Origin of the sequence: uncultured Desulfovibrio sp. (assembly GCF_944324935.1) — a bacterium.
In the GTDB taxonomy this organism is placed as follows: domain Bacteria; phylum Desulfobacterota; class Desulfovibrionia; order Desulfovibrionales; family Desulfovibrionaceae; genus Desulfovibrio.
Genome location: NZ_CALUYG010000023.1, coordinates 1 through 44,256 on the forward strand (window position 1 = coordinate 1; position 44,256 = coordinate 44,256).

Genomic DNA, 44,256 nt, shown 5'->3' on the forward strand with positions numbered 1-44,256 from the left:
ATCATATGTGATGCTCCTGAAAAATTCTTTTGGAACATGAGAAAAAAGCTTTATTATCGCTGATGAAATATCCGTACCTGTTCGTTTTGCACTGTACGCGGCCACAAGAAAGCCACTTTTTCGCTCAACATTTGAGGCGCGGTGCGCCCCAAAGGTCGCGTCGGCATAGCCGACGCCCCGAAGGAAATCAGGGCAGGATAGATAAGCGGCTGAGGGGGCACCAGCAGACTATGGTTGCAAGATGGTCGCAAAACGCAAAAGAGGTCATACCCCCAATAGGGTATAACCTCTTGATTTCATATGGTCGGAGCGACTGGATTCGAACCAGCGACCCCCTGCTCCCAAAGCAGGTGCGCTACCAAACTGCGCCACGCTCCGTTGCGGTAGCTATAGGCGAAAGCGGCAGGCTTGGCAAGCCGAACGTCGCCGGGCGCGGGACGGTCGGGCAGCGGAAACGAAAAAACCCCGCGAAAACGCGGGGTAAATTTCTGGGGCGAAAGAAGGGGCTTGAACCCTCGGCCACCTGGGCCACAACCAGGTGCTCTACCAACTGAGCTACTTCCGCCGTGCAAGAAAGAGGTATAGCCGAATCGGCACAGCTTGGCAAGAAAAATTTTTGCAGGGCGTGACATCTGGATTTTTTCTAGAAAACCTTCTAGGATGAACACATCGGCCACCTGTGCGGACGGGGGTTCAGCCGCCGCATGCAGGGCGGACGGATGTGGCCGGGCATCAGCAGAGAACATGTTTTTTTCAGCGGGACAGCATGGACAAGCTCATCATCGAGGGCGGCGTCAGACTGCAGGGGACCATAGACGTCAACGGCTCCAAAAATGCCGCCCTGCCCATTCTCTTTGCGACCATCCTGCTGGATGGTACGGCCCGGCTCGAGAACGTGCCGGATCTGCGCGACATCCACACCACGCTGCACCTGCTGGACGTGCTGGGCTGCGCCTGCGCCTGCGCCGCTCACCGGGCGGAGATTCGTCCCGGTCAGCTGCACCCCGAAGCGCCGTATGATCTGGTCAAGACTATGCGGGCTTCCGTGCTGTGCCTGGGCCCGCTGCTGGCGCGCATCGGTCAGGCGCGCGTGGCGCTGCCGGGCGGCTGCGCCATCGGGGCGCGTCCCGTGGATCAGCACCTCAAGGGGCTCGAGCTCATGGGCGCGCACTTCGAACTGGCGGAAGGCTACATCATGGGGAGCTGCCGCCGGCTGCACGGCGCCCACGTCACCTTCGACATGCCTACCGTGGGCGGGACGGAAAATCTGCTCATGGCCGCCGTACTGGCCGAAGGGGAGACCCTGCTGGAAAATGCCGCCCGCGAGCCGGAGGTGGTGGACCTGGCGCGCTTCCTGCGGGCCTGCGGCGCGCAGATCGAAGGCGAGGGCAGCAGCAGCATCCGCATCCGCGGCGTCAGCTCGCTGCACGGCACGACCTACAGCATCATGCCGGACCGCATCGAGGCCGGTACGTTCCTTGCCGCGGCCGGCATCACCGGCGGGGACCTCCTGCTGCCCAATTGTCCCTACGAAGAGCTGGAAGCCGTCATCCTCAAGCTTACCGGCATGGGCATGGAGATCAGCCGGACGCCGGAGGGCGTGCGGGCGCGCTGCGACCGGCCCCTGCGCGGAATAGACGTCAAGACCCAGCCCTATCCGGGCTTTCCCACGGACATGCAGGCGCAGATCATGGCCCTCATGTGCCTTGCGGAAGGGGCCAGCATGGTGGAAGAGAGCATTTTCGAGAATCGCTTCATGCATGTGCAGGAGCTGGCCCGCATGGGGGCGGATGTCCGCATTTCCGGGCATACGGCTATGGTGCGCGGGGTGGATCATCTCATCGGCGCGCCGGTCATGGCGTCCGACCTGCGGGCGAGCGCTTCGCTGGTGCTGGCCGGGCTCGCGGCACGGGGCACGACCCAGGTGCAGCGCATTTACCACCTTGACCGGGGGTATGAGCGCATCGAGGACAAGCTCGGCGCTGTGGGCGCGCGCATCCGGCGTGCGCCGGAAAATGCCTGAGGGCCGGCATCCGGTCTGCCGAGCGTGACGCCCCCGCATGAGGCAGGCCGGGAAGAGAGAAAGGAGACTGTGATCGTGCGTCTGCTGCTTTGCGTGCTCTTGCTGCTGATCATGCTGCCGCTGTCCGGGTGCGGATACAGCGCCTATGGTCTGTATGACGACAAGCGCCTCATGGATACCATCACCGACGACAAGGGCATCGCCACGGCCATCAAGACCGACCTGCTGGACAACAGTTTCAGTCAGGGCTGGGGGACGGCGGTCTACTGCTATTACGGGAATGTGTTCCTGGTGGGGGAAGTACCGCAGAACATGCGCGACAAGGCTGTGACCATAGCCCGCCGCCATCAGGGCGTGCGCTCCGTCACCACGCATTGGTTCTCCCCGGCCACCAGCGAGACCAGCGATCTCGTGCTCTCTGCCCGGCTGCGGACGGCGCTTATCCGCAAGGACAAGCTGAGCTCCACGCGCATCGACACCGAAGTCAATGCCGGGCGCGTCGTGCTGCTGGGCGTGGTGGAAAATGCCGCCGAGCGCGGCCTGGCGCTGGATGCCGCGCGGCATGTGGAGGGCGTGACCTCGGTGAAGAGCTATCTTATGACGCCGCCCACCGACAAGAGCGACACCCTGTCTCCGGTGGCCGTCGATGCGGCCTCGCCGTCCCGTCCGGCCGGCAAGGACGCCGCGGCGGGCAACGATGCCTCCCGGCCCGCCTCCGGCGCGTCCTCGCTCGAGGAGCGCAGCCTGTAAGACGAACGAGATCCCCGTATTTTCCTTCCTTGTTTTCCTTCCTTGTCCGAGCGGCAGCCTTTCCCCGGGGCTGCCGCTGCTTTTTGGCCGGCACGGGCGGGGCGGCAGGGCGTGCGGGCAGACCTGCGGTCGCGGCGCGGGCGCGGCGGCTCACTGGAGCACGTTCGCGATGTCGTCAGGCAGGCTGGCTGCGGTGGTCCCGGCGTGCAGGAGCCGGCTCTCCAGCATCTGGAGCAAGGGCCGGAGCCCCTCGCCCCGCAGGGCGGACACCGGAAGCGCGTCGGGGAAGCTGTCCAGCATCTCCGCGCGCGCCGGCAGGGGGAGGGAATCCCATTTGTTGAGCAGCAGCAGACGCGGGATGTGGTGCAGCTCCAGTTCTTCCAGGATGGTTTCCACTGCCGTAAGCTGTTGCAGCATGTCGGGATGCGAGGCATCTGCCACATGCAGGAGCAGGTCGGCGGATTCCAGCTCCTCCAGGGTGGCGCGAAAGGCGTCCATGAGCTCCTGTGGCAGATTGCGGATGAAGCCCACGGTATCGGCCAGGATGATCTCCCGCTCGGCGGGGAAGCGCAGGCGGCGGGTCGTGGGATCCAGCGTGGCGAACAGCTTGTTCTCGGCCAGCACGTCGGAACGGGTGAGGCTGTTGAGCAGGGTTGATTTGCCGGCATTGGTGTAGCCCACCAGCGCGGCCAGCGGGATGCCCCGGCGCGAGCGGCGGCCGCGCGTGAAACCGCGCTGGCGGCGGAGCTGTTCCAGCTCCCTCCGCAGACGGGCCATGCGCTCCCGGCTGCGGCGGCGGTCGGTCTCCAGCTTGGTCTCCCCGGGGCCGCGCCCGCCAATGCCGCCCATGAGCCGGTCCATAGCCCGGTTTTTCCCGGTGAGCCGGGGCAGCGTATAGCGCAGCTGCGCCAGCTCCACTTGCAGCTTGCCGGCCCGGGTCACCGCATGCTGGGCAAAGATGTCCAGGATGAGCTGGGTGCGGTCCATGACCTTGCGTTCGGTGATGTCGGCCAGATTATGGAGCTGGGCCGGGGCCAGCTCGCCATCGAAGATCAGCGAATCGGCCTGCCCCTGCAGGGCCAGCACTTCCAGTTCGGCCATCTTGCCCTTGCCGAGGATGTACTTGGGATTGACCTGCGCCACGCGCTGCACCATGCGGCCGGCCACGTCCAGCCCCGCGGTGCGGGCCAGTTCGGCCAGCTCGTCCAGATGCTGCTCCTGGATGAGGCGCGGTTCGGACGAGACGGAGACCAGGATGGCCCGTGGCGTGCCCGCCGCTGTCCGGCTGGCGTCGCTGCGGCGGGCCAGTTCGCTTTCTAGCGCTTCGGCCGTGGCGGTGAGCTGGGCCTCCGGCTGATCCCAGGGGCGCGGCGGCTCCAGCCGGTAGGGAACGGCTTTGCCGCCGTCAGACGCGGGCAGCGGCGCGGGCAGCAGATGCGCCGTCTGCCACTGCACGGGATCACCCGCCGGGCTGACGGTCAGCACGGCCACGGCATCCAGCCGCAGGAAGAGCATGTCCATGAGGTCTTCCTGGCTGAGGCCGTCGGGGCTGAGGTGGGTATGCAGCAGGCGCAGCCCCCGCAGGCGATCGGCGCCCGAGCGGGCGCGCGGCAGCTCGGGGATGAGGATGCTCCCCGGCTCGCCGACGATGACCATCTCCACCCGCCCGCGCCGGTCGATGAGCAGGCCGACCTGACGTCCGATGGCGCGCGACAGCAGAGCCAGTTCCCGCGCCTGCTCGAGCCCGTAGACGGCCTCCTGCGGGAAGCGCCGGTGCAGCAGGCGGTCGAGCGCGCGGGTCTGGCTGGCCTTGAGGCCTTGCAGGTTTCCTTCGATCCTGGCGATGATCAGGCTCCCGGGCGCAGGTAGGAACTGATGAGGGAATCATAGCGCGAGGTGGCTTCAAAAGCGCGCGAGGCCATCATCTGCCGGAATTCCAGGCCCACCTGCATATTGTTGGCTTCCAGCTCTTCCTGAGCGCGGCCATACCACTGGATGCCGGGCAGCACGAGGATGCTATGGAAGTTCTTGGCCGCGGCGCGGATCATGCAGGGGCCGCCGATGTCGATTTCCTCCACGGCCTGCTCGATCGAGAGCTTGCGCTCCACGGCGCCGGCGAAGTCATAGAGGTTCACGCAGACAAGGTCAAAGGGACGGATGCCCTTTTCCGCCAGGGTCGCCAGATGCTCGGGGTTGTCCTTGCTGGCCAGGATGCCGGCATGGATCTTGGGGTGCAGGGTCTTGACCCGTCCGCCAAGGATCTCAGGGAAGCCGGTAACGGAGCTGACGGCGGTCACCGGCAGCCCGGCGGCCTCGAGGGCTTTTTGCGTACCGCCCGTGGAGACCAGCTCCACCCCGTGCGAGGAAAGGAAGCGGGCGAAATCCACCAGACCGGTCTTGTCGGTGACACTCAGGATGGCGCGACGAATGGGAAGCATATCCATGACGGACTCCTCTTCTCACAGAAAATCCCGCGGTGCGCCGGGCGACGGAACACCGTGCGGCCGCTGCGGGAAAGGCGGCCTGTTTTCCGGCACGGCGATGCCGTGGCGGAAAAGCGGGCCCTTCAGCGGCGCAGCTTTGCGAGCCCGCGAAAGGAGTATGCCCAAAAGTGGCGCGTGATGCAATGTGATTCGGACAGGTTAGCGTGCCCGCCCCCGCGTGGCGCGAAGTTTCCGCCGGCATGGGCGGGAGAGCTGCGCCCGGGAGCGGCGTTTTTTGCGGCAGGTCCGCCTTGCGCGCAGGCGCGCGCCTTCCTATAGTGCGGGAGCGCGGGAGAGGAGCGGCGGCCTTTCCCGCCGGGCAAGAGAGCAAACAGCCAGCCGGACAATCATAAGGAGGCGCGCATGCGCATCAAGCTTGTTTCATGGAACGTCAACGGCCTGCGTGCGGTCTCCGCCAAGGCGGAATGGCGCTGGTTCACGGAAAGCGACGCCCAGGTGGTTGCTCTGCAGGAGACTAAGGCTCAGCCGGAGCAGCTTTCGCCGGAGGTGGCCTTCCCGCAGGGCTGGGAGAGCCACTGGGCCTCCAGCACGGTCAAAAAGGGCTATTCCGGCGTGGCCGTGTTCAGCCGTCTGACGCCGCTTGCCGTACGTCGCGAGCTGCCGGAACCGCAGTGGCAGGGCGAAGGGCGGCTGCTGCATCTGGAATTCGAGCACTTTCACTTTTTCAACGGCTATTTCCCCAACGGCGGCGCGGAAGAGCTGGACGAGAACGGCAAGCCCACGGGGCGTTTCAAGCGGGTCCCCTACAAAATGGGCTTTTTCGACGCTTTCGTGCGCTATGCCGAAGCCTGCCGCAAGCAAAAACCTATTGTGGTCTGCGGGGATTTCAACATCGCCCACCGGCCCGTCGATCTGGCCAGGCCCCGTCAGAATGAGAAAAATACCGGCTTCCTGCCGGAGGAGCGCGCCTTTCTGGACAGTTTTTCCGCACTGGGCTATGTGGACACTTTCCGGTATGTCCACGGGGATGAGGCCGGACGGTATTCGTGGTGGTCCTACAAGACACGGGCGCGAGAAAAGAACATCGGCTGGCGCATCGACTACTTTTTTGTGTCCGAGGAACTGAAGCCGGCCATCGCCAATGCCTGGATCGAGGACGATGTCTACGGCTCGGATCATTGTCCGGTGGGGCTGGCGCTGGATATGCCGGATTAGGACCTGTTAACGCAGATTTTATACGTAATTTCAATTTGTAAGCAAAGTAAACCGTACACGCCCCGCTTGCCGCTTGGGGCGGATTTGCCTCGAGTTCCCGACTCTTCCCACGGCCAAAGCCTCGTGGCGGGGCAATGGGGCGATGTGGGACAGGCGCTGGAACGCGGCGGGGCGGATTTTCTGGTCATCCGCGCCAATATCATGCACCGGGTGGCCGCGCCGGTGCGGGCGGCGGTGGGCATCCCCCTGCTGCATGTGGCCGATGTGGCGGCCTGCCGTCTGCGGGCCGCCGGTTTTTCACGCGTGGGCCTTGTGGGGACCCGGCAGGTCATGGAGCAGGAGTTTCACCGTGAACCGCTGGAGCGGCCGGGGCTCACGGTCATCACCTCCGGCGAGGAGGAGCGTCGCTGGTGTCATGAGCTGATCTTCCGGGAACTCTGGTGCGGATCGCCGCGCGCCCCTGACCGGAAGATCATGCGGCGGATGCTGGACGGCATGGCCGCGCGGGGAGCACAGGTCCTTCTGGTGGCCTGTACGGCGCTGGCCCCGCACCTGACCCGGGCGGATTCGCCGATACCGCTCTGGGAGAGCGACTCCCCGCATGCGCACGAGGCGGCGCTGGTGGGGCTGGAGAAAGTCCCCCTGCCGGAATAGGCGGCCAAGATGGCTCGACTGAGGCCGCAAGCCACACCTGCGACGCCCGGCTTTTGCGCCGCCGGCGCGGAAACGCCCCTGATCCGCGGACGGAAAAGGGGCGTTTCTGTCGGATGGACATTGTCGGACACGTCCACGCCGGCGGATGTGCGGCGTTGCACGGCCGACGCGCGCAAAAGGTGTGCGTCTGTCGCGCCTCATGCGCCTCATCCCTTCCCCGGCGCGATTACCGGGGAAGAGGCGGAGACACGAGACGACTCATTTGCTGTATCGGCGCTGCCGCGGGGGACGATGCGTGCTGAGAGGCCCTAGTCCAGCAGGCCCAGCAGGCGGGCCACCCGCTGTTCGTTAAGGCCGGAGTGGGCCTGCAGCATCTGTTCGTTCTGCTGCGCGGCCTGGGCTTCGACCTGTTGCAGGGCCTGCTGGAGTTCCTCGCTGTTGAGCATGTGCGGGGTCTCCACGGGGCGCTGTTCCAGTTCGGGGGCGGCGGAAGAGGCCGCCTGTCCGGCGGACAGCGCACTGTTCATGCGTTCCTGTTGCGTGGGCATGTAGGGAGCAAGGTCGTTATTGCGAAAACGGATCTGCATATCCATACGGGGATCTCCTTCAGATGGGCTCCGGAAGACGGGCGGCAAATCTCGCCGCAAGACACACTTTGCAAAGAATATGCCGAAAATGGCGGAAACTTCTGCCGCACAGCGGCGGGACGGTCAGGCGGATCTGTCGCACGAAGGACGGACGTTTTTTCTTCTCCCTCTTCCTCGCTCGCCTTCTCCCTTTACACCCGCGGCATGCCGTCTGCGGGCCGGTTTTTCCGACCGCAGGGAACATGCCGGGATAGTGCAGAAAATCGCACAAAGACTCTTGCTCTGAAGGCAATCGCCAGTCAAAACCGGCTTGACGTGCTGCCATTTTGCGGTGATGCTGATGTATCGCTCGTTCTGTGGTGCTTCACGGCGGAGGGAAGAATTGTTTTTGTGTGATGTCGCCGCGGTATCAACGCCACATGAAACAAACAGGAGAGCATGATGCAAAAGACTGTTTTCATTACAGGGGGCTCGACAGGGATAGGCAATGCGTGCGTCCGCAAGTTCCATCATGGCGGCTGGCAGGTCGCGTTCATGGACGTGAATGCCGCTGAAGGCAGGAAAACGGCGGAGCAGCTGGAAGGTGTGCTTTTTTTCCAGGGCGACACGCGAAACAGGACTGATGTGGAAAACGCCGTGGCAGGCGCCCGCGACGCATTCGGCGGGATCGACGGCATCATCGCCAATGCGGGCATCCATCGATGCAATACCCTGCTGGACATCAGCGACGAAGAACTCGATCTGATGATCGACGTCAACATCCGCGGCACGGTCAATACGCTGCGGGCCGCCGTTCCGCTGCTTGCGCGGGGAGGGAGCGTCGTCATCAATGCGTCGGATCAGTGCTATGTGGGCAAGGCCAACAGCTTCGGGTACGGGCTGACCAAGGGCGCCATCGGCCAGATCGCCAGGAGCCTGGCCATTGACCTGGGACCGCGCGGGATACGGGTCAATGCCGTTTGCGCGGGGACCATCAGAACGCCGCTGACGGAATCCCTGTTCCAAAAGTTTGCGGACATCACGCACGGGGGGAATACGGATGCCTACTGGGAGGCCGAAGCGGCGCAATACCCCTTGGGCCGCGTGGGCGAAGCCCATGAAGTGGCGGAACTGATATTCTTTCTGGCCGGCGATGCCGCAAGCTTTATGACCGGCGGGCTCTATCTCGTGGATGGGGGGCTCGTGGCCAGATAGCGGTACGGTCCCGTTGGCGCGCAGCAGCGCTGCGGTGGGACAGGCGCGAAAATCGACCGCCCGTGAAAGGTCCCTGTCCGGCAAAAAAGCCCCCGTTGCGGGGGCTTTTTTGCCGGTGGGGGCGCACGATGCCTGCGGCGGGCGGATGCCCCCCGGGCGGGAGCCGTCCGCCGGCGCGGCAGGAGCGCGCTACACGCCCTGCAGGGCCAGTTCGTCCAGAAAACCCTGGGGGACCTCGAAGCCGAGGCGCTGGGCCTCCTTCACCGATTCCCGCGCGGCGGCATAGTTGCCCTGCTCGAACTGGACAAGGGCAAGATTGTTCCAGGCCGGGGCAAAGGCGGGTTCCTTGGCGATGATCTCCTTGCAGAGCTTTTCGCAGGTGTCCCACTCCGCCTTCATATAATGGGCGGTGGCCAGGGCGTTCTTGGCCTGGAGGAAGTCAGGATCCCACTTGAGGGCCTTGTTCAGGGCCGCGATGGCCTTGTCCGGTTCGCCGCGCTGCAGATGCACGAAGGCGATGTTGCTCCACGGCACGGGGAACTTGGCGCGGCAGTTGGCGGCTTCCTCATTGTAGCGCAGGCAGCCGTCGAGGTCGCCGCGTTCCAGACAGATGCCGCCAAGCTGCACATAGGCCTCGGCCAGATGCGGGGAATTGCGTACGGCGTCCAGCAGGGCCCCTTCGGCCCCTACAAAGTCGCGCTTGCTCAGCAGGGCCAGCCCCAGATTGTAATAGTGGGTGGCGCACTGGTCGTTGGCTTCGATCTCGGCCTTGAGGTCGGCGATGTATTCGTCGATGTCGTCATAGCTTTTCTTCATAAAAGGTGGCCCTCTTTTTTCAGGAGATCATGGTACCAGAGACAGAAATCCAGGATGCCCAGATACTTCTCGTCCCGGTTGACCACGCCCAGCGCGCATTCCAGCGCGCCGCGTCCGTAGTCGTTGCTGTAATGGCCCTTCTTGCCCGCTTCCTGGAGGAATTCGCGAACCAGCTGCTGGGTGGTGCGCTTGCTGACGTCCATGCGCAGATCCAGCGGGTCGTTGGGTTTCTGGAAGGGATCCCAGTTGTCGTACCCGATCCTGTCCACGAACTTGCGGCGGCGCGGGTTCATTTTTTCATAGATTTCACGTTTCTGCTGTTCTTCCGCTTCCGTGAGCTTTTGCGGGGTCCCGTCACGGAAGACGGAAGCGGGGATGGCGCCAAGTATGGACGGCATGGGCTTAGTCCTCGCGTTTGGCCGGGCCGATGCCCAGATAGGACTCGTCATAGCGGGTCAGCAGCGCCATGGACAGGGGCACATAGACCTCGTGCAGCTCCCTGAAGCGGCTCTCCACGGTCTCGGCAATGGCCCGGCTCAGGCCGGCGAGCTGGCCCTGGATCCTGTCCAGATGGACGGTGGGATATTTCTGCCCCTTCTCAAAGGCGGCAAAGCCGCAGACATGACCCTGCCCGGCAATGGAAGTGGGCACGCCGTAGATGCGGCAGGTGATGGGCCGGGCGTCATACATGAGGCAGCGGTCGTCGTCGCCCAGCAGGGGGCAGCGGGACTTGACGCGCGCGGCCTCGGCCATGATGTCCTCCGCGCTCTTGCCGGCCTTTTCCTCGCGGAAAAGATCGCGCTTCAGTCGGGTGAGCTGCCTGTCCGTTTCGGAAGCGCGCTCCAGGATGGCCGAGCGTTCCGGCCCGTAGCCGAAGTGCTCCTGGAAGGCCCGGTTGAGGTACATGGCCTCCACGAGCGAAAGGTCGAAAAGGGCATGACAGCAGTCGCTGCACCCTTCCTTGCAGGCGACACAGTGGGGGAACTGATCGCGCACGGTGGCGAACACCGCGTCCGCCTGTGCGCGCAGGGCCTCGTATTGCTGAAAGATGGGGGTAAGATCAGGTATCATGGCGTTTCCCGGAAGGTATGCAAAATGCCGCCAGACGTGGAAACGCCCGGCGGCACAAAGGAGTGGAGCGCGGCGCGCCCCTTACAACCTAGTTTTCTTCCACGGTGATGGCGTTATGTTCGCACACTTCCACGCAGGATTCGCAGCCGAGGCATTCTTCGGCGTTGGCGGGATCGGACTTGCCGTCTTTCAGTTCGTACACTTCCACGGGACACACGTCCACGCATTCGCCACAGCCCACGCACTTGTCAGCATCAACAGTCACATTGTAGCCCATTTGAGTCCTCCAGATTTGAAACGGATGTTTCAGCGGTTTTTGCGGCCCGCGGCCGCTCTGGCATGGATAGCTTTCCCGCCTGTTCCCTGTCAAGGGGCGGGCGGCATTTTTCGCCCTGCCTCCCGGCAGGGCGGGAACGTGCGCGCGAAAGGCGCTTACGGCAGCAGGCGGGCATAGTACAGACGGCCGCCCCGCTCCACCTGGAGGAGCACCTGTCCGGCAAGGCGCAACTGCCGGAAAGCCTGCAAAAGTTCATCCTGCGAGCGCAGGGCCTTACCGCCGATGCCGGCCAGCACATCGCCACGCCGCAGGAAGTTGGCCGGGCCGTCCGGGCGGACGGAGGCCACGACCAGGCGCCCGCCCGAAGGCTGCAACGTGAAGCCCCAGTGGGACTCCATGATGCGCCGGGCCGTGCTGTCGTCAAATTCCACCGGCGCGAGCCGCAGCTCCTGCCGGCCGCCCGCCCGCTGCACCACAAGGCGGAGCTGCTCGCCGGGGAGCTGGTTGCGCAGCAGGTCGAGATAGTCCCCGCGATCGTCGAGCACGACGCCGTTGATGCTTTCGATGACGTCGCCGGGCTCCAGTCCGGCCGCGGCGGCGGGCGTATGCGCGTAGACGGCGGCCACCAGGAGCCCGCGCATCTCCCGCAGGCCCAGGGCCTGGGCCATGCGCTGGTCCAGATTTTCCACATGCAGGCCCAGCCAGAGCGGCGAGCGCTTGCCGTGATCCATCAGATTGTCCATGACCCTCAGGGCCTTGTGGATGGGGATGGCAAAGCCGATGCCTTCCCCCTTGGCATGGACGGCGGTATTGATGCCCACGAGGCGGCCTTCCAGATCCAGCAGCGGCCCTCCGCTGTTGCCGGGATTGATGGCCGCGTCCGTCTGGATGAGGTCGGTGAAAAGGCCGCTCTCGCCGCGGATGGAGCGCCCCAGCGCGGAAACGACGCCCGTGGTGACCGTGTGGTTGAAGCCGAAGGGATTGCCGATGGCGATGACGGTTTCGCCCGGCAGGAGGTCGGGGGAGGCCGCGGGACGCAGGGAGGGCAGATCGTGCGGGCCCTGTATCTCCAGGACGGCGATGTCGAAATCCGGGTCGGCTCCCCGCACGATGGCCGGGAATTCCCGGCCGTCCAGCAGGTTCACCGTCACTTCGCCCCCCCCGGAGATGACGTGGGCGTTGGTGAGCACATAGCCGCGGCTGCCGTCCACGATGACGCCCGAGCCCAGGCTGACCCGTTTCCGCCGCCGGGCGGGCGGCATGCCGCCGAAGGGCTGGAAGCCGGGGCCGAAGAATTGTTCCAGCGGGTTCATGGCGCGCGATCCGGCGTCGATGACGCTGGTGCTCGTGATGTTGACCACGGCGGGCGCGGCAAGCTGCACGGCCCGTACCACGGGCGTCAGGCGCGGACTGTCCGGGGGGATGGCGACCGACGGCAGGGGGCGGAGGAGCAGCAGGCAGACAGCCGGCAGCACGACCGCGCAGCGGCGGAAAAAGCGTGTCATGTTCATGCGTTCTCCTTGCGGGACGAGCGGTTCGGTTTGCCGTTCCTGCATAGCCTCTTGCGGCGGGAGCGTAAAGGGGCCCGCCGCGGGCCGCGGCGCTTGCGCCCCTGGCGGCAAAAGGCTAACACAGGCCGATGCACAACGATATTTCTTCCTGTCCCCGGCTTGAGGAGATCCTTCCCGGCCTGCGGATCGTTCCTGTGGACGCGGCGGCGCTCGAGGCCGCGCAAGCGCATCTCGATCAACTTACCAAGCCGCGCGGCAGTCTGGGGCGGCTCGAGGAGCTGGCCCGGCGTCTGGCGGCCATGCGCCCCGAGGCAAGACCCCTGCGCGTCAGTCCGGCCATGATGCTCACCGTTGCCGGCGATCACGGCGTGACCGCGCAGGGCGTCTCGCCCTGCCCGCAGATCGTGACCCGGCAGATGGTGGCCAATTTCTGCAACGGCGGCGCGGGGGTCAATGTCCTGAGCCGCACTTCCGGGATGGATCTGCGCGTGGTGGATGCCGGCTGCGCGGGCGGGCCCTATGCGCCGCATCCTCAGCTTGTGGACCTGCGTCTCGGCGACGGCACGGCGGACATGAGCCGGGGCCCGGCCATGACGCGGGAGATCTGCCTCGAGGGCCTGCGGCGCGGCGTGCGGCTGGTGCGCGAGCTGGCCGCGCAGGGCTATGTCTGCTTTGCCACGGGGGAAATGGGCATCGGCAACAGCACGGCCGCGGCGGCCGTCAATTGCGCTCTGCTGGGCTTCACGCCCGAGCGGGCCGTGGGCCCCGGCGCCGGGGCCGACAGCACCATGATCGCCCACAAGGCGGAGGTGGTACGGACGGCCCTTGCCGTCAACGGCCTTGACCCCGCCGGCCATGCCCAGGCCGATCCGCTTGCCGTGCTGGCGGCCGTGGGCGGCTTTGAGCTGGTGATCATGGCCGGCATCATGCTGGGGGCGGCCTCCCGCCGTCTGCCCGTGCTGGTGGACGGCTTCATCTGTTCCGCCGCCTATGCGGCCGCCGAACGCATCTGCCCCACGCTGGCCGATTACGCCATCCTGGCCCATGCCTCGGCCGAGCCCGGGCATGTGCCCGCCGTCTCCCGGCTCGCCGCGAACGGCCCGCTGCTCTCGCTGGGCATGCGGCTCGGCGAAGGTACGGGCGCGGCCGTGGCCTGTCATCTGCTGCGCTGCGCCGCGGCCATCTATAATGATATGGCGACCTTCGACAGCGCGCAGGTCTCGCCGGAAGGGTCGCTGGCATGAACGGCGCGCCGCTGCTGCAACTTCGCAACGTCTGGCGGCGCTTTGCCGTGCGGCGCGGCCTCTGGGCGGAACGGGCCCTGTTGACGGCCGTAGCCGGCGTGGACATGACGCTGCGGGCCGGGGAGAGCCTCGGGCTCGTGGGAGAATCCGGCTGCGGCAAGTCCACGCTGGGGCGCATGGTCTGCGGTCTGCTGCCGCCCAGTGAAGGGGAGGTGCTCTTCGGCGGGCAGCCCCTGCCGCCGGCCGGGCCGAACAGCAGCGCGGCCGGACGGGTGCAGATGGTCTTCCAGGACCCCTTTTCCTCGCTCAATCCCCGCTGGCGGGTGGGCACGTCGGTGGAGGAACCCTTGCGGCGCGACACGAGCCTGAGCCGTGCCGAGCGCGCGGCCCGCGTGGCGGACATGTTCGCCCGCGTGGGGCTGGCCGGGCTGGAGCGGCGCTATCCGCATGAATTTTCCGGCGGACAGCGGCAGCGCATCGCCGTGGCGCGGGCCCTGATCACACGGCCGGACCTCGTCGTCTGCGACGAGCCCGTCTCCGCGCTGGATGCCTCCGTACAGGCGCAGGTGCTCAATCTGCTCAGGGACGTGCAGGAGGACTTCGGCCCGGCCTATCTCTTCATTTCCCACGATCTGTCGGTGGTCAGCTTCATGTGTCCGCGCGTGGCGGTCATGTATCTGGGCCGTCTGGTGGAGGAGGGCCCGCGCGAGCGCCTGCTCCAGAGTCCGGCCCATCCGTATACTCAGGCGCTGGTGGCCGCCATGCCCACGGCCGACGGCACGCGGCTGCCCGCGGCAGGCAAGAGCGACGAGCTGCCCAGTCCGCTGGACCCGCCGCCGGGCTGCGCCTTCCATCCGCGCTGCGCCCGTGCCACGGAAGATTGCCGCCGCGCGGTCCCCGACTGGCGGACGCTCGAGGAGGGCTGGCGGGTGCGCTGCCATCATCCCGGCGTCTGAGCGTTCCAGACCTGTTGATGTGTTGTGCTGTTTGTCTGGGGGGAAGGGAAACCCCTCGCGTTGCTGTCGATGCCCGTAAGGCTCCTTTGTCGCCTGACGGGCACGGCCTGCGGCCGCCTTTCGGTCGCGCTCTGCTGTCGATGCCTGTAAGGCTCCTCCGTCGCCTAACAGGCACGGCCTGCGGCCGCCTTTCGGTCGCCGCCGGCGCGTGAGGGCTCAGCCTTTTCGCAGCGAAGCGAGAAAAGGCGTCCCCGTAATCCTTCCCCCCCAAGCCCCTCAACCCTTCCCCAGCGCGCTTTTATCAGGGGAAAGGCAGGGACGCTGAGCGCATCGCCCTTCATGGCGGGCGGGGCTGTAGAGTCAGCGCATTTTTCGTTTGAAAGGCGTTGCGTTGCAAACCATACGGCCTGGTGTTTCGCGGAAAAAGCGCGGTTTTTCCGTTCACTTTGGGCCGGGCGGCCCTGTGCTGCCGCCGAGCAGTTTGCCTTTTTCAAAGGCAAACTGCTTTAAAAGCGCGCTGGGGGAAGGGTGGGGGGCCTGGGGGAGGTGAACCCCCGCCCGCGCCAGGCGCGGGGGTCCTCTCCCCCCGGAACAGAACTCCCCCCGGAACAGAACGCCCCTATAACACGCCGTGCTACACGATGCCGTGTTCGCCCGGCTTTTCGTATTCCGGCTTTTGCTGCTGCCGGACGTAGAGTTCCGTATCGCCCAGGGCCAGCAGGACGGCCGAGGAGACGTAGATGGAGGAGGCCGTGCCCACGAACACGCCGATGAGCATGGTCAGGGCGAAATCGTGGATGACGCCGCCGCCCAGCAGATAGAGGGCCAGGGTGGCGATGAAGGTCGTGCCGCTGGTGAGGATGGTACGCGAGAGCGTCTGGTTCACGCTGCGGTTGATGAGCTCGTCCAGCTTTTCCGTGGGGGCGGCCCGCAGGTTTTCGCGCAGGCGGTCATAGACGATGATGGTGTCGTTGAGGGAATAGCCGATGAGGGTCAGCAGGGCGGCCATGACGTTGAGGTCGATCTCCACATCGAGCAGGGAGAGCAGGCCCACGGTGATGAAGACGTCATGCAGCAGGCCCACCACGGCCCCGAGGGCGAAGTTGAGCTTGAGCACGAAGCAGACTCCCAACGTGACCGCCAGCGCGGCCAGCACAAGCCAGCCCATGCCGAGGCCGGTCATGCCCACGACGTACATGCTGCCCCAGAGGGCGGCGGCCATGATGATGCCCGCCATCCAGCGCTGTTCGAAGCGGCCGGAGATGTAGACGGCGATGAGCAGCACCGCATAGTAGAGGGCGGCCAGCGCCTTGTTGGTCAAATCGTCGCCCACCTTGGGGCCGACCACCTCGAAGCGCTGGATCTCCACGGGATTGTCGGGAAAGGCCGCGTGCAGGGCGTCCAGGATGCTGGTGCGCAGGGCGGAGGAGCTGCTGTCCTCGGCCGTGGCGACGCGCAGCAGGAACTGACGGCCGTCGTCGCCGTAGCGCTGGGTGGAGACGCCGGGCAGGCCGGTGGCGGTCAGGCTTTTCTTGAGCGCCTCATCCTGTACGGGCTGGGCAAACTGCACCTGCGCCACCACGCCGCCGGCAAAGTCGATGCCGAGGCGCAGGCCGTTGCCCCAGAGGGCGGAGGCCAGCCCCACCAGCAGGAGCAGGGCGGAGAGGGCATAGGCGATGTGCCGCTTGCCGATGAAGTCGATATGCGTACCGTGCTTGATGAATGCAAAGGCCATGTTCGTTCCTCCCGGCCCTAGATGCTGATGCCCTTGGGGCCGCACTTGCGCGCCCAGTATTCGAAGATGGCGCGCGATACAAAGATCGCCGTGAACATGGAGGCCAGGATGCCCAGCGACAGTGTCACCGCGAAGCCGCGGATGGGGCCTGTGCCGAACTGGTAGAGGATGATCGTGGCGATGATGGTCGTCAGGTTGGAGTCGGTGATGGAGATGGTGGCGCGCTCAAAGCCGGCCTTGACCGCCGCCAGCGGCGAGAAGCCGTGGAGCAGCTCCTCGCGTATGCGCTCGTAGATGAGCACGTTGGCGTCCACGGCCATGCCGATGGTCAGCACGATGCCCGCGATGCCGGGCAGGGTGAGGGTCGCGCCGAAGGCGGCCATGCCGGCCATGATGATGAGCATGGTGAAGATGAGCATGACGTCGGCGATGACGCCGCTCAGCCCGTAGTAGAACGCCATGAAGACCACCACGGCGGCAGCGCCCGCCACGGCGGCCTGGACGCCGCTGTCGATGGATTCCTGTCCCAGGGAGGGCCCCACGGTGCGTTCTTCTTCCACGGTGACGGGGGCGGGCAGGGAGCCGGAGCGCAGCACCACGGCAAGGTCCGAGGCTTCCTGCGTGGTGAAGCTGCCGGAGATGGAGGCCCGGCCGCCGCCGATGCGCTGCTTGATGACCGGCGCGGAATAGACCTTGCCGTCCAGCACGATGGCCATGCGCCGTCCCACGTTCTCGCCGGTGACGCGCTCGAAGATGTCGGCCCCGCGGCTGTTGAACGTCAGGCTGACGGCGGCCTGTCCCTGCTCAAAGGTCGGCTGGGCGTCGGCCACATCCTCGCCGGAGAGCATGGCGTCCTTTTCCACGGCGATGAGCTGTTCCTCCCCGTTTGCCGCGCCCCGCTCCAGATGCGGCAGCGCCATGACGCCCGAGGGCAGCACGGGCTTACGGGGATCCACATCCTCACGCACCAGATGGAAGGAGAGGTGTGCCGTCTGCCCCAGCACCTGCACGGCGCGACGCGGGTCGGAGAGGCCCGGCAACTGCACCTGGATACGGTAGCCCGCCTGCTTGCGGATGTCCGGTTCGGCCACGCCGAACTGGTCGATGCGGTTGCGGATGGTGCGCAGGGCCTGGTCGACGGCCATGTCCTTCAGACGGTTGGCCTCCGCCTCGGTGAAGCGTCCCACGAAGCGGAGCTGGCCGGAGTCGCCGGCCACGGGCTCATCAAAGACGAGCTGCGGATAGTGCTTGTGCAGCAGTTCTTCCAGCTTCTGGCGGTCGTCGCCGCGCGGCAGGAGGAATTCCAGGCGGTCGCCGCCCACCACGCGTGGCCGGAGGACGACGATCTTCTCATCCTTGCCCAGGCGGCGGATATCCTGCCCGGCCAGGGCCAGCGAATTGCTGACCGCCTGATCCACGCCCACCGCCAGGGTGAGATGGATGCCGCCCTTAAGGTCAAGGCCGAGGTTGATCTTTTTGTCCGGCAGGACAGAGTGCAGGGCCGTCCCGATGCCGGGCATGCTGGGCAGGGCATAGACAAGGCACAGCACAAAAACGACAAGAGCGACGCCGAAACGTGTACGCAATCCTATCATGGGGTTACCTTTTGCTCAAAAATAAGGAGCCGGGCAGCGTGGCGCGCGTGTCCGGCAAACAGCATCACGGCCCCGCCGCAGCGGGGCCGGATCGGAAAGAGGTCAGACGGTCGTCCGCCTGTCGGGCAGCGCCTACTTGGATTCTTCGACCTTGCCGTTCTTGTCCAGCACGGCCCCGACGGCGCCGCGGTTCAGGCGCAATTTGGCCTCGCCGCACTCCAGCAGGATCTGTTCGTCGTCGATCTCCAGGATGCGGCCGATGAAGCCGCCGGACGTCATGATGCGGTCGCCGCGCTTGAGCTCGGAGAGCATCTGCTTGTGCGCCTTGGCGCGCTTCTGCTGCGGACGGATGAGCAGAAACCAGAAGATGGCGAACATGAGGATGAGCGGCAGGAACTGCACCAGCATGTCGGTGCCGCTGGCGGGAGCGCCGCCGGCCTGGGGCGTGCCCATGGCAAAAGCGATGGAATGGAACAAGGCGTACCTCCGAAAGGAATGTGTGGCAGCGCCGTCAGCTGGAGCTGCTCATGGTTTGCGGAACAATGGTTGTGTATCCTATCCTGCTCCCGCAAAACATGCAAGTCTCAGTTTCCGGCCGCGCAGTCACCCGGCGTGCCGGCGGGTTCATCCGCTGCCGGCGCAAGACAGCGCCGGGCGAAGTCCACGGCCAGTTCCGCCACCCGTTCCCGGCATTCGCGGTGAGTCGTGGGCAGATGCCCGCCGTGCGGGCTGCCGGTACGCAGCAGATGGAGTTCGGCCTCCCCGCCGCCCCAGCGGCGCAGCAGATAGAGGCTGTTCCAGGGATGGCAGCAGACGTCATGGCGCAACTGCACGATGCACAGCGGCGTACGCAGCGTGCCCAGCAGGGGGCGCAGGCGGCGCTGAGCCGCTTCCAGCTCCACGAAGTGGGGCAGATAATAGACGGTCTCGTGCCCCTGCCAGGGGGCGACCTCTCGCGCCGCCGCCGACCGCGGGGGCCGGGACACGCAGGGCCGCAGACGCGCCCGCCAGCGCAGGAAGCGGAATTGCGGCGCGGCACAGAAATACGGATGCCACTTGCGGAAATAGAGCGGCACGGCCAGGGCCAGCAGTCCGGCCGGGGGCGGCAGCTCTCCCCGGGCGGCGGCAGCGCAGATTTCCAGCGCCAGCAGTCCGCCCAGCGAATAGCCGGCCAGCCAGACAGGCCCCTGGCGGCCAAGCTCCCGGTAGCGTGCCAGCGCCGCCGTCCGCCACTGGCCATAGTCGCTTTCAAGATAGGCGGACAGCGCGCCGCCATGCCCCGGCAGGAGCTCGTTGCACACCGCAAGGCCGGCCGCTTCCAGGGCCCCGGCCAGCGGCTGCATCTCGAACGGGCTGCCTGCCAGCCCGTGCAGCAGCAGACACGACATTCTTGCTCCCGGCCCGCGAACGGGCTATAGATACCCTTCCGCCACCGCGGAAAGGAAGTTGCATGAACGCTTGCGATACGCTCATTCTGGCGGGACTGCTCATCACACAGGATGATCAGCGCCGCATCCTCGAAGACGCCGCCCTTGCCGTCCGGCAAGGGCGGGTGGTCGATATGGGGCCTCAGGCAGACCTGACGGTCCGCTGGCAGGCCGCCGATGTGCTGGATTGCTCCAGCATGCTCGTTCTGCCGGGCCTCGTCAATGCCCATACCCACGCCGCCATGACCATGCTGCGCGGCCTGGCCGACGACATGCCGCTCATCGACTGGCTCCGGCAGCGCATCTTTCCCGTGGAGGCGGGACTCACCCCCGAAGAGGTGCGGCTGGGCAGCCTGCTCGGCTTTGCGGAGATGCTCCGTACCGGCACGACGGCCTGTCTGGACATGTACATCCATGAAGAGCAGGTGCTGGAGGCCGCCCATACGGCAGGCATCCGCTGCGTCGCCGGCGAGGGGGCCTTCCAGTTCCCGTCCGCCTGCTGCCCGGACTACCGGGCCGCGCTGGAGACCACCTTGCGCCTGAGCGAGCGCTGGCAGGGCAGCGACCGCCTGCACCTGGCCGTCATGCCGCACAGCGTCTACACCACCACGCCGGAGATACTGCGGGCCTGCCGGGACCTGGCGGCCGGCCTGGCCCTGCCGCTGCATATCCACCTCGCCGAAAGTCCGGACGAGACCGCCCAGTGTCTCTCCCTGCACGGCAAGCGCCCGGTGGCGCAGGCCGCGGACTGCGGATTGTTCGAGGTCCCCTGCACGGTGGCTCATCTGGTGGACGTCACGCCCGATGAAGCCGCACTGCTGGCCAGTTGCGACGTCGTGCCCGTGCACAACCCCTCCTCCAACATGAAGCTGGCCTCCGGCATCATGCCCGTCCGCCAGCTGCTCGATGCCGGGCTGGATGTGGCCCTCGGCACCGATGGGGCCGCCAGCAACAATCAGCTCAACATGTTCGCCGAGATGCGTCAGACAGCCCTGTTGCACAAGGTGTCCTCCGGCGATCCCACCGCCCTGCGGGCACAGCAGGTGCTGGACATGGCCACCCGCCACGGCGCGCGCGCCCTGCACGACAGCCGCCTCGGCCAGCTCGCCGTGGGGCTGCCCGCCGACCTCGTGGCGCTGGATCTGGATGTGCCCAACCTCCAGCCCCTCTATCACCCCGTCTCCCATCTGGTCTATGCCGCCAGCGGGCATGAAGTGCGCCTGACCATGATCCAGGGCGAGATCGTCTATCAGGACGGCCGCTACCCCCGCTTCGACTATCCGGCCCTGCGGCAGGAATTCCGGGCCGTCCGGCAAGCCGTGCTCCGCCGCTCCCCCGTGTAGTTCTGGGAATAGTCGCGTTGGGGGGAAGGGGGACCCCCTCGCTCTGCTGTTGATGCCCGTAAGGCTCCTGCGTCGCCTGACGGGCACGGCCCTGCGGGCCGCCTTTCGGTCGCTGCCGGCGCGGGGGCCCCCTCCCCTCACATCCGGTATCCTGCCAAAAGTTTACCGGATGAAGTTGGTCTTTTCCCAGGGTTCGGGCGTAGGCGGCATGATGCCGGCGGCCTTGCCGGCGGCGATGCACTTGAGCATCCAGCTCATGTTGTCGGCGAGGGTGCGCATGGTCTGGAGGCCTTCCTTGTCCTGCCGGGCTTCTTCGGCATTGTTGCCGTGGATGGAGTTCCAGTACTGGGAGCTGACCAGCGGCATGCGGCACATGGTAAAGTATTTGTTGAGCCGGTCGAAGGAGGCGGAAGCGCCGCCGCGGCGACAGCTCACCACCACGGCCGCGGGCTTGAAGGCGTAGGGTGCGGCCTTGCAGTAGAAGACGCGGTCGAGAAAGGCGCAGAGGGTGGCGTTGGGCCCGGCGTAATAGACGGGCGAGCCCACGATGATGCCGTCGGCTTCCTTGAGGAGGCGGATGCCTTCATTGACCGGGTCGTCCTCGAAGATGCACTGGCCGGTCTGCACGCATTTGCCGCAGGCGATACAGCCGCGAACGGCCTTGTGGCCCACATGGAGCAGGGTGGAGTCGATGCCGTTCTCGCTCAGACGGGTGGCGATGGTCTGGAGGGCGGTGGCGGTGGAGCCCTTGGCGTGCGGGCTGCCGTTGACGAGGAGGACGTTCATGGTCTGTCTCCGGTGCTGAGGTTGTGGAACGCTCCCGGGGGGATCCGGGAGCTGTCCCCAATGAAAAAAGTCGGCCTCCTTACGGCGGCCGACCGTATTCCCGGTAAGGTGTCCGGCGATCAGGCGATGAGAGCGTGTCTGTGCAGCGCCGCCTTGAGTTCGTCGAGGTGAGCGTCGGACAGGGGGCAGAGGGGCAGGCGCAATTCCAGATCCATCTTGCCCATGAGGGCAAGAGCGGTCTTGACCGGGATGGGATTGCTTTCCACGAACATGGCCTGATGCAGATCGTAGAGTTCGTGATGCAGGCGCGCGGCCTCGGCAAGGTTGCCTTCCTTGAAGAGGGTGCACATACGGGACATGGCGCCCGGCATGATGTTGGACGTGACGGAGATGACCCCGCTGCCGCCGATGCTCATAAGTGGCAGCGCGGTGAAGTCGTCACCGGAGAGCACGCTGAAGCCCCTGGGACAGGCGGCGATGGTCTGGCTGCCCTGATGCAGATCGCCGGTGGCTTCCTTCACGCCCACGATGGTCGGGCATTCCCGGGCAAGGCGGCCCAGGGTGGCGGGCAGCATGTTGCAGCCCGTACGGCCCGGCACATTGTAGGGCACGAGCGGGATGTCCACCGCGCCGGCGATGGCGCGGAAGTGGCGGTACAGCCCCTCCTGCGTGGGTTTGTTGTAATAGGGCGTGATGAGCAGGGCGCCGTCCGCGCCGGCCTTGCGGGCAAAGCGGGTCAGGCGGATGGCTTCCTCGGTGTTGTTGGAGCCCGCGCCGGCCAGCACGGGCACGCGTCCGGCCACCTGTTCGATGCAGATGCCGATGACGCGCTCGTGCTCCTCATGGGTGAGGGTGGCGGATTCGCCGGTGGTGCCGCAGGGCACGAGGCCGTGGATACCTTCCGCGATCTGCCATTCGATAAGCGCGCGGTAGGCGTCTTCGTCCACAGCGCCGTTTTTGAACGGGGTCACCAGAGCAGTCATCGCACCGGAAAACAGCATATATCCTCCTTGCCGGCAGCCCGGCCCGGCTTACTGATTGATGTATTCCTTCAATTCCTTGCCTGCCCGGAAGAAGGGCAGCCGTTTGGGGATGACCGAGACGCTTTCCCCGGTTTTGGGGTTGCGCCCGGCGTATCCGCTGTATTCCTTGACCTTGAAACTGCCGAAACCGCGGATCTCGATGCGGTCCCCGGCGATGAGAGCGTCCTTCATGGCGTCGACAAAGGTATTGACAACCAGCGTGGCGTCCTCCATCGCCAGATTGGCTTCCTCGGCCAGAGTCTTGATAAGCTCGCTCTTGTTCATCATGCCTCCTAGAAGTTGGGGGGGAGTGCGTCAGGAAGCTGGCCTCTTTTAGGCAATGACGCAAGTGTGTTCATTACCCTGTTTTGGCTTCAAGGTAAAGGCTTTAGAGCGCGGGGTCCTGGAGGACGGGACGTTGGGCAAGCTGGTCGAGCATGGCCAGCCGGCATTTTTGCAGGCGGGCGGCGATCTTTTCCATATCCTGGGCGGCGGGGCTGCCCGGCGCGTAGCGCATGAGGGGCTGTTGCCGGCAGACGGCCTCGGTCAGTTTGGCGTCGGTGCGTACATGCCCGAGCAAGACAGGCTCAAACTTGAGGAAATGGGCGCAGGCGCCCTTGAGCTTGTCAAAGGCGGCCTGCGCCTCGCGGGCGGAACCGGCCTGATTGACCACCACCATGAAATCCTTCATGGCGTGGCGGGTGCTCAGGACTTTCATAAAGGCGTAGCTGTCCGTGAGGGAGGTCGGCTCGGGGGTGATGACCACGAGCCGCATGGCCGCCATGGCCGCGAAGCTCTGCACGGTATCGGAGATGCCCGCGCCGAGATCCATGAAGACGTAGTCGTATCCCGAAAAGACGGGTTCCAGCTTTTGCAGGAGTTCGTGACGCATCTCCGGGCTGAGATCCACCAGTTCGGGCACGCCGGAGGCGGCGGGCAGCACGTCGAAACCGCGAGGCTCCACCGGGTAGAGGACCTTGCTCAGGGGCATCTGTCCCATGAGGGCATGCTGGAGGTTGCCTTCGGGGATGATGCCCAGCAGCACGTCCAGATTGGCCAGCCCGAGGTCGCAGTCCATAAGAAGAGCCGTATACCCGGCCTGATAGAGGCCGCAGGCCAGATTCAGGGACAGATTGGTCTTGCCCACGCCGCCCTTGCCGCTCATAACGGCAATGCTCAAGGTTGTGTTGGCCATCAGGCACCCCCAAAGAAGAGAAAGCGTTTTTCCTGCGACTGCACGAGGGTGTCGGGCTGCCGCAGGGTGTTGACGGTCTCGCACTGCACATTGTCCGGCTGGAGGCGCGCCTGGTCAAGCAGCGGCTCGATGCGCGCCAGCAGATCCGCTACCGCCATGCGTGACGTCTGCGCAAAGCTGAGCACGGCGAAGCCGCAGGCATCCTCCGGCGGGCTGTCGAGCAGGTAGCGGTCGCGCAGGCGCATGGCCAGCGACCTGGCCCGCAGCGGCCCGTAGCCCGGCAGCATGAGCGCTATGCCGCGCTCCGGCAGCGCGCCCAGGGTATCGCAGGCTTCCATACTCTGCGCGACGATGCCGGCAAGCCGCACCATGATGTGCGTACAGCGCGCGCTCGCGCGGGCCTCGTCCGTCAGATCCATGCAGATGAGCGAGAGCTGTCCGCCGCTGCGTTGCAGGCGTTGCAGGTCGCGTTCCATCTGGGAAAGAAAGAGCTCGCTGCACAGCATGCGCGCCAGTACATGATCCGTGGCTTGCAGGGGCGGACAGGCATCGGGGCAGAGATCCGAGGAGCTTTTGTCCATGAGGCCGCTCAGCGCCCGTGTCACCGCGGAGTCGTTGAGCGGCAGGGCCCCCCAGCGGCTGTTGGGGTAACGCTGGCGGAAGGCGCGCCATTTTTCCGGCGTCATGCCGTGCACGCGGCGCAGAACCAGCAGTTCGGTCCCCGTACCGGAGGGCGGGGCATCCCGCAGCTCCCGCAATTCGGTCAGCAGATCGTCAAAATCAGCGTTGCTGCTCATGGCGGTAAAGGAGGTAGTCGTGCTGGAACTGGTCTATCTGGCCGTTGAGCACCGCCTCCACATCCCCGGCTTCGCTGTTGGTGCGATGATCCTTGACCAGCCGGTAAGGCTGGAGGGTGTAGGTGCGTATCTGGCTGCCGAAGGCGATGGCGTCCTTGCCGGCGTACTGCGCCTGCCGTTCCGCCTCCCGTTTTTGCAGCTCGAGATTGTAGAGACGGGCCTTGAGGATGCGCAGGGCGGATTCCTTGTTGTGATGCTGCGACTTCTCGTTCTGGCACTGGGCCGAGATGCCGGTGGGGATGTGGGTCACGCGCACGGCGGAGCTCGTGGTGTTGACGCTCTGCCCGCCGGGGCCGCTGGAGCGGAAGGTGTCGAAGCGCAGATCGCTTTCCTTGATGTCCAGCTCGATGTCGTTGCCCGCATCGGGGATGACGTCCACCGAGGCGAAAGAGGTGTGGCGGCGGCCCGAGGCGTCGAAGGGGGAGATGCGGATGAGCCGGTGGATGCCGCGTTCGCTGCGCAAAAAGCCGAAGGCGTGCGGCCCGACGATGCGCAGGGTGACGCTCTTTATGCCGGCCTCATCGCCGGGCAGGAAGTCCAGCTCCTCCACCTCGTAACCACGGCGGGCGGCCCAGCGGGTGTACATGCGCAGGAGCATTTCCGCCCAGTCCTGCGACTCCGTGCCGCCCGCGCCGGGATGGATCTCCAGGATGGCGTCCTGATTGTCCTCCTCGCCGGAGAGCAGCATGACGAGCTCGGTATCCTCCAGCAGGGCATCCAGGGCATCCTGCTGGTCGTGCAGGGACTCGAGTGCCTCCTCGCCGCCGTCCTCCGCGGCCAGTTCCAGCCAGGCCAGCATATCGTCATGGGCGGTTTTCAGGCGGTTCAGCCGTTCCACTTCATCTTCCAGCTGGCGTTTCTCCCGCAGGAGGGGGGTCAGAGCTTCCGGCTTGTCCCAGGCTCCGGGACGGGAAAGCTCCTGCTCGATGGCGGCAAGTCGTTTCTGATCGGAAGCGACGTCAAAGACGCCCCCAGAGGTTGTCGAAACGCTGGGTAAGGGTCTGGGAACGGGCCCGGAGATCACTGATTTGCAGCATGGGATTTCAAGGGGTTAGAAGTTGCGGCGCACAGGGCCGAAAAACAGCAGGCCCAGCAGGAGCAGGGCCGCCGCGGCGGGGAGCCAGCGGGCGATGCGGTGGTAGGGGGTCGTTTCCGACAGGATGCGGGCCCGTCCCCAGTGGGCGGCCTCTTCAAACTGTCCCCCCCGCAGGACGACGCGGCCGCGCGCGTCGATGACGGCCGAGATGCCGGTATTGGTCCCTCGCAGGATCCAGCGGTTCTGCTCCACGGCGCGTACGGCCGTGAGGCGCAGATGCTGTAATGCCGCCGGCGAGCGGCCGAACCAGCCGTCGTTGCTGATGTCCACCAGCACGTTGGCGCCGTCGCGCACCCGTTGCTGGGCAAGCCACGGAAATATTCCTTCATAACAGATGAGCATCCCCAGTTCAAGACCGCTGCTGCGCAGGGGGCTCAGGCGGGTTCCGGGAGTATAGACGCCCACCTGCTGCAGCAGGCCTTCCAGAAAATTCCACTGCAGCCAGTCCGGCACATATTCGCCGAAGGGCACGAGGTGCTCCTTGTCGTAGTAGCCCGCCAGGCTGCCGTCCGGGCCGATGAGATAGGCCCGGTTGTAGACCCGCATGTCCGCCCGGCTGCCTTCAAAGCCGGGAGCGCCGGTCAGCAGGGGGCAGCGTGCCCGGGCGGCCAGTTCGCGTATGCGCGGCGTGTGCGGATTGGCGGCCATGAGGTTGAAAGGCAGGGCCGTTTCCGGCCAGATGATGAGCGGATGTTCGCCGGGATGGGCGGCCAGCATCTCTTCCGTCAGGCGAAGATAGGTCTGGACGGTGCTGCGCTGGAAGGCCGGCAGCCATTTCTGGTTCTGGTCGATGTTGCCCTCGGCGAAGAGCACGGCAAAGCTGCCGCTGCCCTGCGGCAGGGGATCAGGGGGCTCGCTCTCGAGACGCCACCAGCCGTAGGCCAGCGCGGCGAGCATGAGCAGCAGGGCAAGCAGCGGATAACGCCTGCCGTGCGGCGCCATGAACAATAAAACGAGGAGAAAGGCCCAGGAGCCGTCCAGCAGATAGCCGCCCAGCAGGTCCGCCGGCTGGATGAGCAACGGCCAGGCCGCGAGCGCCCCGTACAGCGGCAGCCAGGGAAAGCCCGCCACCACCGCGTAGCCCCATTCCAGCAGATACCAGCACAGGCCCAGCGAGAGGGCCAGCACCAGCGGCGTGCGCCGTCGCAGCAGGTGGGCGGCCCAGGCAAAGAGCCCGCCCGCGCTGGCCAGACAGGCCGCCACGAAGGCCGCGCAGGGGACGGCCAGCCACCACGGCAGCCCGCCCACCTGATAAATGGGCAGATACAGCCAGTAGAGCGCCGCCAGATGTCCGCCCCAGGCCGCCAGCCAGCCGCGCCGGAAAGCCTGCCCGGCCTGTCCGGCCCGCAGGCCGATGAGCGCCAGCAGCGGCGGCACGAGCAGCGCCAGAGGCGGCAGGGCATCCGGCAGGAAGGGGAGGGGATGCGCAAAGCCCAGCCAGAGGCAGCCGGCGACGGCCAGCGGCAGGAGCGCGCGCGACAGTATGCCCTCGCGGGACGGGGGCCAGGCCGGCAGCATGCTACTCCTCATCGTGGGCGGGGGCGGCCTCCGGGTCGGGCTCCATACGCAGCCGCCGGATAAGCTTCTTGTCCGCATCCTGCACCGTGAAAAGCCAGCCATGCAGGGCAAAGCGTTCGCCGGGGCCGGGCACATGGCCGGCTTCCATGCTCAGATAGCCGCCGATGGTGTCCACCTCGTCGGACTCGATGTCCACGCCGAGTTCCTGCAGGTCTTCCAGCAGGGCACGGCCGGTCAGCTCGTAGATCCGCGGTTCGATCTCCCGGATGTCTTCCTGGCGGGGGGCATCGTGTTCGTCCTCGATGTCGCCCACGATCTCCTCGAGCAGATCCTCGATGGTGATGAGGCCGGATGTGCCGCCGTATTCGTCAAGCGCGATGGCGATATGCTGTTTGCGGGCCCGAAATTCCTGCAGCAGGGTACGTATGGGTTTGGTCTCCGGCACGAAGAAGGGATCGCGCATGATGGCGGAAAGGGTCTGGGAGCCGGTCTCCGGCGAAAGCAGGCAGCTGAGGATGTCCTTGGCGTGCAGGATGCCGACGATGTTGTCGCGGGTCTCCCGGAAAACGGGGATGCGGGAGTGGCCGGACGTCACGATGACGCGCGCCACCTCCGCCAGGGGCATGTCTTCCGGCACGCAGTCGATGTCGGTGCGCGGCGTCATGGTGTCCTGCACTTGCAGGTCGTTGAAGCGCAGGATGCCGAGCAGCATGGATTCCTCGTCGGGTTCCACTTCGCCTTCGGCCCGGGCTTCCAGGATGGCTTTTTCGAGGGATTCCTCGTCGTCGCGCCCGAACAGGCGTCCAAGACGCGACCAGATACTACTGTGACTCTCGGAACCACCGTCCACAATGACCTCCTTTGTTGAAGGGAGTTAGTGATGATGTCCGCTCAGGCTCTCGACCCAGCGCAGGATGGGGTCGACGCCTTTGAGCGGGGATGCATGAAACCACTTCAGGACACGTTCGCCGGGCTGGAGCAGCGCCCAGTTGGTGAACTCCAGCCCCACCAGAAGGGCCGGCGGATTTTCCCGCAGGCGGGTATTGTTGACCGAACAGGTCGCCCAGAAGGTGACGGGCTGACCGTCCATCTCGAATACCAGCAGGCAGAATAACGGGGAACCTCTTTCAAGGTCAACGGGGGGAGCGGCCTCTTTCTTCTCCAGCGGAAAACCGATGGCCATGCCCGAGGCGGAGATGTCCGCCAGGAAGAGCGGCGGTGAGGCCGCGCCGCGCTTGGCCGCCAGAACGGGCGGGCCGACCTGCTCAAGGCTGAGAGGCATGGGCTGCTGGGGCGTGATGGTCCAGAGGCTCAGCAGGCGTATCTTGTCCTGCGGCGGGACGATGCGGGCGAACGAGCGCTTGTGTCCGATCTCCATGCTGACGGGAAAGCTCATCTCCACAGCCTGGAAGGGTTCGTCGGGGATGACCTTGCGAATCTCGCAGCAGAATTTGAAATATTGCTGGCCGGCCTGTTCTTTGGCGCGAAACAGCAGATAGGCCGGCGCGTTGGTCAGGGAATGGGCAATGGGGTCCAGCATGCGGAAAAGCAGCTTGTCCTTTTCCTGCGTTTCGAGCTGGCCCCGGTAGCTGCGACAGCCGATGCCCGGCGCGTCCGGCTCGATCTCGAAGATCTCGCGCGAGAGCAGGGCATCGTCCAGGATGCTGCGGACGATGGTGTGGAAATGTTTTTGCGAATGGCGGGAATGGGCGTGCTTTTGCCAAAAATAGCCCAGGATGAAAAGGAGCAGCCCTCCGACAAGGCTCAGTGAGATGATCAGCAGTGGCGACATGCGTTTCTCCAGACGGTGACGACGAGCGGCACGGCGGTTCGGCGATTCAGCGGGTGGCTGCCGGCGGGGAGGTGCGCAGCAGGCCCAGCTTGTGCAAATGGATCTCCAGACAACTGACGGCCGCGGGAGTCACGCCGGAAATGCGTCCGGCCTGTCCCAGATTGCGTGGTCGTACGCGTTGCAGCTTTTCTTCCACCTCGCGAGAGAGGCCGACCACGGCACTATAGTCCAGATCTTCCGGCAAGGGAACCGATTCCAGCGACCTGGCCCTGGCCACCAGCTCGCGCTGGCGTTCCAGGTAGCCCGCGTACTTGATGTCCACCTGTACGCTGAAGGCGGCATCGGCCTCCTCGGCCAGCAGGGCGGCAAGGCCGGCATGCCAGTCGGCCAGGCGCTCAAGCTCCAGCTCGGGCCGTCGCAGGGCCTCGGCCAGGGTGCGCCCGTGCAGGCTCGCGTCCGGCAGGGTCGCCGGCAGGCGTTCCGTCTCCAGCAGACGGCGCAGCTTCGCCGCCCCTTCCCGCTTGCGCTGGAAGAGCGCCCAGTGGACATCGTCCACAAGGCCCAGCTCCCGCCCCAGCGGCGTCAGACGGATGTCGGCATTGTCCTCCCGCAGGAGCAGGCGGTGTTCGGCGCGGGAGGTGAACATGCGGTACGGCTCCTCCGTGCCCAGCGTGACGAGGTCGTCCACCAGCACGGCCATGTAGGAGGAGGCGCGGTCCGGCAGGAAAGGCGGCAGGTCGCGCAGCCGGCAGGAGATGTTGAGCGCCGCCCACAGGCCCTGGGCCGCCGCTTCCTCATAGCCGGACGTGCCGTTGATCTGCCCGGCCAGCCAGAGACCGGGCACGGCTTTGCTCTCCAGCGTGCCGGCGAGCTGTATGGGATTGGCGTAATCGTATTCGATGGCGTAGCCGGGCCGCACCATGACGGCATGCTCCAGCCCGGGGATGGCAGCCAGCATGGCCTGTTGCACGTCCAGCGGCAGACTGGTGGAGATGCCGTTGGCGTAGACTTCGGCGCTGTCGAGGCCTTCGGGCTCCAGAAAGATCTGGTGGCGTTCACGGTCGGGGAAGCGGGCCACCTTGTCCTCCACCGAGGGGCAGTAGCGCGCGCCCGTGCCTTCGATGACGCCCGTGAACAGCGGCGAGCGGTCGAAACCGCTGCGGATGGCCGCATGGGCGGCCTCATTGGTCCAGGTGATGTGGCAGCTCACCTGCGGCAGCACGGGGCCCGGCCCGCGGAAGCTGAAGCGCGGCGGCGGCGTGTCCCCCCGCTGTTCCTCGAGCTGATCGTAGTTGATGGACGAGCGCAGCAGACGCGGACATGTGCCGGTCTTGAGGCGGCCCAGCCGGAAGCCCAGCCGCCGCAGCGCGGCGGAAAGCCCGTGGGCCGGCGCGTCGCCCAGCCGGCCGCCGGGCAGGTGGGTCAGCCCCACATGGATGCGTCCCTCCAGAAAAGTCCCGGTGGTGAGCAGGACGTGCGGCGCGTAAAAGCGCAGGCCCAGCGCGGTCAGCACGCCGCGGACGCCGCCGTCGTCCGTGAGGACGTCCACCACCTCGTCCTGCCAGATGCGCAGGTGCGGCAGGCCGAACAGAGTGGTACGCACGGCCTTCATGTAGGCCTGTCGGTCCATCTGGGCGCGCGTGGAGCGCACGGCCGGGCCCTTGCTCATGTTGAGCGTGCGGAACTGGATGCCCGCCGCGTCGGCCCAGAGGCCCATCATGCCGCCGAGGGCGTCGATCTCGCGGACCATCTGCCCCTTGGCCAGGCCGCCGATGGCCGGATTGCAGGACAGATGGCCCAGACGGTCCACGTTGCCGGTCACGAGCAGGGTGGGATGTCCCAGCCGGGCCAGCGCGGCGGCGGCTTCGCAGCCGGCATGGCCGCCGCCCACCACGATGGCCGCGAAGCGATCCCGGTCGGAGAGGTCAAGAGCGGCAGAGCACATGGGCAAAGACCTTGGCGTCGCCGATGGTGGCGGCGATGGACGAGTGTTCGTCGGGCTGATGGCAGGTGTTGCACAGGCGGCTCCAGACCACGGCGGGCAGGCCCTGACGGCGCAGCAGCGCCGCCACCGTGGCTCCGCCGATGCCCACGGGGCGGGCCGTCACGCCGTAGACGGCGGCGACGGCTTCGGCCAGCGCGCCGACCACGGGGCTGTCCCGCGGGGTGACGCTGGCCGCCTGATGGTGGTGGATGTCCACCGTGATGTCCACGCCGTAGCGGCGGGCCGTCTCCGCCGTGCGCGCCCGCGCGGCGGCCAGCACGCTTTCGGGCGTCACGTCCGGCAGCAGGCGGCAGTCCACATAAAAGCAGTCGTCGCCCGGCAGGATGTTGATGCTGTCGGCCCCGCCCTCATGGCGTGTGGGCACGAAGGTGGAACAGGGCGGCTGGAAGAGCGCGTCCGTCTCCGGGAAATCCTCCGCCAGTCCGGCGCAGGCCAGCACGGCGGCGGCCCCGGCCACGAAGGCGTTGGCCCCGCATTGCGGCTGCGAGGCATGACACTGGCGGCCGGCGGTGCGTACGCGCAGCCAGAGTACATGTTTTTCGGCCACTTCCACTTCCGAGCCGTCCGGCGAGCCCGAATCGGGCACGATATACAGATCTTCCGGCCGGAACAGATCCCCGGCCTGTTCGAGGACGTATTGCAATCCCCGGGCGTTGCCGCACTCCTCATCGGCCATGAAGACCAGACCGAGGCCCGGCGTGGGACGCTCCGCGCCGGCCTCCAGCGCGGCGCGCAGGGCGGCGGCCAGCAGCAGCATGCTTACGAGACCCTGCTGATTGTCTTCCACGCCGCGGCCGTAGAGCAGGTCGCCTTCCCGGCGCACGGTCCAGGGATCGCTGGTCCAGGAGGTCTCCGGCCCGGCGGGGACCACGTCCGTATGGGCGAAGAGCCAGAGGGTCCGCGTTTCCCTGCCGGGCAGACGGGCGATGAGGTTGGGCCGCTCGCCGCAGGACACGCGTTCGTCCGGCGCATTGCACCAGCGCAGCGTGAAGGGGGAGCCCGGGCCGCCGAGCAGGTCGGCTATCTGGCGGGCTTTGGGCATTTCGCCGTCGCCGCCGTTTTCCGGGCCGAGCGCCCGAAAGGCCGTGAGGCGGCGTTGCAGGTTCTCCACGGTATCGCCCTGCGCGCTCAGATGATGCAGCAGCGCGTCAAGCAGCGGTTGTGCGGACATGGCAGACTCCGAAAACATCCCGGCGGGATGCAAAAAAAGGAGGCCCGACGAGCCTCCTTGGAAAACAGGGGACGCCCCTCGGGAGGGACGACACGGAAAACTGGGCGGTCTAGCGGCCCTTGGCGGCGCGCTTGGACGCCTTGAGGGGGTTGACCTTGGCGGCGGCAGCCACCTGCACCTTCACATGGGTGGCGAAGTTGCAGCGCCCGCCCGCCCACTTGCGTTCGGGATTGGGGTAGCTGGAGCAGAAGTTCTGGCCTTCGAACTCCCGCACGCGATCGCAGCCTTCGCACTTTTCCACCACGGGGAGAACGGTGATGCCGTTCACAGCCACACCATCAGCCGTTTTGACGGCATTCTGCAGAGCAGTCATACTGTGTACCTCCATAGCGCCGCGGCGCTGGTAATTCTTCGGAATGGGCAACTATAGTAAAAATCCCTGTCCTGTCAAGGGGAATTCCGCATAGCCCGCCGCTCGACCATCTCAGGGGGCGGGCTTCACCTGTTCGCGGCGTTGCAGCCGGCGCAGGACGGGGGCAAGCACTTCCGGGGCCAGCCGCCAGGCAAGGGCGGCAAAGAGCAGGCAGAACAGGCCGCCGCTCACGGCCAGCAGCAGGAGGGCGTCGACCAGCGGCGGGAGAGGTCCGCCCAGCCATGCGGCGCACCACGCGCCCCAGGGCAGGGCCTGCGCCCAGGCGGCCGCCGCGCCCGCGGGCAGGCCGCAGAGCAGCACGCGCAGGGCCAGACTTCCCAGTCCGGCAAAGGCGCCGCCGCCCCTGCGCCGCCGCCAGATGGCCATGAGCCAGAGCACATAGGCGCTGACGCTCAGGCTGGAGACGGCGCTGATGGCCCAGGCCCCGTGCGGCACGGCCCAGAAATAATAGCAGGGCAGGGCCAGTACGGTCATAATGGTTCCGGTGACGGCCGGGGTGAGGGTGTCGCCGCCGGCATAGAAGGCCCGCACCAGCACCATGTAGATGATCCACAGCGGCGTGGCGGCCAGCATGATCTGGAGGAGCGGCGTGCAGGCCAGCGTTTCCGCCGCGCCGAAGCGTCCGCCCTGGAAGATGACGGCGAGCACCGGCCGGGCGGCCAGCCCCAGCCAGATGGCGGCGGGGATGATCAGGCCGACGCTGGCCCGCAGGGCCGTGGAAAGGGTGCTGTCGAAGCGTTCCCGCTCGCCGCTGGTGACCAGCGCCACAAGGAAGGGATAGGAGGCCACGGCGGCGGCCTGCCCCATGAGACCTACCGGGACCTGGGTGATGCGGCGGGCGTAGTTGAGCAGGCTGACGTTGCCGTCGGGCAGCATGGTGCCGAACAGGCGCAGGAACTGTTCGTCCATGAGGATGATGGTCTGGCCCAGCATGAGCGGCAGGGCCGTCAGCAGGAAGCGCCGGAACAGCGGATGGGCGAGCCGCCATTCCAGATGCAGTCCCTGGGCGCGCGCCACCCGCCAGGGCAGCCAGAAGGCCCCCACGGCCGCCCCGACGGTCACGCCCACGCAATAGCCGCTCATGCCGCCGAGCTCCCACTCCGGCGGCAGGGAGAGCGCCTGGGCGCACCACGGCAGGCAGAGCCCGCCGAGGATGATGCTGCCGTTGTAGATGAGCGGCGTCAGGGCCGGGACGCGGAACTGCCGCCGCAGGAAGAGCAGTGCCGTCATGCAGGCCCCGCAGAGGAAGAAGACCTGCGCCGGCAGGATGATCCGCATGAAGAAGGCCAGCCGCGCGACCTGCGCCGCGTCGAAGCCGGGCGCGGTGAGGCGGGCGAGGGGCTCGGCCCCCAGCATGCCCGCGCCCGTCACCAGCAGCGAGGCGAGGAGCATCCAGCAGAAGACGCAGGAAAAGAAGCGCCAGGCGTCCGCCTCGTCCTCGGCGAAGCGCCGGGACAGCAGGGGGAGCATGGTGATGGACATGATCCCCCCGGCCAGCAGACTGTTGATGATGTCCGGCACCATGAAGGCGGCGAAGTACATGTCCGCCTCGCTGCCCGCGCCGAACTGCCAGGAAATGATCTTGTCGCGCACGAGGCCCATGAGGCGGGAGAGAATGGTGCTGGCGGCCAGCAGCAGGGCCGCCGCGCCCATGCGCTGACTGCCGGAGAGCAGGCCCATCAGCCTTTCCTCCCGCATTTTTGCCGTCGCTCCTGTCGCTGGGAAGTGCGCCGGGGCGACCGGTCGACGCGACGCGGCGCGGTCTCATTGCCGCGCGGAGCGCGGCGCTGCCGGGAGAAGGGGCGCCGTCCGGCGGGACGGCCGCGCGCGTCAAGCCCGGCGTCAGCCGGCACGAGGCGGATCTCCAGCCGTCCGGTATGCACGTCGGCAAGGCGCACCGCCACCGGCCGGCCCAGCGCCCAGATGACGCCGCCGCGCTGTCCCACCAGCGCATGGCGGCGTTCGTCCAGCGAAAACCAGTCGTTGCCCAGATCCTCGACCCGGATCATGCCCTCCACGGGCATGCTCTCCAGTTCCACGAAGACGCCGAACTCGGTCACGCCGGACACCACGCCGTCGAAACGCCGGCCGATGCTGTCGCGCAGGGCGATGCAGGCCAGCCGCCGGGCCATCTCCCGCTCGCATTCCAGGGCTTCGCGCTCCCGGCGGTTGAGCTGATCCGCCACCCGCAGCAGTTTCTGTCCGCCGGGCACGCTGCCCGCGCTCTGGCCAAGCTTCTGCTTGAGCGCCCGGTGCACCAGCAGATCCGCGTACCGGCGAATGGGCGAGGTGAAGTGACAGTAGGCCGGGGAGGCCAGGCCGAAATGGCCCTCGTTCCACGGCTGGTAGCGGGCCTGGGGCATGGCGCGCAGGCAGAGGCGGTTGACGAGGAATTCCTGATCCGTCTCCCGCACCCCCTCCAGGATGCCCCGCAGGGAGGCCGCGTCCGGCCGCGCCGGCAGCAGCTCCGGCGCGATGGCCTTCAGGGAGGCGAACAGCGCCTCGAGCCGTTCGGCGTCGGGCCGGGGATGCACGCGGTAGAGGAAGGGCGTCGCCGCCCCCTGCGGCGTCGTGCCGCCGAGGAAACGCGCCACGGCCTCATTGGCCGCCAGCATGCACTCCTCGATGAGGCGGTGGGCGGTGAGGCGCTCGCGCCGTCCGATGCCGGCCAGACGCCCGTCCGGCGTCAGGTCGTACCGGGCTTCGGGCAGGTCGAAGTCCAGACTGCCGCGTGCGGTGCGCGCGGCATGCAGGGCCTCGTACAGACGGAAGGCCTCCTCCAGCATGGCGACGATCTCGTCCCCGCGCGGCAGGGCCTCCAGACGGGCGCGGGCGTCGGGCTCCCGGCGCACGAGGGCGGCTTCCGTCTCCTCATAGGTGAGGCGGGCTGCGGAGCGCATGACCGCCGGGAAGAAACGCGCGTCCACCGGCAGCCCCCGCCTGTCGATGCGTACGTCCGCCGTCAGGCAGAGGCGGTCCGTCCCGGGATTGAGGCTGCACAGGCCGTTGCTCAGGGCCGGGGGCAGCATGGGTTCCACCGAGGCGGGGAAATACCAGGAATTGCCGCGCGCCAGCGCTTCCGCATCCAGCGCCGTACGCGGGCGCACATAGTGGCTCACGTCGGCGATGGCCACGCGCAGCCGCCAGCCGTCGGGCAGGGCCGCAACGCCGATGGCGTCGTCGAAGTCGCGGGCGTCGGCCCCGTCGATGGTCACCAGCACCAGCGGGCGCAAGTCCTCGCGCCCGGCCATGTCCCCGGCCGAGGGGTCGGCAGGCAGGGCCAGCGCCTCGGCTTCGGCGCGGGGCGGGAAGGCCAGCGGGACCTGATGGTTGAGCTTGACCAGATTTTCCTGCACGGCCACGCTGTCCTCATGGCCGATGACCTCCAACAGGCGGGCCTGCCAGAGATCGGAGGCCAGACGGCGTTCCGGCTCGAGCAGGACGAGCGCCCCGCGTGGCGGCGGCGTGTCCAGCGCCGGGGGCATGTCCACGCTGAAGGACACATCCAGACGGCTGTCCGCCGCCCGGCAGTGCAGGCGGCCGCCCGCCCGGTCCAGCACATGGGCCGGCAGCTGGCGGCAGCCGCGTTCCAGCACTTCCACGATGCGGCCTTCAGGGCTGCGCCCGCGCACCTGCCGCCCTCGCGGGGCCAGCAGCACCCGCACCATGTCCGTGTGCCAGGCTTCCCCGGCCTGCGGGGGATGGATGAAAACATCCGGCCCGCTCACCTGTCCGCGCGCATCGAGCGGCGTGACGAAGCCGCCCGCGCCGCTGCGCAGGGCCATGTAGCGGCCGCGGACCTCCCGCAGACTGTCGGCCCGCGACCAGAGTCCGCCACGCTGGCGTACGGCCTTGCCCTCGCGCGCCAGCCCGTCAAGGGCGGTCTCCAGCTCCTTCCGGGCCCGGCGCGGCAGGCCGAGTACCCGCAGCAGGCCGTCCAGCCGCATGGGGCGGTGCTGGCGGGCAAGGGCGGTCAGGATGCGGTGGGGCAAAGTGTGGACACGTCCGTCCGGCGCGTCATCGCCGGGACCTTCGTCGTCGGCGGCAAGGCGGTCCGGCTGGTCGGCGGCGCTGCCGTCTCCGGCCTCGCAGTCGTCCTTGTCGGCCAGGTCGGATGCGGAGGGCACAAGTGCCGGGCTGTCGCCGGCAGGCGGCCAGACGAGCTCCTGTTTCCGGGGAGGCGGGGGGGCGGAAGCGGCCTCTTCGGCATCGGAGAGGGCCGGCCGGACTGGGCGTACGGGCTGGGCGGGGGGGCGACGGGTGCTCATGACGAATATCCTGATGCCTGCCGCGGGATGCGCGGGGCTGACGGCAGACGGAAAAAAGACGCATGGCGGGGGCAAGGTCGTTCCTTGCCCCCGCCAGATGGGTACGTTGCGTGCGGCAGTCTGCCGCTCGGGCCGGCGCTAGTCGCGGTTGCCGAACAGGCGCAGCAGCATGAGGAAGAGGTTGATGAAGTCCAGATAGAGGGTCAGCGCGCCGAGGATGGCCCCGCGCCGGATGGCGGAAGCGTCGTCCAGCGGGGCGGCTTCGCCGAACTGGCGGAGCTTCTGGGTGTCATAGGCCGTCAGGCCGGTAAAGATGATGACGCCCGCGCAGCTGATGACGAAGTCCAGCATGCTGCTGCCAAGAAAGATGTTCACGATGGAGGCGATGATGATGCCGATGAGCCCCATGAACAGGAAGCTGCCCATGCCGGTCAGGTCACGCTTGGTGACCGTGCCGTAAACGGACATGACCAGGAACATGCCCGTGCAGGTCAGAAAGGCGTTGGCGATGTTGCCGATGGGGTAGACGATGAATATGCTGGACAGGGTCAGGCCGTTGAGCAGGGCATACAGCAGAAAGATGCCCGTGGCCGTGCCCGCCGACAGTTTGTGGATGGCGGCGCTGAGCGCGACCACAAGGCCGATCTGCGCCACGATGAGCACGACCATGATCAGGAAATTGCCGAAGATGGCCTCCACGAGCGCCGGGCTGCCGGCCACGGCAAAGGCCGTGAAGGCGGTGACGCCGAGACCGATGGTCATCCAGCGGTAGACATGGCCCATGAAGATGCCGGCAACGCTGACGTTGCTCTGGGCCTTGGAATAAGCACGCGTTTCCATATGACCTCCGTTGGGGAAAGGAAAACTCGTCGGGACGAGAAAATTTCAGTCAGCATAGAATATAAGACGAAATGCCGTCTTGGCAAGCCTTGTGTGCGGATGTCACAAAAAAAACACGAAAGAGGGACAGCGCGCACTTGCCAGTTTCCGGCGATTGGGCTAAAGGAAGCAAAGAGATTTTTCACGAGGTGTCCGATGCCCGCTATCAAACGTATCGCTTTGTGTGTTCTGCTCGGCGTAGGCATGCTGTGCCTCTGCTGCTCCCTGCCGGCCGCGGCGGCGGGCGCGGATCCCGTCGTCAGACTGGAGACCAGTTACGGCGACATCCTGTTGCGTCTGGATGCCCGCAAGGCGCCCATGACGGTCTCCAACTTCGTGCAGTACGTCAAGGCCGGTCATTATGACGGTACGATCTTCCATCGCGTCATCAAGGACTTTATGATCCAGGGCGGCGGCATGACCCCCGATCTCAAGGAAAAGCCCACGCGCGCCCCGGTGAAGAACGAGGCGTCCAACGGGCTCCAGAACAAAAAGTATACCGTGGCCATGGCCCGGACCAGCGAACCGCACTCCGCCACGGCCCAGTTCTTCATCAACACCAGGGACAATGCCTTCCTGAACTACCGCAGCGCCACGCCGGAAGGCTGGGGCTATGCCGTGTTCGGCAAGGTCATCAAGGGACAGAACGTGGTGGACAAGATCGCCGCCGTCCCTACCGGTTCCCGCGGATACCATGATGACGTGCCCAATGAGCCCGTCATCATCAAGCGGGCAACCGTTGTCGAATAGCCGCATACGGGCTTGCGGCCCTCCCCCCCATCGGCTCCGCCGATGCTGCAAACCCGCGGACGAAGCCGGATAACTGTCCGGCTTCGTTTCGTTTGGGGCCCCGGAAGCCGGCGCTCTCACCCTTACCCCCGAGCATCATGCTGGAACTGACCCTCCTCCTTAAATATGTCCTGCAGGCCGCCGAGCTCATGCCGTTCATCCTCCTGCTCACCTATCCGCTGGGCCGGCGCGGCAACGGGCGGCTGGCCATCTGGGGCGCGCGCCGCCTTACCCTGCTGAGTCTGCGTCTGTGCTGGTGCTCCGTCGCTCTACTGCTCCTGCATTTCGGGCTGACCCTCTGGCAGATGGACGATATGTCCACCCTCCCGCGCTGGCACTGGCAGCAGACCGCCGCCAGCCTGCTGGCCTGCGGTCTGGCCGCGCTCTTTCTGGCGCTTGTGCAGAAGGCCAACGCCCGCCTGCCCGAGTTCCCTTCGCTGCGTCCCGACGAGACCTGCCTTTACGACGGGGCGGCCATCCGCCGTCCCATGCTGCTCACCGTCACGGCGCTGCTGTGCCTGTTTGGCCTCATCCTTGTCCAGGGCGGCGTTCTGGCTCCGCCGCCCCAGGGCATGGCCCGCGGCGACCTGTTCCGTCTGGTGTTCGGGGCGAGCTTCGGCATCGCCTTCTCTCACCTCACGGCAGCCGGCGGCGTGGCCCTGCTGGTGCTCTACGCCAATGCCCGGACGCCGCTCCTGCTGGGCAAAAACTGGGATCGGGCGGTGCGCTGGTGCGGCATCTGGGCGGTCCTGGGGCTTTTGCCCACCTGCATCGACCGCTGGAGTGACGTCCTTTTGCAGCCGCTCCTTTTCCTGCTTTCCGGGCGTCCGCTGGGCAGCCTGACGGAAGATCCCACGGCCCTGGCGACCCTCCATACCGCCCCGGCCGCCGCCATGCTGACCCTGGCCGCCTGCCTCTGGGCCGTGCCGCTCTACCGGCCCCGCCTGGCCCGTCATCTCTGGCTGCTGCTCCTGCCCTGGCTCTGCCTGCTCCTGCAACCGCATGTGCAGCGTGCCTTTGCCGGCTAGAACCCGTTAACGCCATTGTCTGCCTGGGGGAAGGGCCCCTCGCTCTGCTGTCGATGCCTGTAGGGCTCCTGCGTCGCCTGACAGGCACGGCCTCCGGCCGCCCGTCGGGTCGCGCTCCGCTGTCGATGCCTGTAGGGCTCCTGCGTCGCCGACAGGCACGGCCTCCGGCCGCCCGTCGGGTCGCGCTCTGCTGTCGATGCCTGTAGGGCTCCTGCGTCGCCTGACAGGCACGGCCTCCGGCCGCCCGTCGGGGGCTCGTTTGGTGTGCGAAGAGGTTTCCCCTCCTTGCCCACCGGGAGGCGATCATGCCCGGATGCCGGGCGGCCGCCGCCCGGCGACAGGGAGGGCCGGTCCGGCATCCCGTGCCGGTCCTTTCCCGCCGTCGGCCATGCGCATGCGTCGCATCTTGAAAAAAAGATTTTTTTGGCGTCGGGATATTGACGCGACACGGCAAAGTCTTACCATCTCTCTCAGAAACCCACAGTGGGGGATGGTTCTATGGCAGTAGAATACAAGGATTATTACAAGCTGCTCGGCGTGGAGCGCAGCGCCTCCGCCGAACAGATTTCCCGGGCCTACAAGAAGCTGGCCCGGCAGTATCACCCCGACCTCAATCCGGGCAACAAGCAGGCCGAAGAGAAATTCAAGGAGATCAACGAGGCCTACGAGGTCCTGAAGGACCCGGAAAAGCGCAAGCTCTATGATCAGCTCGGGCCCAACTGGCAGCACGGGCAGAATTTTCAGGGCGCGCCGGGCTTCGAGAACATGCACTTCTCCTTCAACGGGCAGGGCTTCGACGGCGCGGGCTTCTCGGACTTTTTCGAGACCCTCTTCGGCGGGGCGCGCGGCTCGCGCGGCGGACGCACCAACGCCGGTTTCGGGGCGGATCCCTTCAGCGGGTTCAGCGCGCGTCCCCGGCGGGGGCGGGACGTGGAGGCCGAGCTTTCCCTCTCGCTGGAAGATGTGGCGCGTGGCGGCAAGCGCAGCGTGACCATACAGACCGGGAGCGGCCCCAAGACCCTGGAGGTCAATGTGCCGGCCGGCATCCGCGAGGGGGCCAAGCTGCGCCTGGCCGGTCAGGGCGAGGCGGCGCCGGGCGGCAGTGCGGGAGACCTTTTCCTGCGGATACGCTATCTGCCGCATCCGCACTTCCGCGTGGATGGCGACAATCTGCAAAGCGACGTCTGGCTGGCCCCGTGGGAGGCCGTGCTCGGGGCGCGTGTTCCCGTGCGGACGCTGGACGGCGAGGTGGAACTCAACATCCCGGCGGGCACATCCTCCGGCCGCAAGTTCCGGCTGCGGGGCAAGGGGCTCGGCAGTGCCGCCGCCCGCGGGGATCTGCTGGCCCGCGTTATGATCCGCGTGCCGGAGCAGCTCTCCGACAGCGAGCGGGAACTCTGGAACAAGCTGGCCGAAACGTCCGCCTTTTCCGCCCGTCAACATCGTTCGTAAGGGAGGCCGCACATGAGCCTGTTACGCAAAAACATCACCCTGCCCACGCCGTCCGGCTACATGGTGTGGGAAGAATTCGTGGCCAGTACGGGCATCGATCCCGACCGCCTGCGCGAACTGCTGGCGCTTGGCTGGCTGGACATCGGCCAGACTTCGGAGCAGCCCCTGTTCCGGGATGTGGACATCTACCGCGTCCGCAAGCTGGAGCGCATCTGCTGCGATTTCGAGTTGCCCGTGCTGGGCGGGACCATCATCGTGGACCTGCTCGAGCGGGTGGATCAGCTGGAGCGCCGGGTGCGCGACCTGCGCGGGCTGGACGACTAGATTTTTTCGCCGCGGCGCGGCGCGTTCCTGCGCGCGGCGAAGCGAGTGCATGGCAAGGAGGCAAGAGGTATGGACATCAACAAATTTACTGACAAGGCCCGCGAGGCCGTCACCGAGGCGCAGAGCATCGCGGCGGGCATGGGCCATCAGGAGACCGACGTCGAGCATCTGGCGCTGGCTCTCGTGCGGCAGGAAAACGGCATCGTGCCCCGCATCCTGGAACAGATGGGCGTGCAGACCCGCGCCTTTGCCGTGGGCATGGAAGAAGCGCTGCGCAAGCGGCCTTCCGTGTCCGGCCCGGGCATGGATACCTCCAAGATTATGATCACCCAGGAACTGGGCAAGGTGCTGAGCGATGCCGAAAAGGAATCCCGGCGCATGAAGGATGAGTACGTCAGCGTGGATCATCTCTTCCTTGCGCTGACGGATGTGCCGCAGCTGAGCACGCTGGGCAATCTGCTCAAGGAATACGGCATCAGCCGCGCCACCTTCGGCAAGGCTATGGAAGAACTGCGCGGCGGTGCGCGCGTCACCAGCGCCAACCCCGAAGATACCTTCGAGGCCCTGAGCAAGTATGCCCGTGACCTTGTGGAAGCCGCCCGCGAAGGCAAGATGGACCCGGTCATCGGGCGCGACGCCGAGATCCGGCGCGTCATCCGCATTCTTTCCCGCCGCACCAAGAACAACCCGGTGCTCATGGGCGAGGCCGGCGTGGGCAAGACCGCCATCGTGGAAGGGCTGGCCTTCCGTATCCTCAAGGGCGACGTGCCCGAAGGGCTCAAGGGGCACAAGCTCTTTGCGCTGGATATGGGCGCGCTCATCGCCGGGGCCAAGTACCGCGGCGAATTCGAGGAACGCCTGAAGGCCGTGCTCAATGAAGTGGAGAAGAGCGAAGGCAAGATCATCCTCTTCATCGACGAGCTCCATACCATCGTGGGCGCGGGCAAGACCGACGGCGCCATGGATGCCGGCAACCTGCTCAAGCCCATGCTGGCCCGCGGCGAACTGCACTGCATCGGCGCCACCACCCTTGACGAGTACCGCAAGTACATCGAAAAGGACCCGGCCCTCGAGCGCCGCTTCCAGCCGGTCATCGTGGATGAACCCTCGGTGGAGGACGCCATCTCCATCCTGCGCGGCCTCAAGGAACGCTTCGAGGTGCATCACGGCGTACGCATCAGCGACTCGGCCATCGTGGAGGCCGTGACGCTCTCGCATCGCTACATCACCGACCGCCAGCTGCCGGACAAGGCCATCGACCTCATCGACGAGGCCGCCGCCCTTATCCGCACGGAGATCGACTCCCTGCCCGCCGACCTTGACGAAGTGAATCGTAAGGTCATGCAGCTCGAGATTGAACGCGAGGCCCTGCGCCGCGAAACGGACGAAGCCTCCCGCGAACGGCTGGAAAAGCTGGAAGGCGAACTGGGCGAACTGCGGGTGCAACAGGGCGAACTGCGCAGCCAGTGGGAACGCGAAAAAGGCTCCATCGACGAGGTGCGCCGCATCAAGGGCGAGATCGAACAGGTCAAGCTGGCCATCGAACAGGCCGAGCGCAACTATGACCTCAACAAGGCCGCCGAGCTCAAGTATTCCACCCTGCTGGATCTCCAGAAGAAGCTCGAGGCCGCCTCGGCCTCGCAGGATGCCGGGGCCCAGCGCCTGCTCAAGGAAGAAGTGCGCCCCGACGATGTGGCCGAGATCGTGGCCCGCTGGACGGGCATACCGGTGACGCGCCTCATGGAATCCGAGCGCGAAAAGCTGCTCCGCCTGGCCGATCAGCTCCACGAACGCGTGGTGGGACAGGATGAAGCCGTTACCGCCGTGGCCGACGCCGTGCTGCGCGCCCGCGCCGGGCTCGCCGATCCGGCCCGTCCCACCGGCAGCTTCATCTTCCTCGGGCCCACGGGCGTGGGCAAGACCGAACTCTGCAAGGCGCTGGCCGAAGCCCTCTTCGATACCGAGGACAACATGGTGCGCCTCGACATGAGCGAATACATGGAAAAGCATTCGGTGTCCCGCCTCATCGGGGCGCCTCCGGGATATGTGGGCTATGACGAAGGCGGCCAGCTCACCGAGGCCGTGCGCCGCAAGCCCTATTCCGTGGTGCTCTTCGACGAGATCGAAAAGGCCCACCCGGATGTCTTCAACACGCTCCTGCAACTGCTGGACGACGGCCGCCTGACCGACAGCCAGGGCCGCACCGTGGATTTCCGCAACTGCATCGTGATTATGACGTCCAACATCGGCTCCGTCCATCTGCTGGACGGCATCAACGAGGACGGCACGCTCAAGCCCGGCGCACGCGACAAGGTCATGGAAGATCTGCGCCACCACTTCCGGCCGGAATTCCTCAACCGCGTGGACGAAACCGTGGTCTTCCTGCCGCTGCGCCGCGATCAGGTGGGCCGCATCGTCGATCTCCAGATCGACCGTCTGCGCCGCCGTCTGGAAGAACGCAAGATCACGCTCGACCTCAGCGACGAGGCCCGCGACTTCATCGCCGACGCCGCCTATGACCCCGTCTACGGCGCGCGTCCGCTCAAGCGCTACGTCCAGCACCATGTGGAAACGCCCCTCGCCCGCAAGCTCGTGGGCGGCGAGGTCCGCGACGGCCAGCACCTGCGCCTGACCGTCAACGCCGATGGCGAACTCGACTTCAGTGAAGTCGTCAATCTCGGCAAGTAGATGAATGCGCTTGTGGGGGGAAGGCGACCCTTTGTGGCAGATTGTCAAACGAAAGTTGACACAAAGAAGACCCCGTCTTCCCTCATTTTTTCCACAGTTGTCTTGTAACCG

Annotated in this window: 40 protein-coding genes and 2 tRNA genes; 13 read left to right on the top strand and 29 right to left on the bottom strand. The window is 66.4% G+C overall.

What is annotated here, in order from left to right:
- Nucleotides 1–301: 301 nt before the first annotated feature.
- Both Q0J54_RS06820 and Q0J54_RS06825 read right to left on the bottom strand, forming a co-directional pair.
- Nucleotides 302–378, bottom strand: a tRNA-Pro gene (locus Q0J54_RS06820).
- Between the two features lie 111 nt (nucleotides 379–489).
- Nucleotides 490–565: transfer RNA gene (locus Q0J54_RS06825), tRNA-His, on the bottom strand.
- 201 nt (nucleotides 566–766) lie between these two features.
- On the opposite strand from Q0J54_RS06825, the gene murA reads away from it, so the two are divergent.
- Together murA and Q0J54_RS06835 are read left to right on the top strand one after the other, a co-directional pair.
- Entirely contained in the window at nucleotides 767–2,023 is a 1,257-nt protein-coding gene (gene murA / locus Q0J54_RS06830) for a UDP-N-acetylglucosamine 1-carboxyvinyltransferase (protein WP_296304713.1), read from the top strand.
- 75 nt (nucleotides 2,024–2,098) lie between these two features.
- Nucleotides 2,099–2,773 (top strand): BON domain-containing protein, encoded by a 675-nt coding sequence (locus Q0J54_RS06835; RefSeq protein ID WP_296304714.1) that lies wholly within the window; start codon nucleotides 2,099–2,101, stop codon nucleotides 2,771–2,773.
- A gap of 150 nt (nucleotides 2,774–2,923) precedes the next feature.
- On the opposite strand, the gene hflX is transcribed toward Q0J54_RS06835, so the two are convergent.
- Both hflX and Q0J54_RS06845 read right to left on the bottom strand, forming a co-directional pair.
- Nucleotides 2,924–4,429, bottom strand: coding sequence for a GTPase HflX (gene hflX / locus Q0J54_RS06840; protein WP_367172231.1), 1,506 nt, complete (start codon nucleotides 4,427–4,429; stop codon nucleotides 2,924–2,926).
- A gap of 191 nt (nucleotides 4,430–4,620) precedes the next feature.
- Nucleotides 4,621–5,217: an IMP cyclohydrolase gene (locus tag Q0J54_RS06845; protein WP_296304715.1), complete on the bottom strand. Its 597-nt coding sequence runs from the start codon at nucleotides 5,215–5,217 to the stop codon at nucleotides 4,621–4,623.
- A gap of 402 nt (nucleotides 5,218–5,619) precedes the next feature.
- Here Q0J54_RS06845 and Q0J54_RS06850 point away from each other — a divergent pair, with 402 nt between their 5' ends.
- Together Q0J54_RS06850 and Q0J54_RS06855 are read left to right on the top strand one after the other, a co-directional pair.
- Nucleotides 5,620–6,432: an exodeoxyribonuclease III gene (locus Q0J54_RS06850; RefSeq protein ID WP_296304716.1), complete on the top strand. Its 813-nt coding sequence runs from the start codon at nucleotides 5,620–5,622 to the stop codon at nucleotides 6,430–6,432.
- A gap of 84 nt (nucleotides 6,433–6,516) precedes the next feature.
- Nucleotides 6,517–7,086 (top strand): amino acid racemase, encoded by a 570-nt coding sequence (locus Q0J54_RS06855; RefSeq protein WP_296304717.1) that lies wholly within the window; start codon nucleotides 6,517–6,519, stop codon nucleotides 7,084–7,086.
- A 308-nt stretch (nucleotides 7,087–7,394) separates the two neighbouring features.
- Here Q0J54_RS06855 and Q0J54_RS06860 read toward each other — a convergent pair whose 3' ends face one another.
- Entirely contained in the window at nucleotides 7,395–7,679 is a 285-nt protein-coding gene (locus tag Q0J54_RS06860) for a pseudouridine synthase (protein ID WP_296304718.1), read from the bottom strand.
- Nucleotides 7,680–8,114: 435 nt separating this feature from the next.
- Here Q0J54_RS06860 and Q0J54_RS06865 point away from each other — a divergent pair, with 435 nt between their 5' ends.
- Nucleotides 8,115–8,867: an SDR family NAD(P)-dependent oxidoreductase gene (locus tag Q0J54_RS06865; protein ID WP_296304719.1), complete on the top strand. Its 753-nt coding sequence runs from the start codon at nucleotides 8,115–8,117 to the stop codon at nucleotides 8,865–8,867.
- A 189-nt stretch (nucleotides 8,868–9,056) separates the two neighbouring features.
- Here Q0J54_RS06865 and Q0J54_RS06870 read toward each other — a convergent pair whose 3' ends face one another.
- From Q0J54_RS06870 to Q0J54_RS06890, 5 genes are all read right to left on the bottom strand, one after another.
- Nucleotides 9,057–9,683: a tetratricopeptide repeat protein gene (locus Q0J54_RS06870; protein ID WP_296304720.1), complete on the bottom strand. Its 627-nt coding sequence runs from the start codon at nucleotides 9,681–9,683 to the stop codon at nucleotides 9,057–9,059.
- Complete coding sequence (locus tag Q0J54_RS06875) at nucleotides 9,680–10,081, bottom strand: hypothetical protein (RefSeq protein ID WP_296304721.1); 402 nt, start codon at nucleotides 10,079–10,081, stop codon at nucleotides 9,680–9,682. Before Q0J54_RS06875 ends, Q0J54_RS06870 begins: the two co-directional genes overlap by 4 nt.
- A gap of 4 nt (nucleotides 10,082–10,085) precedes the next feature.
- Nucleotides 10,086–10,754: a YkgJ family cysteine cluster protein gene (locus tag Q0J54_RS06880; RefSeq protein WP_296304722.1), complete on the bottom strand. Its 669-nt coding sequence runs from the start codon at nucleotides 10,752–10,754 to the stop codon at nucleotides 10,086–10,088.
- An 88-nt stretch (nucleotides 10,755–10,842) separates the two neighbouring features.
- On the bottom strand, nucleotides 10,843–11,031 hold the full coding sequence (locus tag Q0J54_RS06885; protein ID WP_296304723.1) for a ferredoxin: 189 nt from the start codon (nucleotides 11,029–11,031) through the stop codon (nucleotides 10,843–10,845).
- A gap of 155 nt (nucleotides 11,032–11,186) precedes the next feature.
- Nucleotides 11,187–12,542 carry a trypsin-like peptidase domain-containing protein gene (locus tag Q0J54_RS06890; RefSeq protein WP_296304724.1) on the bottom strand — a complete coding sequence of 452 codons (1,356 nt, stop codon included), beginning with the start codon at nucleotides 12,540–12,542 and terminating at the stop codon, nucleotides 11,187–11,189.
- 128 nt (nucleotides 12,543–12,670) lie between these two features.
- On the opposite strand from Q0J54_RS06890, the gene cobT reads away from it, so the two are divergent.
- The gene (cobT, locus tag Q0J54_RS06895; RefSeq protein ID WP_296304725.1) at nucleotides 12,671–13,786 is read left to right on the top strand and encodes a nicotinate-nucleotide--dimethylbenzimidazole phosphoribosyltransferase; all 1,116 of its coding nucleotides are present in this window, start codon (nucleotides 12,671–12,673) and stop codon (nucleotides 13,784–13,786) included.
- Complete coding sequence (locus tag Q0J54_RS06900) at nucleotides 13,783–14,742, top strand: ABC transporter ATP-binding protein (protein WP_296304726.1); 960 nt, start codon at nucleotides 13,783–13,785, stop codon at nucleotides 14,740–14,742. The genes cobT and Q0J54_RS06900 overlap by 4 nt, the downstream gene beginning before the upstream one ends.
- 634 nt (nucleotides 14,743–15,376) lie before the next feature.
- Here Q0J54_RS06900 and secF read toward each other — a convergent pair.
- The 4 genes from secF to Q0J54_RS06920 all read right to left on the bottom strand — a co-directional run bounded on the left by secF (nucleotide 15,377) and on the right by Q0J54_RS06920 (nucleotide 19,460).
- Entirely contained in the window at nucleotides 15,377–16,477 is a 1,101-nt protein-coding gene (secF, locus tag Q0J54_RS06905; protein WP_296304727.1) for a protein translocase subunit SecF, read from the bottom strand.
- Between the two features lie 17 nt (nucleotides 16,478–16,494).
- Nucleotides 16,495–18,072, bottom strand: a complete 1,578-nt coding sequence (secD, locus tag Q0J54_RS06910) for a protein translocase subunit SecD (protein ID WP_296304728.1) — start codon at nucleotides 18,070–18,072, stop codon at nucleotides 16,495–16,497.
- 132 nt (nucleotides 18,073–18,204) lie between these two features.
- Nucleotides 18,205–18,549 carry a preprotein translocase subunit YajC gene (yajC, locus tag Q0J54_RS06915; RefSeq protein WP_296304729.1) on the bottom strand — a complete coding sequence of 115 codons (345 nt, stop codon included), beginning with the start codon at nucleotides 18,547–18,549 and terminating at the stop codon, nucleotides 18,205–18,207.
- Between the two features lie 107 nt (nucleotides 18,550–18,656).
- Entirely contained in the window at nucleotides 18,657–19,460 is an 804-nt protein-coding gene (locus tag Q0J54_RS06920; RefSeq protein WP_296304730.1) for an alpha/beta fold hydrolase, read from the bottom strand.
- A gap of 62 nt (nucleotides 19,461–19,522) precedes the next feature.
- Between Q0J54_RS06920 and Q0J54_RS06925 the strand changes: the two genes are divergently transcribed.
- The gene (locus Q0J54_RS06925) at nucleotides 19,523–20,842 is read left to right on the top strand and encodes an amidohydrolase (RefSeq protein ID WP_296304731.1); all 1,320 of its coding nucleotides are present in this window, start codon (nucleotides 19,523–19,525) and stop codon (nucleotides 20,840–20,842) included.
- 162 nt (nucleotides 20,843–21,004) lie between these two features.
- On the opposite strand, the gene Q0J54_RS06930 is transcribed toward Q0J54_RS06925, so the two are convergent.
- The 15 genes from Q0J54_RS06930 to Q0J54_RS07000 all read right to left on the bottom strand — a co-directional run bounded on the left by Q0J54_RS06930 (nucleotide 21,005) and on the right by Q0J54_RS07000 (nucleotide 37,825).
- Entirely contained in the window at nucleotides 21,005–21,628 is a 624-nt protein-coding gene (locus Q0J54_RS06930) for a flavodoxin family protein (protein WP_296304732.1), read from the bottom strand.
- 119 nt (nucleotides 21,629–21,747) lie between these two features.
- Nucleotides 21,748–22,629 carry a 4-hydroxy-tetrahydrodipicolinate synthase gene (gene dapA / locus Q0J54_RS06935; RefSeq protein ID WP_296304733.1) on the bottom strand — a complete coding sequence of 294 codons (882 nt, stop codon included), beginning with the start codon at nucleotides 22,627–22,629 and terminating at the stop codon, nucleotides 21,748–21,750.
- A 30-nt stretch (nucleotides 22,630–22,659) separates the two neighbouring features.
- Complete coding sequence (locus tag Q0J54_RS06940; RefSeq protein WP_296304751.1) at nucleotides 22,660–22,935, bottom strand: HU family DNA-binding protein; 276 nt, start codon at nucleotides 22,933–22,935, stop codon at nucleotides 22,660–22,662.
- A 103-nt stretch (nucleotides 22,936–23,038) separates the two neighbouring features.
- Nucleotides 23,039–23,845 (bottom strand): MinD/ParA family protein, encoded by an 807-nt coding sequence (locus Q0J54_RS06945; protein WP_296304734.1) that lies wholly within the window; start codon nucleotides 23,843–23,845, stop codon nucleotides 23,039–23,041.
- Nucleotides 23,845–24,642: a hypothetical protein gene (locus Q0J54_RS06950; protein WP_296304735.1), complete on the bottom strand. Its 798-nt coding sequence runs from the start codon at nucleotides 24,640–24,642 to the stop codon at nucleotides 23,845–23,847. The genes Q0J54_RS06945 and Q0J54_RS06950 overlap by 1 nt, the downstream gene beginning before the upstream one ends.
- Nucleotides 24,626–25,739 (bottom strand): peptide chain release factor 2 gene (gene prfB, locus Q0J54_RS06955; protein WP_296304736.1). Its coding sequence is split into 2 segments (ribosomal slippage): nucleotides 24,626–25,663 and nucleotides 25,665–25,739, totalling 1,113 coding nucleotides; the frame shifts between segments, so codons are not numbered across the junction. The genes Q0J54_RS06950 and prfB overlap by 17 nt, the downstream gene beginning before the upstream one ends.
- 14 nt (nucleotides 25,740–25,753) lie before the next feature.
- On the bottom strand, nucleotides 25,754–27,316 hold the full coding sequence (gene lnt, locus Q0J54_RS06960; protein ID WP_296304737.1) for an apolipoprotein N-acyltransferase: 1,563 nt from the start codon (nucleotides 27,314–27,316) through the stop codon (nucleotides 25,754–25,756).
- A 1-nt stretch (nucleotide 27,317) separates the two neighbouring features.
- The gene (locus Q0J54_RS06965) at nucleotides 27,318–28,166 is read right to left on the bottom strand and encodes a hemolysin family protein (RefSeq protein WP_296304738.1); all 849 of its coding nucleotides are present in this window, start codon (nucleotides 28,164–28,166) and stop codon (nucleotides 27,318–27,320) included.
- 24 nt (nucleotides 28,167–28,190) lie between these two features.
- Entirely contained in the window at nucleotides 28,191–29,108 is a 918-nt protein-coding gene (locus Q0J54_RS06970) for a PilZ domain-containing protein (protein ID WP_296304739.1), read from the bottom strand.
- Between the two features lie 46 nt (nucleotides 29,109–29,154).
- A complete protein-coding gene (gene mnmG / locus Q0J54_RS06975; RefSeq protein WP_296304740.1) occupies nucleotides 29,155–31,053 on the bottom strand; it encodes a tRNA uridine-5-carboxymethylaminomethyl(34) synthesis enzyme MnmG in 1,899 nt (632 codons plus the stop codon).
- Complete coding sequence (locus Q0J54_RS06980; protein WP_296304741.1) at nucleotides 31,034–32,284, bottom strand: M20 family metallo-hydrolase; 1,251 nt, start codon at nucleotides 32,282–32,284, stop codon at nucleotides 31,034–31,036. The genes mnmG and Q0J54_RS06980 overlap by 20 nt, the downstream gene beginning before the upstream one ends.
- A 109-nt stretch (nucleotides 32,285–32,393) precedes the next feature.
- A complete protein-coding gene (locus Q0J54_RS06985; protein WP_296304742.1) occupies nucleotides 32,394–32,657 on the bottom strand; it encodes a PxxKW family cysteine-rich protein in 264 nt (87 codons plus the stop codon).
- A 111-nt stretch (nucleotides 32,658–32,768) separates the two neighbouring features.
- A complete protein-coding gene (gene murJ, locus Q0J54_RS06990; protein WP_296304743.1) occupies nucleotides 32,769–34,397 on the bottom strand; it encodes a murein biosynthesis integral membrane protein MurJ in 1,629 nt (542 codons plus the stop codon).
- On the bottom strand, nucleotides 34,397–36,985 hold the full coding sequence (locus Q0J54_RS06995) for a ribonuclease R family protein (protein ID WP_296304744.1): 2,589 nt from the start codon (nucleotides 36,983–36,985) through the stop codon (nucleotides 34,397–34,399). Before Q0J54_RS06995 ends, murJ begins: the two co-directional genes overlap by 1 nt.
- Before the next feature lie 138 nt (nucleotides 36,986–37,123).
- Entirely contained in the window at nucleotides 37,124–37,825 is a 702-nt protein-coding gene (locus Q0J54_RS07000; protein WP_296304745.1) for a Bax inhibitor-1/YccA family protein, read from the bottom strand.
- A 243-nt stretch (nucleotides 37,826–38,068) separates the two neighbouring features.
- Here Q0J54_RS07000 and Q0J54_RS07005 point away from each other — a divergent pair, with 243 nt between their 5' ends.
- The 5 genes from Q0J54_RS07005 (at nucleotide 38,069) to clpB (ending at nucleotide 44,145) form a co-directional block, all read left to right on the top strand.
- A complete protein-coding gene (locus tag Q0J54_RS07005) occupies nucleotides 38,069–38,614 on the top strand; it encodes a peptidylprolyl isomerase (protein ID WP_296304752.1) in 546 nt (181 codons plus the stop codon).
- 137 nt (nucleotides 38,615–38,751) lie between these two features.
- The gene (locus Q0J54_RS07010) at nucleotides 38,752–39,681 is read left to right on the top strand and encodes a hypothetical protein (RefSeq protein ID WP_296304746.1); all 930 of its coding nucleotides are present in this window, start codon (nucleotides 38,752–38,754) and stop codon (nucleotides 39,679–39,681) included.
- 498 nt (nucleotides 39,682–40,179) lie between these two features.
- Complete coding sequence (locus tag Q0J54_RS07015) at nucleotides 40,180–41,133, top strand: J domain-containing protein (protein WP_296304747.1); 954 nt, start codon at nucleotides 40,180–40,182, stop codon at nucleotides 41,131–41,133.
- A 12-nt stretch (nucleotides 41,134–41,145) separates the two neighbouring features.
- Entirely contained in the window at nucleotides 41,146–41,457 is a 312-nt protein-coding gene (locus tag Q0J54_RS07020; protein WP_296304748.1) for a chaperone modulator CbpM, read from the top strand.
- 69 nt (nucleotides 41,458–41,526) lie between these two features.
- Complete coding sequence (gene clpB, locus Q0J54_RS07025) at nucleotides 41,527–44,145, top strand: ATP-dependent chaperone ClpB (protein WP_296304749.1); 2,619 nt, start codon at nucleotides 41,527–41,529, stop codon at nucleotides 44,143–44,145.
- The last annotated feature ends 111 nt before the right edge of the window (nucleotides 44,146–44,256 follow it).

Coding starts and splice junctions, on each gene's coding strand:
- murA (WP_296304713.1), top strand. CDS start 767: ATGGACAAGCTCATCATCGAGGGCGGCGTCAGACTGCAGGGGACCATA.
- hflX (WP_367172231.1), bottom strand. CDS start 4,429: ATGGTCATCGTCGGCGAGCCGGGGAGCATCCTCATCCCCGAGCTGCCG.
- Q0J54_RS06845 (WP_296304715.1), bottom strand. CDS start 5,217: ATGGATATGCTTCCCATTCGTCGCGCCATCCTGAGTGTCACCGACAAG.
- Q0J54_RS06850 (WP_296304716.1), top strand. CDS start 5,620: ATGCGCATCAAGCTTGTTTCATGGAACGTCAACGGCCTGCGTGCGGTC.
- Q0J54_RS06860 (WP_296304718.1), bottom strand. CDS start 7,679: ATGGATATGCAGATCCGTTTTCGCAATAACGACCTTGCTCCCTACATG.
- Q0J54_RS06865 (WP_296304719.1), top strand. CDS start 8,115: ATGCAAAAGACTGTTTTCATTACAGGGGGCTCGACAGGGATAGGCAAT.
- Q0J54_RS06870 (WP_296304720.1), bottom strand. CDS start 9,683: ATGAAGAAAAGCTATGACGACATCGACGAATACATCGCCGACCTCAAG.
- Q0J54_RS06875 (WP_296304721.1), bottom strand. CDS start 10,081: ATGCCGTCCATACTTGGCGCCATCCCCGCTTCCGTCTTCCGTGACGGG.
- Q0J54_RS06880 (WP_296304722.1), bottom strand. CDS start 10,754: ATGATACCTGATCTTACCCCCATCTTTCAGCAATACGAGGCCCTGCGC.
- Q0J54_RS06885 (WP_296304723.1), bottom strand. CDS start 11,031: ATGGGCTACAATGTGACTGTTGATGCTGACAAGTGCGTGGGCTGTGGC.
- Q0J54_RS06890 (WP_296304724.1), bottom strand. CDS start 12,542: ATGAACATGACACGCTTTTTCCGCCGCTGCGCGGTCGTGCTGCCGGCT.
- cobT (WP_296304725.1), top strand. CDS start 12,671: ATGCACAACGATATTTCTTCCTGTCCCCGGCTTGAGGAGATCCTTCCC.
- Q0J54_RS06900 (WP_296304726.1), top strand. CDS start 13,783: ATGAACGGCGCGCCGCTGCTGCAACTTCGCAACGTCTGGCGGCGCTTT.
- secF (WP_296304727.1), bottom strand. CDS start 16,477: ATGGCCTTTGCATTCATCAAGCACGGTACGCATATCGACTTCATCGGC.
- secD (WP_296304728.1), bottom strand. CDS start 18,072: ATGATAGGATTGCGTACACGTTTCGGCGTCGCTCTTGTCGTTTTTGTG.
- Q0J54_RS06920 (WP_296304730.1), bottom strand. CDS start 19,460: ATGTCGTGTCTGCTGCTGCACGGGCTGGCAGGCAGCCCGTTCGAGATG.
- Q0J54_RS06925 (WP_296304731.1), top strand. CDS start 19,523: ATGAACGCTTGCGATACGCTCATTCTGGCGGGACTGCTCATCACACAG.
- Q0J54_RS06930 (WP_296304732.1), bottom strand. CDS start 21,628: ATGAACGTCCTCCTCGTCAACGGCAGCCCGCACGCCAAGGGCTCCACC.
- dapA (WP_296304733.1), bottom strand. CDS start 22,629: ATGCTGTTTTCCGGTGCGATGACTGCTCTGGTGACCCCGTTCAAAAAC.
- Q0J54_RS06940 (WP_296304751.1), bottom strand. CDS start 22,935: ATGAACAAGAGCGAGCTTATCAAGACTCTGGCCGAGGAAGCCAATCTG.
- Q0J54_RS06945 (WP_296304734.1), bottom strand. CDS start 23,845: ATGGCCAACACAACCTTGAGCATTGCCGTTATGAGCGGCAAGGGCGGC.
- Q0J54_RS06950 (WP_296304735.1), bottom strand. CDS start 24,642: ATGAGCAGCAACGCTGATTTTGACGATCTGCTGACCGAATTGCGGGAG.
- lnt (WP_296304737.1), bottom strand. CDS start 27,316: ATGCTGCCGGCCTGGCCCCCGTCCCGCGAGGGCATACTGTCGCGCGCG.
- Q0J54_RS06970 (WP_296304739.1), bottom strand. CDS start 29,108: ATGTCGCCACTGCTGATCATCTCACTGAGCCTTGTCGGAGGGCTGCTC.
- mnmG (WP_296304740.1), bottom strand. CDS start 31,053: ATGTGCTCTGCCGCTCTTGACCTCTCCGACCGGGATCGCTTCGCGGCC.
- Q0J54_RS06980 (WP_296304741.1), bottom strand. CDS start 32,284: ATGTCCGCACAACCGCTGCTTGACGCGCTGCTGCATCATCTGAGCGCG.
- Q0J54_RS06985 (WP_296304742.1), bottom strand. CDS start 32,657: ATGACTGCTCTGCAGAATGCCGTCAAAACGGCTGATGGTGTGGCTGTG.
- murJ (WP_296304743.1), bottom strand. CDS start 34,397: ATGGGCCTGCTCTCCGGCAGTCAGCGCATGGGCGCGGCGGCCCTGCTG.
- Q0J54_RS06995 (WP_296304744.1), bottom strand. CDS start 36,985: ATGAGCACCCGTCGCCCCCCCGCCCAGCCCGTACGCCCAGTCCGGCCG.
- Q0J54_RS07000 (WP_296304745.1), bottom strand. CDS start 37,825: ATGGAAACGCGTGCTTATTCCAAGGCCCAGAGCAACGTCAGCGTTGCC.
- Q0J54_RS07005 (WP_296304752.1), top strand. CDS start 38,069: ATGCTGTGCCTCTGCTGCTCCCTGCCGGCCGCGGCGGCGGGCGCGGAT.
- Q0J54_RS07010 (WP_296304746.1), top strand. CDS start 38,752: ATGCTGGAACTGACCCTCCTCCTTAAATATGTCCTGCAGGCCGCCGAG.
- Q0J54_RS07015 (WP_296304747.1), top strand. CDS start 40,180: ATGGCAGTAGAATACAAGGATTATTACAAGCTGCTCGGCGTGGAGCGC.
- Q0J54_RS07020 (WP_296304748.1), top strand. CDS start 41,146: ATGAGCCTGTTACGCAAAAACATCACCCTGCCCACGCCGTCCGGCTAC.
- clpB (WP_296304749.1), top strand. CDS start 41,527: ATGGACATCAACAAATTTACTGACAAGGCCCGCGAGGCCGTCACCGAG.